Here is a 57671-nt window from a genome sequence, read left to right on the forward strand (position 1 = left end):
GCTGTTCCTCCGTTATACGCCTCAGGTTCCTGCCTCAAGGATTCCCTTCTGCGAAAAAAAAGAACCCCGTGCAGCAGAGGTTCAAGATAAACTTTCAAACAGGCGTGCTGATTTGCATGTAATTCGGGAAGTTTCAGGGAGAGGAAAGCGTTTTATACTCTTCGATCGGTTCCGCCTCCGGGTCGGGAATGGCTCCGACCACGCCCAAGTGCCGGGGATCGTCTTCATACAAAACTTTCTGCATAATATGGTGGTCGTTCCGCTCATCGAGCACTTCCAGTTTGCAAAAAGTGGCATTTTCCGAACAGCGGATCAAATCCTCCATTGTCCGGATGCGGCTGCCATTAAACCGCTGGATGATATCCCCTCTTTTCAATCCCATCTCAGCTGCCGGCGACCCGGGAACCACTGCCAGCACCTTCATCCCCTTCTGATCGGAAACGTATATCGGTTCCCTTCGCTTTTCAGCCATCCTCCCCCATTGATAAATCATTTCATGGGCCATGAGCGCAAAGGCAGCGGCAATCCAGACCGCTCCATCCCAAACGCGCATCAGGCCCAAAATGGCGCACAGTCCGAGGCCATAAAGAAGAGTCAAGGTGGAAACCAGCCGTTTTTGCTGTTTCAGCGGTTTGGAGAGAGTGACGCTGCTGAAAGACAGAAAAACTGGCAGGGCAAACGGATGGGCTTGATGAAAAAGAAGCAGGGGAACCGGCCATCCCTGTTGCAGCATCAGCCCGTTCACCTCTTGCCCGCCGGCTCGTTCGGCAATGATCGGATAAGCACCATAAGCCCCGTCCAGCCGGATCAGGAACCATTCCAACAGATGGAGAATCCCGACCAGCCAAAGCCAGTAGCCGATGGAAAAATGCTGCAAATGGCCGATCAGTTGATTCCACGGAGCCCCGACAGGCGGAAGAGGGAATATTCGCAAAAAAAGGCTGGCCAGGGAGAGCAGCCCGACGGAATAAGCCAGGCAAACGAAACGAAATCCGGCAATCGCCAGCAAAGCCATACACCCGAGAACGAAAAGCCATTCTTCCTCTCCAATTCCCCAGTCAGACACAAGCAGACAAAACGAAACGAACAGACCGGCACCGGCCCCCAGGAACAAAGTCCGGAAAAAAAGGGATGTTGGGGACTTCAGAGTACAACCAAACCACTTTTGTTCATAATGTTTCAGCCAGGCTGCATAAGCAAGCGAATAACAGACGGACGACAGATAGGCGGGATGCCAAAACACAGAAAACCACTCCCATAAGAACGGAAGTGGGGCCTTCCACAACAAACCCAACTTTCATTCCTCCAAATCAGGCATGTTTCTCAGCCACAAATACTGGACTTAAACAGAGGGATTACTGCTTTCCAACCATGCAATTCAATACGCCTGCCTTCAAATAAAAAATAACCCCAACGGAAATTATTGGGGTTATTTCTACATTCAGAGGGAAAATCCCTTTATTTCATTTTTTTCTTCATCCATTCAATCGCCACTTGCAACGGAACGTCATTTTTGGGGTCCTGCAGGAAGTCGATAAACGCTGAACGGAGCTGATCGGCGGTTTTCCGGTCAAACTGTCCGGTGACCGGAAGATTTTTCGTCTCCTGGAACTCCCTGACCGCCTGTTCGGTACGGCCGTCAAAATAGCCATCCTGCCGTCCCGGATTGTAACCCAGTGCATCGAGGATCATCTGCATGTTTTTCACATCACCGGAGTTGTCATCCCGTTTTAACGGCTTTGACGGCTGTGGCGGAATCGCCTGCGCATAATCCGGCAGCGAAACCGGCACGTCCGGCTGGATCCCCTTACTGCCGCCATGTTGATCGATCCAGTTCCCTTTTGGTGTCAACCATTTGGCAATCGTCATCTTAATGTTGCTGCCGTCCTTGAAATCCTGCGTCGTTTGCACGGTTCCTTTGCCATAGGACCGCTCGCCGATCAGGGTGGCACCGGCCGATTCTTTCAATCCGGCAGCCAGAATCTCCGAAGCGCTGGCGCTCCCTCCGTCGATGAGCACAGCGATCGGGTACGGTTTGGGCTGATCCAGCTTGGAAGTGAATTTCGTCTTGTTCCCGTTTCGGTCTTCGGTCATCAGCACCACCGAATGATGAGGAACCAGTTCATCCAGAATATCGAGCACGACCGGCAAAATTCCGCCAGGATTCCCGCGAACATCGATGATCAAACCTTTCATCCCCTGTTTTTCCAGGCCGGCCAGGGTTTTGTGAAACTCTTTTGCGGTGTCCTCGGAAAACTGGTTGATGGTAATGCGCCCGATCCGGTCTTGCAATATCTTGCCTTCTACGGTCTCCATGGCGATTTCATCGCGTACCACCGTGATGTGAATAAGATCATGCACACCGGGCCGCATGATGTCCAATACCGCTTTGGTTCCTTTGGGGCCGCGAATTTTGCCAACCGCCTCGTTGATGTCCATTCCTTCCAGGCTTTGCCCGTTCACCTTGATCACTTGATCTTCCGGGCGCAATCCCGCTTTTTCCGCAGGTGAGCCCTTAATCGGTGATACAATGGTCAGGCGCCCGTTTTTCATCGTGACTTCTGCACCGATCCCGGTAAATTTGGACTTCAGATCTTCCTGGAATTGAGAGGCCTGATCCGGGCTCATATAAGTGGAAAACGGATCTCCCAGCGAATTGACCATTCCGGAGATCGCGCCGTCGATTAGCTTCTGGTCGCTGACATTGTGAACATAGTTGGCCTTGATGAAGGCAAAGGCTTGTTTCAATTTGTCGGAATGGGCATCAAAAGCCGCTTCCTGCCGAGCCAGGTCGCTTGAGAACAAAGCCCCTGCTTTCCATTGATCGAGCAGCCCGCCGTCCCCTACCACGAGCACGGTTCCCAAACTGCTGAAAATCATGGCGACAACGACGATGATCGCAACCGTTCTACCTCTGAATATAGTAAACACCACCTTTTGGCCGCTCTTGAGACAGATAGTTTGCCCGGAGCCTTGTACATTTCCAACTTATGATTTGACATGTGAAAATAGTCATCAAAAATACTGCCCCTTGGCAGAATGGAGCAGTCCGACCGACCGCTCCATCCGTGTTACTTCATATAATCCATTGGATTATACGGTTGTGGTCTGTCCCCGTAACCGATCCGCACTTCAAAGTGCAAATGGGGTCCGGTGGAGTTCCCGTTGCTGCCCATGGAGGTGATCTGTTGTCCGGCTTTTACCTCTTCACCCACTTTCACTTTCACCTGATACGGGTAGCTGTGCGCGTAACGGGTAAAGAAGGGCTTGCCGTGATAATCCCCGTGATAAATCGTGATCAGCCATCCATACCCGTAAGAGGGGCGGCTTGATACAACCACGCCATCGGCCGCGGCATAGATCGGTGTCCCCAGGCTCCCGCCAAAATCCATTCCTTCATGAAGCTTTTTCGTATGGAAAATCGGGTGAACACGCCAGCCGAAAGTGGATGTGACCGGCCCGTTGACCGGTTTTCCCAGCGGACCTGTCCACGGGAAATGCAGTTTTCCTGCCTTCCAATCCGCCAAGTTGATTTTGATGATTTCATCTTCATAATCATCTTCCATCGCTTCAACCTTGGACAATTGTGAGTTCGTCTTGTTCAGTTGCGCTATCAACGATTGATAAGCTTTATTTGCCTGTTCAATGTATTTGTTTTGCTCCTTGATCTTTTCATCCAATTTGGCTTTCTCACGCAGCACATCGTTCAGCACTTTCTGCCGCTCCGCCACCAGTTCATAATCACGCTCGGCGATCAACCGGACTACCTCAAACCGTTTTAAGAATTGGTTAAACGAATTGGCCGAGAGAAGCTGGGCCAGGTAATTGGTCTCCCCTTGCATATACAAAACGCGGATACGAGCCTTAAATTTTTGGTCAACTTCCTCTTTTTCCTTTAATTTCTCCTGATATCTTTCCTCAATCGGGTCCGCTTCTTTTTGGATTTCCTCGATTTTCTTCTTTGCGTTTTCCATTATTTGTTGTTGCTTCGATATATTTTCATTAATTTGATTCTTCTCTTCCAAAACGGACTGCTTCTGTTTTCGGATTTCGTCAATTTTTTGTCTCGTTGCCGATGATACTTCCGCGTGTGTTTCAGAGACCGGAACGCCGGTGACCGCCAACGCTGCCGCCAGCGTAAATGCCAACCATCTCCTCTTCATCGTTTGAAGCGCCTCCCATATCGAGCTGTTCCTGCAAAGGGTTTCTGCGTTCCCCGTCGTCCCTTCCCAAAAGACCAAACGCGAAAAACCGCTGAAAAGCTACAAATCCCGCATCAGGGAGCAACGATTTCTTTCATCTCATCAACTAAACCAAAAAAATGAAGAGCCGACCCCACCGCGAAAAACTGCAACGGGATCGTCCCTCGCCCTTCCCCCATTGGAACCTATTTCAGATACGGCGCAGGGTTGACGGTTTTTCCATCCACATGAACCTCAAAGTGGAGATGTGGCGCGGTGGAATCGCCATTGGTTCCCACTTCGGCGATCACCTGGCCTCGTTTGACGACATCTCCCTTTTTAACCTTGACCGTTTGCTCGTACATGTGGGCATAAAGAGTGGCCAAACCGTCTCCGTGATAGATGACGATGATGTAACCATATCCGTTGGAAGGCCGGGCTTCAATCACTTCCCCTGCTTCCGCCGCACGAATCGGCACACCCAAATCGGCACCGATATCCATCCCTTCATGCATGCGGTATGTATGTTTTATCGGGTGATAGCGCATCCCGTACGGAGATGTGACCAAACCGCCAGCAACCGGCCACAACAGTTTTCCATCACCGGCGGAGAGATGGGCAGAACGCGCTCCCTGCTGCTCCTTGCGTGCCGCATCCTGCTCCGCCTTGGCCACGAGCCGGTTCAATTCTGCCTGCTCTTTTGCATTGACGTCCTCTAAATTCTCCACACTTTGGCTCAGCTTGGCAATCAACTCTTTATGCTCCCGGTAGTCAGCCTGCAATTTGGCATAAAGATTCTCTGCCCGCTCTTGTTTATCCTTCATTTGCGCAAGCATTGCCTTTTGCTTCTGTTCCGCCTTTTCCAGTTCGGCTTTTTTTCGCGTAAGCCCGGCAATCGCCTCCTGGTCAGCTCTGTTCATCATCGACAGCATATCATATCGCTCCAAAAACTGACCAAATGACGAAGAATTTAAAAGCAAGGAAAAATAGAACATGCGCCCTTGCAGGTAGTAATTGCGCACCCGTTCAACATATAGCCGCCGTCGCTTGTCCACTTGCTCCTTCAACCTGGCCACCTGCGCCTGACCCTCATTCACACTCTGTTCGAGCTGCGCGACCTCCAAATCGAGTTGGTTCAGTTGCTTTCTGGTTGTTTCAATTTGGTTTAAAATCGCTGCCTGATCCTGCTGCGCCAGTTTCTTCTTTTTTTCCAGCTGTAAAATCTGTTTATCTCGCTCTTTGATGACTTCCTTTTTCTGTTGGATCTCAGAGGAGTTTGCGCTCGCAAAGGTGTTCGGATGGGGGATTAAAGAAAAAACCAGCACAAAAGTAAACATCCCAGCCACAAGTTTTTGCTTCACCTTGCTCCTCCTCAAATCAATCATTTTTACACTTTCAGGAATCGTCGAACGGAAATGATACTTCCGATCGTTCCGATGGCAACCCCCAGTGCAAAAATACTGATCGTGACATAAATCCCCAGGGAGACGACCGGCATCAGTTTCAGAATCGCTGCTGCTTCACCGGCTCCGAGGACATTATAGAAAACCTGATAAATGGTAAGTACGATCACAACCGGGAAAATAGCCCCGACCAATCCGATGAAGGCCCCCTCAATGAAAAACGGCCATCGGATAAACCAGTTGCTCGCTCCCACCAGGCGCTGGATCTCGATTTCCCGCTGGCGGGCGATAATCGTCAGCTTAATCGTATTGGAAATGAGGAACGCCGCAAGCACGGCCAATCCCAATCCGAAAATAAGGACGATGTTGCGCAGCATACTGGAGAAATTGAGCAACTTGTCCGTCACGCCCTCACCGGCTTCCACGCGCTCAATTTTATCACTGCCGAAATTCTCAATCTGTTTCTTCAGGCTTTCGACATTCTTCGGATCTGTCGGTTCAACCGTAATGATATCCGGGAGCGGGTTTTGCCCTTCTCCGTCCAAATCCTTGAACAGCTGTTCTCCTCCCGGTCCCCATTCATCGCGCATCTGCCTCAGGCCGACGTTCTTGGGGATCAGCGTCGCATTCTTAACGCCCGGAAGCTGCTGAATCTGCTCTGTGAGCTGCCGCTCCTGGGCTCCGGTCATCGACGGGCTGAGTGCCGCGCGAATCGCAACCTGCTTCTCCAGTTCTCCTGCCATGTAGCGGACATTAAAGGCAGTGATCAAAAAGAGCCCGAAGATGAACAGCGTTACCGCCACTGCGCTGACTGCGGCAAAACTCATCCAGGAATTTCGCCGCACCCCGCGGTACGCTTCCCGAAAATGTCGCATCATGGTCTCAATCTTCATACCCATACTCACCTCCCAACTCGTCGCGCACGATCACGCCCTGCTCGATGGCAATGACCCGCTGGCGCATGGTGTTCACAATTTCCTTGTTGTGGGTGGCCATCACAATGGTCGTGCCAAACTTGTTGATCTCCTCGAGCAGATACATGATATCCCAGGAGTTTTCCGGGTCCAGGTTTCCTGTCGGCTCGTCGGCAATAATAAAGCTGGGATTATTGACAATCGCCCGCGCAATCGCAACCCGTTGCTGCTCACCGCCTGACAACTGAGAAGGCAACGCGTGCATCCGGTCGCTCAAACCGACCAGTTCCAGCACTTCCTGCACACGGGGCTTGATTTTACGCTTTGGCGTTTCCACCGCTTCCATGGCAAACGCGACATTCTCGTAAGCCGTCATATTGGGAAGCAACTTGAAGTCCTGAAAAACGACGCCGATCTTGCGGCGAACATGCGGGATTTTCCAGTCGCGGACGCGTTTGACATTCACGCCGTTGATCAGCACGATGCCATGCGTCGGTTTTTCTTCACGGTACATCAGTTTGATAAACGAACTTTTCCCGGCTCCGCTAGGGCCGACGATATAGACGAACTCCCCTTGGTCGATACGCACATCAACGCCACGGAGAGCTTCCACTCCATTCGGATAAACTTTCCAGACATCATGCATTTCAATCACGAAACTCACCCCAGGAAACATGATAAATGATCGTTCACTCTTAATCTATTTTTCTCCTACATTACTTAATAGTACCAAAAAAGGCCAGATCCTTCATCTGGACACCAAAAGTTAAAAAAACCTGAAAATCCCGCTTTTTTCGGCCTCTCCCGAAACTACTTCCCTATTATAACACCATTCTTTCATTTTCCCAGGTATACATTTTTCAAAATCAAATTTTATTCAAATATACAAAAAACCCCAACTGTCAGGAGTCAGGGTTTCATAAAGAAAGCGGTCACCCAATGGCAACTATTGGAAAACACTGGATAGCCAATCCATTATTTTCGCAATTTCGCTTCTCTTGCTGTTCAACGTGGCCATCACTTGTTCTTTTGCCGTCCCGCCTTCACTTTTCCGCGCTTCCACCACTTGTTCCAACGCGATTTTATCATAAATATCCTCATTGATCTGCCCGGCAAAGGAACGAAACTCCGACAATGAAAGATCGGTCAGATATTTGTCTTCCCGAATGCAGTAAAGAACCAGTTTTCCCACCACTTCATGGGCTTGACGAAACGGCATGCCTTTGTTCACCAAGTAATCGGCCAGATCGGTCGCGTTGGCAAAACCAAATTCGGCATTTTCCCGCATCTTTTTTTGGTTTACCTTCATCGACTGGATCATGGGCACCATCAGGCTGAGCGAGCCGGTCAGCGTCCGTACCGTATCAAACAGCCCCTCTTTGTCTTCCTGCAAATCCTTGTTGTAAGTGAGCGGTAGGGCCTTCAATGTCGTCAGCATCGCCATCAAGTGACCAAAGACACGTCCGGTTTTCCCCCGCACCAGTTCGGGAATATCCGGGTTTTTCTTTTGCGGCATCATGCTGCTGCCCGTACAAAAGGCATCGTCCAAGGCAATATAGTTAAACTCTTCGCTCGCCCACAAGATCAACTCTTCGGACAACCGGGACAGATGAACCATAATCAAGGAACAAATGGAATGAAACTCGACCAGGAAATCGCGATCGCTCACTGCATCCATACTGTTGTCATAAATGCCGTCAAATCCGAGCTGATTGGCCACCATCTTCCGGTCGATCGGAAAGGTGGTGCCGGCGATGGCCCCTGCGCCGAGCGGACAGAGATTCACCCGTTTGAAGCTGTCCTTCAGCCGGTCGATGTCACGCTCAAACATGCTGACATAGGCGAGCAAATGATGCGCCAGCCTGACAGGTTGAGCCCGCTGCAGGTGGGTGTACCCGGGGAGAATCGTATCGATGTGCTGTTCCGCCTTCTCCAGCAGCACCTGCTCCAGCTGCACCAGCAGGCGCACCAGTTCGATCGTCTGTTTGCGCACATACAGATGCAGATCGAGCGCCACCTGGTCATTGCGGCTCCGTCCGGTATGCAGCTTGCCCCCGACAGGACCGATCTCGTCTGTCAGGATTTTTTCGATATTCATATGGATATCTTCATGCTCGACGGAAAAAGCAACTTCTCCCGAACGCACTCTGGCCAAAATCGATTCCAGCCCTTTGATGATTTGCCCCGCCTCTTCCGGGGACAAAATCCCGCACGCGCCGAGCATGGTCACATGAGCGATGCTCCCCTGGATATCTTCCTCGGCCAGTTCCTGATCAAACGAGATCGAAGCATTAAACTCCTCCACCCACCGATGGGTTGGCTTGGTAAAGCGTCCGCCCCAGAGTTTCATTCTCCCCCTCCTCTTTATGCACGCTTGCATAAATATGCGTAGGCAGTCCCCACAATTTAATAAAACCAACGGCTGCTTTGTGATCAAACGAGTCCTCATCCGTATAAGTAGCCAGCTTTTCATTATAGAGGGAATACGGCGACGTTCTGCCCGTCACAGTCGCCTGCCCTTTAAACAGCACCACCCGGACAGTTCCTGTAACAGGCGCCTGCGTTTCCTTGATGAAGGCGTCCAGCGCTTTTTTCAGAGGGGAGAACCAGAGGCCGTCATAGACCAACTCCGCCCATTTTTGCTCAACGGCTGGCTTAAACCGCGCCACGTCCCGTGTTTGCGTCAGATGTTCCAATTCGCGGTGAGCATTGATCAAGACCGTCGCACCCGGCGTTTCGTAAACCTCCCGCGACTTGATTCCCACCAAACGGTTTTCCACATGGTCAATCCGCCCGATTCCATGTTTTCCGGCCAGCTTGTTCAACACGGCAAGCAGTTCGTGGAAAGGCATGCTCTTCCCATCCAGTTTCACCGGAACCCCTTGTTCAAACGAGAGCTCGATCACATCCGGCTCATCCGGCGTTTTGCCGAGCGGATGGGTCCACTCGTAAGCCGCTTCCGGAGGAGCAGTCCACGGGTTTTCCAATTCTCCGCACTCACAGCTTCTGCCCCACAGATTTTGGTCGATACTGAACGGGTTATCGAGATCGATCGGGATGGGAATCCCGTGTTTTTCCGCATAAGCGATTTCCTGTTCCCGCGACATCCCCCACTCGCGCACCGGAGCAATCACTTCCAGTTCGGGAGCGAGCGCGGAGACGGAGACGTCAAAACGCACCTGGTCATTTCCTTTCCCCGTGCAACCGTGCGCCACGGCAACCGCCCCTTCCTCCTTGGCCACCTGCACCAGCACCTGGGAGATCAAAGGACGGGACAATGCCGAAACCAAAGGATATTTTCCTTCATACATGGCATTGGCCTGCAGAGCCGGAATCAGAAAATTCCGGGCGAATAAATCCTTGGCGTCGACAACGATTGATTTGACCGCACCGACTTTCAGCGCTTTTTGTTTGACAAAATCAAGATCCTTCCCCTCTCCTACATCCAGCGCGACCGCAATTACATCAAATCCGTAATTTTCCGAGAGCCACTTTATCGCAACCGATGTATCTAAACCGCCCGAATAGGCCAATACGACTTTTTGTTTTCCCATTCGAATCCCCTCTTAATAAAAATTCATCTTCATGAATTATTATACATTCCTTGCGCAAAAAATCCACCCCCAATTGCAAAAGATAACATTCATGTTTTTGGCAGTGTAAAATCTTGAATATTTCCCATTCCTAAAAAAGCGCGGGGATTCCACTGACCGGCCATCGAATGCGGAGAGGAAGTTCCCGCAACAAAAAAAGACTCCTCTTTATACCAAAGGAGTCTTTCTTTTCCTTACATTGATTTCGCACTGTTCTTCACTTCGGCCGGTACGGTAATTTTCCCGTTAAATTCCCCTTTGAGGATCATTTCCAGGTGCTGGTCGACCGCCAGATCAGAAGCGGATATTTTTGTGTCCACCACTTGTTTCGTCTGCTTGAATGTTTTTGCATCAATCCAGATTTGTTGCTTGTAGTTTTCAATTTTAATCTGGTTCGGGTCGATCGTGATGAAGCCTCCTCCGCTTTGAATCCCCGCGGCAATCTGATCCTTCAACATCTTGTCAAAAGAGGGATCGCTTTTCAGAGCGGCATAATCAACCTCCATCAGATAGGAACCGCCCACTTTTTTCACGGATACGCCCTTGGGCAATACATTGCCTCCCAACTGTTCAATCCATTTATCCAGTTGCTTCAACCCCGAAGCCGGGTCATCGGAAGAATCGAGCGAAGAGGTGTCAACGGCAACCGTCGTCCACCCCTGGGGTGTATGGTTATACATCGCATTATCAGCGACATAGATTTCAACCGGAATCGGGCTTCCGTTCGCATTCACCGTTCCTTTGGTGTGCATGGCCACCGGGTGCGTGGTCACATCGACATTGGTATCCATATTCATATTGACCGTTTGTTGTTGCCCAAACACTTTGGTCTGCGTATTTTGTTTCAATTTCATTTCGTAAGTATAGCCTTTTTCACTCATGGCTTCCACTGATTTTTCGATGACTTCAGTCGGAGTCAGCTCTTTTGGTTTATCAGGGGAATCCGAAGCAGAACAACCACTAACCATGAGTGCACCGGCAACCAGGATACTAGAAACACGTAACCATAAATTGCTCATCATTTATCTCCTTTATTAATAAAAATATAATCTATGTACGATAATATCATAAATAGATGTTTCTGTATGTTTCAATTATGTCAAAAATAGATAATTTTAGATATCCCTTCATAATGTTGCAACAGGGGGTTTTCCCGGTGGTGGGTTATAATAAAAACGATCGGAATTTGTCGCCATCATCCGTGAGTGGAAGTTAGACACGCCGTAAAGGGATTGGTGCTCCTGCGCCCGACATTCAGCAAACTTCCACGGAAAACAGGTTCGATTACACGGATCCAGGGGGGATTCAAGTGATACGCACGCTCGTCTATACCACGGACGGGAAACTGCTGGAAAATATACCGCCGGAAGAAATCCAATCCCTTTCCTTTCAGTGGTATTGGGTCGATTTTAACACCCCGACGATGGAGGAAGCGCACCAACTGAGCCGATTCCCGTTCCATCCGCTGTCGGTGAAAGAGTGTTTGCACGGCCTCTCCCGGCCGAAGCTGGAATACTATGAAAACTACATGTTTTATACCATACACAAATTAAACCCCCATACATGGACAGCAGAAGAGATTGCTCTGTTTACCGGCGAAAACTTTCTTGTCTCATTTCACTATCAGGAGCACGAGGAATTGAACGAACTGTGGGAGCGCCTGCTCTCCGACGATGAAACGAGGAAAAAGGGAATCTCGTTCTTCTTATATAAGGTGATGGACAAGGTTGTCGACCAGTATTTCCCGGTTGCGCAAAAGTTGGAAGAGCGCATTGATGAATTGGAAGCAAAGACGAGACGGCATTCGGCCAAAATCCATTTCCTGATGAACGAAGTATTTACCATTCGCGGACAGTTGCTGTCCCTGCGCCATATAGTCTGGCCGATGCGCGACTTGCTCTACCGGATTCTCAATTCAGAACGGGTTTCGCTGACGGCAAAGGACAGGCCCTATTACCGAAACGTTTACGCCCATTTGGAAAAATTGGCCGCCATGATTGAATCGAGCCGGGAACTGACGGCGGACATCCGCGACAACTATCTCTCGCTCAATGCATACCGCACCAATTCGATCATGATGGTTTTGACCGTGATTACGGTCATCTTCATGCCGCTCACCTTTATCGCCGGCATCTACGGCATGAACTTTGACTATATGCCCGAATTGCACTGGCACTACGGCTATTTCGCCGTACTCGGATTGATGGCGCTGATCGCCTTGTTGATGTACATCTGGTTTAAGAAAAAAGGCTGGTTTAACGAAGACTAGAGAGAATCCAGAGGAGACGCAACTTATGTGGAGAAACATCATTTGTCTGGGAAGCGCACTTTGTCTCACCCTTCTGACCGCTTGCTCCGGTCCGGTGACCCACATCGAGGCCGCCAAGACGGACCCCACCCATTCCCATGAAACAAAGGCTTCCGCCACAAAACCCTCACCTGCCGCACAGATGAAACAATTGGAACAAACGCTCCTAGAGCGATACGGGAGTGAGTCGCCCCATCGGTGGGGAGAACACTTTCCCGGGATTATCGACCGTCTCCCGACAAAGGAGAAAGTCATCGCCCTCACCTTTGATGCATGCGGCGGCAAACACGGGAACGGATATGACCGGGAGCTGATCGATTATCTGAACAAGGAACGGATTCCGGCGACATTGTTCATCAACAGCCGCTGGATTGAGGCAAATCCCCAAACCTTTATGAAACTGGCGCATAACCCTCTCTTTGAAATTGAAAACCACGGGACGGAGCATCGCCCGTTATCCGTCACTGGCCGAAGCGCTTACGGAATCGGGGGAACCAAAAATGCCGCGGCGGTGATCAACGAAGTTTTGGGAAATGACCAGCTGATCACCAGACTTACCGGGCGCAAGCCGAAATTTTTCCGTACCGGAACCGCTTTTTATGACGATGTAGCCGTCAAACTGGTATACGGATTGGGTGAAAAGCCTGTTAACTACGATATTCTGGGTGACGCCGGAGCAACCTACAACACCCGTCAGGTCGAACAAGCCCTGCTCACCGCAAAACCCGGTTCGATCGTGATCATGCACATGAACCAACCAAGCCACGACACGGCAGAAGGCGTGATCAAAAGCATTCCGCTCCTCAAGAAAAAAGGCTTCCGCTTTGTGAAACTGGAAGACTATTTACATTAGCGAAATGCCAAAAACAAACGGCCATCCCAGACGTGGACGGCCGTGACAAATCCGAAAAGCGGTTCAAATTACGGGAACCGCTTTTTTATATGAAAGTGATGCAGTCCGGGGTGTAAAGACCTTCCCCTCCTGTTTTTCTTCTCTTTCATCCTGAGACTGTGCCGATAATCACTTTGCCGAATCATCCGGGATTGGAACAAGATCGAAGATGTCTCCATTTTTAAACGCCTGAACCAACGCACGGAGCCAGGCATAATACTGTTTGGATTTGGCCAATTTTTGCAAGTCCCTTTCCACCAGGGCTGCCTCATCCGGAGACAATTTCGGATCGGTCAACAGATCACGCAGCTTTTGCTCCGTTGAGTTCAGCGCTTTTTCATTGATTTCGATCTCCTTCTCCCATAAATAAACAAAAAATTCAATAAATGAGTGAAACTGGTCCTGTTCTGCCTGATACAAATCCTTGCGGACCCCTTTTTGCCATTTTTTCTGAACCAGTTTTAACCGGGATAATGCCCGGACACCCGTGCTCATGCTCGTCTTGCTCATCCCTGTCAGTTGACGCATCTCATCCAAAGTCATCGGTTCTTCGTGAAAAAACATGATGCCAAAAAGACGTCCCATCGAGGGGCTCAATCCATACATTTCCATCGTTTCCGCCAGCGATTCGATATAGTCGCGGCGGGCTTCTTCCAATTTTTCATAATGCGGCGCCACATATGTCACTCCTTCTCTATCAAATTTCTTGCGTTTTATTCAGAATCAGCCGCGTTTGCATTCACGATTTGGTTAATCAACACATCTGATGAACGACCTGGTTTTCCTTGCAAAGTACTTCACAAATCTTAACCACAAGAAAAATGTTTGTCAAATATGTGAAAGGGCATGGCCGGTCAGGGGCACCCGGCTTCCCTTTCGAGTTTTCATACTTTAATCCCAAAGTTTTGCCGATCAAAAGATGGATGTTTTCTCTACGGAGAGCGGGCTGGGTTGCAGCCGGTCACCAGTCATGATATCGTAAAAGTGTACAGTTTGTACAGAAAAAACTGTACGAACTGTATTAAGAGAGGAGGGAAATGCTTTGCAAACGAAACCGATGTGGATTAACGGCGAGTGGGTTTATGCAGAAGACGGCCAAACCCGGTCCATCATCAACCCCTGCAATCAGGAAGTGATTTCCGTCGTGGCGGAAGGAAACCGGACGGATGCGCAAAATGCAATCAAAGCTGCGCGCAAAGCGTTTGACGAAGGAGAATGGCCCCGGCTGCCCGCCCCGGAACGCGGTGAAAAACTGCGCCGGATTGCCAGTCTGATCAGAGAGGAGAAACATGAATTCGCCCGTCTGGAAACATTAAATACCGGCAAGACACTTGCGGAAAGCGAAGCGGATATGGATGATATCGCCTCCGTGTTCGACTACTATGCCGGTCTTGCCGACAAGGACGGCGGCGAAATGCTTCATTCCCCCCTGAAAAACAGCGAAAGCAAGGTTGTCCGGGAGCCAGTCGGGGTATGCGGGATGATTACCCCCTGGAATTATCCGCTCTTGCAGGCATCATGGAAACTGGCTCCGGCACTTGCGGCAGGCTGCACAATGGTGTTGAAGCCGAGCGAGATCACCCCTTTAACCACGCTGAAACTGGCCGGGTTGCTCGAAAAAGCCGGAATTCCCAAAGGGGTGGTCAATATTGTGACCGGTCCCGGTGAAACCGTGGGGGCTGAACTGTCCGAATCAGCAGATGTTGATCTGATTTCCTTTACCGGAGGAATCGAAACAGGCCGGAAAATCATGAAGGCTGCATCGCGGAACATGAAAAAAATCGCACTTGAACTGGGAGGAAAAAATCCCAATATCATCTTTGCCGACAGTGATTTTGAGACAGCGGTCGATTACGCGTTAAATGCCGTTTTTTTTCATGCAGGACAAGTTTGCTCTGCGGGCGCCAGGCTTTTGATTGAAGAAAAATGGCATGACCGGTTCGTTAAAGCAGTGGTGGAACGAGCCAAACGCATTCGGCTGGGAAGCGGGCTGAACCCGGATACGCAAATGGGTCCGCTCATCTCAGCTGAACATCGGGACAAAGTGGAAAAGTACATCGCCATCGGAATCCGGGAAGGCGCCAAGCTGCTTACAGGCGGGAAACGTCCCGACGGCCCCGAATTCGCCCGTGGATTTTTTATTGAACCGACGATTTTTGACCATTGTACAAGCGATATGCGGATCGTGAAAGAAGAAACGTTCGGGCCCATTTTGACGGTTGAAACCTTTCAAACCGAAGAAGAGGCGATTTCCCTGGCGAATGACACCATTTACGGTCTGGCGGGTGCCGTTTGGACACAAGACATGAACCGGGCTGAGCGCGTGAGCCGCGCCTTGAGAATGGGGACGGTCTGGATCAACGATTATCATCCCTATTTCCCTCAGGCTCCCTGGGGCGGCTACAAACAGTCCGGCATCGGGAGAGAACTTGGAAAAACCGGATTGGAAGAATATACAGAGCAAAAACACGTCTATAAGAACTTGCAACCTCAACCGCTGCGTTGGTTTGGTTAATCAAACATTCTTCAGGAGGGGATCTTTATGATGAGAATTGAACAAATGCTCGAACAAAAAGCGTTTGTGATGCCGACAAAAGTGATTTCTGGCATCGGTGTGTCAAAAAACATCGGGGAAGAAGTTAAACAGCTGAACATTAAAAAGGCCATGATTGTCACCGATCGCGCCCTCTATCAATCCGGGATCATCAAGCCGATTGAGACCCATTTAAAACAGAACGGAATCGATGTTTATGTCTTCCACGAAATCGCCGGGGAACCGGATACCGAGTTGGTCGCCATGGGGTCGAAAACATTTGCTGAGCAAAAATGTGACGGATTGATTGCCGTCGGCGGCGGGAGTTCGATGGATACCGCCAAAGCGATCGGAGTTGAAGCGGTTCACGGTGAACCGGTCATCCACTTTGAGGCATCGGAAAGAGGAAAATCGCTGACAAAGCGAATCCCTCCATTGGTAACAATCCCGACAACTGCGGGAACCGGCAGCGAAGTGACCCAATGGGCGGTAATCAAAGATCCCGTTCGTGAGATTAAATTCAATGTTGGCGGACCTTTGCTCCCTGCCCATCTCGCGGTGATCGATCCCGAACTTCATCTGTCCATGCCCAAACGAATTACCGCAGCCACCGGGATTGATGCGTTATCTCATGCCATTGAATGTTATACGATGAATCAGTCCCAACCATTGACGGATGCTGTCGCCTTGCTGGCGATCGAATATGTCGGCAAATACATTCGCCGCGCTTATGCAAACGGACAGGATCTTGAAGCGCGCTATCACATGGCTCAGGCAGCAATGCTGGCCGGTCTTTCCTATGGAAGCGATTCAGCCGGTGCTGCCCATGCGATGGCGCAAACGCTGGGCGGGATGATCCCGGTCATGCACGGAGAATGCGTTTCGGCGATCTTGCCCGCCGTGATGGAGTACAACTGGATGGGAGCACCGGAAAAATACGCCCGAATCGCCCGGGCACTCGGCGTTACTGTTGAAGGAATGAGTACGGAAGACGCAGCTAAAGCGGCCGTGATCGAAGTGGAAAAACTGGTAAGAGACCTGAATATCCCCACCCTTCGCCAACAAGGGGCAGATCCGGAACAAATCGATCGCTACGCAAAGGCTGCATTTGAAGATCCACAAACCTTCGGCAATCCACGCGACTTGGATTTGGATGCATACAAATGGATTTACCGCCGTTGCTTTGGGCTGGATGAAACCGCATGATCGGCTATGATGCATCAGCAGCCTTCTTGCGCTCCCCTTTCAGTATTTTTCCGACTATCAGGATCACGACGACAATCAACCCTTCCAGCAGAATTTTTACAAGAGGATTGTCTTCAAACAGGGGAGCGATAAACTTCTCATCAGTAATCATGCGGGCAGCCGTGTAAGCGAGAACGGCCGACCCCAGATAAATGATCCACGGGAAGCGCTCGATCACTTTTAAAAACAGAGTGCTTCCCCAGACAACAATCGGCACGCTGATCAGTAATCCCAAAATGACCAGCAGAAAACTGTCATGGGCCGCACCGGCCACGCCCAATACATTATCCAAGCCCATCACGGTATCAGCGACGACAATCGTCCCCACGGCCGCCCACATGTTCTTGGCTGCTTTGACTTCGCCATGATCTTTTTCCTCATACAGCAGTTTGAGGGAAATCCACAACAGGATCAAACCGCCCGCGAGCAGCAGCCCGGGAACCTTCAACAACCATACAACCGCCAATGTGAACAAAATGCGCACGACCACAGCTCCGGCCGTCCCGAGAAAAATCACGCGCTTTTGCTGTTCCCGCGGAAGATTGCGCGCCGCCAGGCCAATCACAATCGCGTTATCCCCCGCCAGAACGAGGTCAATCACCACAATCGACAACAACGCAGTAAAAAATTCCATTGATAACCATTCCACCGGAATCCTCCCCTTCGTTTTCAGTCCCAAAAAATAGAAAAGACCTTTACTTTTACCGAAAAAGTAAAGGTCTTGCCAACAACGTCGCGTTGCCAACAAAGCCGGGGCCTTCCGCCCGTAATGACGACTTTGCTGTAACAGCTACTCCCCTTTAGCTTGAGTGGGTACGATTTATCCGCTTGTCATGTTCTAACCTATCATACAAAAGGTCGTTTGCTTCCGTCAACCGGCTTGCACCCTGGTATGGCGCAGGTTCCGGCTTTTGTAACAAACTGGTCAACATGCCATCCACGGCAAACCCCAAGATCAGGTCCCATTGTTTCCGTACTCCTTTGCCAGACCCACTCACTTGCGTTGACGCCCCATACAACCGGCATCAAATCCATGCGCGATTCCCGCTCCCAGCCCCGGCAGAGGAAAAAGACCCCCGGTTCCGCTTTTCACTTCTTTTGGAAACTCAATTCTGCTTCAACATGGACTTGGCAGTCTCTTCGTATTCTTTCAGTGCAGCCATTGTTTACACGTTTCCGCAAGCTTCCGGAAATAAATTTGCTCTTTAAACAGAAACAACCATTTATAATCAGAATTACAGAACGTCGTGACCGTCCTTCCCTACCGGTGGTGAAATGAATGGAAGAACGAAAAAAAAGATTACTCTTATCTTTGCTCGCAACTGAAACATTTGCTACAACCGAACAATTTGCCGGTGAACTGGGCGTCTCGGAAAAAACAGTTCGCACTGATCTCAAATGGCTGGATGAATGGCTGCAATCCTTCTCTGATGTCCGCCTCATCCGGCAGCCCGGAATGGGGATTTTGCTGGAAGCCCCTTCACACCGGCGGCAGGCAATTTTGAAGGCGCTATCCGAGAATGCGGAAGGATCTTTCCCATCCTCTTCTTTCAACCCGCAAAATCGCAAAATCCTGATCCTTCAAACGTTGCTGGAGAGTGACGGCTATGTCACCGCCGCACAACTGGCCGACCTGTTTTATGTGAGCAAAGCGACGATCAGCCATGACCTTGCCGAGGTGGAAAAATACTTGTCATCTTTCCGGCTGCAATTGATCCGCAAACCCAACTGCGGGTTAAAAGTGGAAGGGGATGAGCGGAGTCGCCGTACAGCAATGGCCAAATTGGATGCGGAGGAACTGCGAGGATTTCCGCACGGGCAGGGCAGGGGCTACGATGAAGCCCTGATCACAGAGATGATCCGCACCCTGGAGCGTTCCGCAGATTTCTCCTTTACAGATGAAGCTGTCGCCCGTTTGGCCGCCCATCTGGCCATCGCCGTCAAACGGATCAAACTCGGCAAAATCGTCCAATTATCGGCGGAAGAATTGACCGATTTGAAACAGCGCAATGAATATCCGCTCGCGGTCCGGCTGGCGAAGGCCATTGAACAGAAGTTGGCCGTTCGCATCCCGGAAGCGGAGATCGGCTACATGGCGTTACATCTGCTCGGAGCCAAACTCCACTACACTTCATTGGAAAAAGGCGACTCTTTCGAAAACACCTTGGCCAAGCTGGGCCCGGAAACGATGGAAATGGCCGGGAAACTGATCCGCAAAGTAGAGGAGCTCGTCCAACTGCCCCTCTCAGCCGATCAGGATCTGTGGATTGGTTTGGCCATCCATATGCATGCCGCCCTTCACCGGATTCGGCATCGCCTGAGCCTGACCAATCCGATTCTGGATGAAATCAAACGCACGTACCGTTATATGTTTGAAACGCTTGTCTTTGCCGCCAACCCACTGGCCGCTGAATTCGGGAAATCCATCCCCGAAGATGAAATCGGATATCTCACTCTGCATTTTCAGGCAGCGCTCGAACGCTTTAAAGGGAAACAAAAGCGAACGAAAATAATGAAAGCGCTTCTTATCTGCACAACCGGCATCGGCACCTCCCAGCTTCTGGCGGCAAAAATCAGGCGCATCTTTCCGGATTTGCATCTTCTTGATACCGTTTCCATCAAGGGATTGCCAAAAGCGATCGCAGAACACGGCCCCGATCTGCTGATCAGCACCGTGCCGCTGACAAATGCGCTCCTGCCGACGGTTTGCGTGACACCCTTATTTACCGAATACGACCGCGCAATCCTGGAAACAGAGCTGAAAAAACTGTCCGATCAGGAAAACGATCAGCGCCGCTATCCGGTTTTGCGCAAGCTCCTCAAGCCTGAACTGATCCGGCTCGATCTGGAAGCAAACACGCCAAATCAGGTGATTGAACTGTTGGCCGACGAACTGCAAAAACAAGGGTATGTGCATCAGGGTTATGCAGAAAGCGCCCTGGCACGGGAACAACTCTCCAGCACCTGTATCGGCGGGGGTGTGTCGATCCCCCATGGTTTGTGCGACTATATCCAAAAACCGGCAGTGGCCGTCGCCCGGTTAAAGGAGCCCATCGATTGGAATGGCAATCATGTTTTTCTCATCTTTATGCCGGCATTGAAATGGGCGGAGAAAGAAAAGGCGGAGCGCATGTTTGCCGAGCTGGCCGAGCTGGTCGAAAACCCGCCTCTTTTAAACCGTTTGCGCAAGGCAGATTCAGTCGGGCAATTTTTAGAGCATCTGTAAACATCAGGAGGTTGAACGATGAAACTTTTAGCTGTCACCGCTTGTCCGACAGGGATCGCCCATACCTATATCGCTGCGGAGAAGCTGAAAAAAACCGCTGCGGATCTGGGCATAACGATCAAAGTGGAGACAAGGGGTTCAATCGGAGTGGAGAACGAAATTACCCCGGAAGAAATCATGGAAGCGGATGGGGTCATCATCGCCGCAGACAAAGACGTCGAAAAAGAGCGCTTCCGTGGCAAGCGGGTACTGGAGTGTTCCGTCGCCGATGCCATCCACAAGACGGAAAGTCTGATCAAACGTTTTCAAGATGGAGAAGTGCCCGTTTATAAAGACAAAACGGAAAAAGCTGATACGGCAATTCCGGCTGAAGGCAAAGAGCTGAAGCAGGAGTCAAAAGTAAAACGCTATCTCTACCGCGACCTGATGAACGGCGTTTCCTTCATGATCCCCTTTGTGGTGATCGGCGGCCTGCTGATCGCCATTTCCATCGGGCTGGGCGGGGTGCCGACTGACAAAGGCTTTGTGATTCCGGAGCACTCGCTCTGGAAAACCATCAATGATATCGGCACAGTCGGCTTCCAGTTCATGGTGCCGATTCTGGCCGGATTTATCGCCATGAGCATCGCGGACCGCCCCGGACTGGCCCCGGGGATGATCGGCGGCTACATCGCGGCAAACGGCAGTTTTTACGGCAGTGCGGCCGGAGCCGGGTTTATCGGCGGGATTGTGGCCGGATTTATCGCCGGTTATATCGCCAAAGGGCTCAAAGCGCTGAAAGTGCCAAAAATGATTCAGCCGATCATGCCCATCCTGGTGATCCCCCTGCTCACGTCTTTAGCGGTTTCGCTGATCTTCATTTATATTATCGGCGCCCCGATTTCTGCGCTGATGGAAGCACTGACACACTTCCTCAACACGATGCAGGGAGCTTCCAAAATCGTGTTGGCGTTAATCCTGGGAGCGATGATCACCTTTGACATGGGCGGACCGATCAACAAAGTGGCCTTCCTGTTTGGGGCGGCGATGATCGGGCAGGGCAACCCCTACATCATGGGCCCGATTGCCACCGCCATCTGTATTCCCCCATTGGGAATGGGACTGGCCACCTTGCTGAATAAACGAAAATACTACCCCGAAGAGCAGGAAGCGGGGAAGGCTGCCCTGGCCATGGGGCTGGTCGGAATTACCGAAGGGGCGATTCCGTTCGCTTCACGGGACCCGCTGCGCGTCATTCCGAGCATCATGGCAGGAGGAATGGTCGGCTCCGTCATCTCCATGCTCGGGCATGTGGGTGACAGTGTTCCGCACGGCGGGCCAATCGTGATGCTGTTCAGCGCCATTCACAACATCCCGATGTTTATCATCGGCATTATCGCAGGCGTTCTGGTCACCGCCTTTATGGTAAACGCCCTGAAAAAACCAGTCTCAGATCAACAATAGGAGTGAATTACAGTGAACTTGTCCCAACTGATCAACCATGATCTCATTTTGCTCGACGTAACCGCGGACACGAAAGACAGTGTGATCGAAACGCTGGCGGCACAATTGAAGCAAACCGGCGCCTTGCACGATATCGAGGCGTTTAAAGAAGCGATCTTCGCCAGGGAAAATCAAGGACATACCGGCATTGGCTTCGGTGTCGCCATCCCGCACGGAAAATCGGACGCAGTCAGCACTCCCAGAGTCGCCTTTGCCCGGACGGTTTCGGATGTGACCTGGGATGAACAGAGCGGCGAACGGGCACAGTTGATCTTCATGATCGCCGTGCCGGAATCGCAGGCGGGAAATGAGCATCTGAAAATCCTGCAAATGCTTGCGGTCAAATTGATCGATGACTCCTTCCGGGCGAAACTTCTCTCCGCAACCAGCAAAGAAGGCGTGTATGCCCTCTTGACTGAGGAATAGTGACACATCGTTCTGACCAAACCGGGAGCCCGTGATCCAACGCTCCCGGTCATCTCCGTTCTCATCCTCCAAGACCTCGGTATTTTCCAACGAAAGGAGCGAGTCCATTGCATCGCTATCCCATTTTTTTAAAGCCGGTATTTAAAGAGCGGATCTGGGGAGGAACAAGGCTGAAAGAGGAATTCGGCTATGATATTCCCTCCGGGCAAACCGGCGAATGCTGGGCGATCTCCGCTCATCCCCACGGCCAGAGCATCGTGAAAAACGGCCCTTATGCCGGAATGACGCTCGGCGAGCTCTGGTCAGAGAAACCCGAATTTTTCGGCATCAGCGACAAAGCGGACACCTTCCCGCTGCTGACCAAAATCCTTCACGCTTCCAGCGATCTGTCCGTTCAGGTTCATCCGGACGATGCCTATGCCAATCTCCATGAAAATGGCGAACGGGGCAAAACAGAATGCTGGTATGTGATCGATTGCGACGAGGGAGCGGAAATTATCTACGGACATACGGCTCATAGCAAAGAAGAACTGATCTCCCGCATCAAACAGGGCGACTGGAAAACACTCCTGAAACGGGTCAAGGTAAAACCGGGGGATTTTTTCTATGTTCCCAGCGGCACCGTGCATGCCCTGGGCGCCGGCACCCTGATCCTGGAAACGCAGCAAAACTCGGACACCACGTACCGCCTTTATGACTATGACCGGACCGATGCAAACGGAAACAAACGGGAATTGCACCTCAAACAGGCGATTGAGGTGATCAACGTCCCCCATGAAGAGGCGAAAGTGGAACCGCATGTAAACGTACAGAAAGGCGGAACCATCACCACCCTGGTTCAGTCCCCGTATTTCACCGTGCAAAAATGGGAGTTGGACGGGGTCTTTCCCCACCCTGTCACTTCAACTTTTCTTTTGACCAGTGTCATCAGCGGTTCAGGGGAATTGAGCCGGGAAAATGAAATCGTTCCGCTGACCAAAGGAGACCATTTCATCCTTCCGGCCGGATACGGTCCCTTTAACATCAGCGGGAAACTGACCTTGATCGTTTCCCGGGTTTGACGGTTTGATCAAAAAAAGCCGGCGGGATTACCCACCAGCCAATATGGTTCGGGGAGGAAAGAAGGCAAAAGAGAGATCGTTTAAATTTGTTACGTCGTTTCAGCCAAGTCTTACTCAACTTCCGTATGATACGGCAAAACATGATCTGCCACTTTGTCAACCACCGGGGATCCCGGTGCCTTTTTTACTGGCACAGACGTTTTCACTTTGCTATCATAAGGTTGCGAGGAAACTTTATCATTTATATCCTGTGACGTCTGTGAAATGAGGGACTGTGCATTGGTTTTCCCGTTAAGGGCACGATCATTCGCTTGTTTCACAACCGTTTGCGCTTGCGCTGTGATGGCGTTGGCGCTTTTTTTGTTTGCTTTTCAAGCTTCGTCTTGCTGCCTGTGCTGTCTTTTGCTTGATTTGCGAGCGTTTCGGCCCGATCATTGTTCGCGGAAACTTTTTGTTTGGCCAAGAAGGGAACAGCTTGTCCATTGGCAGTCATTTGTTCTGTTTGACCGGTAAAGTCAGACAACAGCTTATCCTTGATCACACCAAACCCGGAGGCAACTTCTTCATTGCTTCCTGAAACGGATGCCGGAGCTTCGGGAGATACCGGCTCCTTTGCTGTTTCAATCCGGTTCACTTTTTCAATCGCTGCCGGTTTGACCTGATTTACCGGAGGTTTTGCCGGAATGTGATTCGCATGCAAACTTTGCGCATGAACCGTTCCGGAAAATGCTCCCCCAGCAATAAACACCGTTGCAGCCAGTGAGCAAGCCATTCCCCTTTTGGGTTCCAAACAGATCAGCTCCTTTCTTTATGTAGTGCGTTAATACATTCACTAGTTTACAAGAAAAAGATAGAAATAAAAAGGTAATATTGCCAATGTTAAAAATATATTCAAACACCTCAAAATCGCTTTCATACTAAGGGACGAATCCCTTTTCCGGTTGGTTGCAGGAAAAGGGATTGTTCAATTTTTGTTCAATACGAATCCATTATTTTACTGACGCGCATGGTCCACACGGTTCAAATCATGCAGCCGGAATCGTTGCAACCGACCACGGGTCTGCGACTCGTCCATAAATGAAAAAAGACCCCAAAGGGTCTTGAGTTTTTTGGAAAATTTTTTACACATAGAGGTGGAAGTTTTTCTGCAGCGGCCTTTGTGACGTAGAAACCGGGAGCAAAGAAAAGCATCCATCCCCGTCGTCCACCGTGAAGTCTGAAGCACCGCAATCGGATCTTTTCTGATGCCGTCCAAGGCAATTTCTTTGCTCTTGATGCAGGCCGTTTTCTTCTTGTTTATTCCGGTTGATCCTGTGCCTGCACCTTGCCGGTATAGTAATAGACACCGGCATAAATCGTTCCCGTTTCCGGCTTGGTCTCATCTGTATAGCGATAATCCCAGCTGACGACAGTGACGAGGCGTTCATTGTTGTAAAGGTTCTGCAACAGATCGGTAAACTGGCTTCTCGTTGCCTTTACCTCCAGTTTCACCCAAATCGGCTTGAGATCGGGAGACTGAACCAGGTTCAGTTCCTTCGCCAGCTGCTCCGTACTGTACGAATCGTCTGTTATGGTGTCAGCCCCGCTCTTCTGTACCCGGAGCGCTTCACTTATGTCGCCGACCAGCTCCAGATGCAGGGGGACGGCCCCGGCCTTGGTGATGTCCTGCTCCAATTGCACCATGAATTCGGGGTGGTTCTCACCTGCCGGCACTTGTTTGCCCAGTTGCTCCCGTTCAAAATCGGAAAGTCCGAGCGGCAGAGACCAGGTGATGCTCATATATTTTTCATAGCGCTTCAGATTGGCATTCAGCGCCGTTTCTTCCTGCCGCAGCATCTCAAACTTCAGATAAACCGGCCTGATCTCAAAATAATAGAGGATAAGCCACAGAATAAGTCCGATCGCGACCGCACTCAAAAGAGTTGTCCCTGACTTCCATCTCCTTGGGGAAACAGGCTTTCGAATGGCAGTTCCCCCCTTTGTTTCGCATTTTGCTCGTCTTCGGCTTCATCGGGATCTGTCTCTTTCAGATCAAAATGAAAGCGGACGATCACCCCATTTTTATTGTCATTGGTCTTCACCGACAGATCCGTACAGGAATCGCCGATGCAATCAATCCATCCCTGTTGAACCTTGTCACGGTTCCCGTTTACCGTTTTATTGACAAAATCGGATGCAACGGCTGCATCGGAAAACAAGCCCCAGCCATACAGCCGGTTGCCCACGCCGCTCAGTTCAAACAGTTTCGTCTGTGGCGGCAACGAGCCCATCAGCGCCTCGACTCCCTGCTGCCACTCAATGCGCTGCTGATCCGCTTTCCTTACCGTATCCCGGTAGGCAAACTCAGCGCCGTGTTCCTTGAAAAACTTCTTTTCGGCCCGTTCCTTTTCCATCGCATCGTTTACCGTTTTCCGCTTGGACTCCACCCGCTGCTCCATTTGTTCCACTCTTTCCTTCAACTTGTCATTCACCAGTTCGATGCCCGCCACTCCTGACACGAAAATGACAAGAATCAAAGAGAGCCATAGATAAAACCAGCGTTTAACCAGCGGTTGCCTTGGCAGAAAATTCATGGTTGCAGCACCTCCCCCTCGCGCAAAACCAAGCCCAGCGGAACGGAAAGGGAGGTGCCGACCCAACGGGAGGCCTTTTCTCTCAAGCGTTCGGTCATGACCAATTCCGCGGGCGGGGCAACACTGACGGCTGCTTCAGTCTGTTGGTTCAGCCAATGTTCCAGCAGATACAGATCCAATCCTTCTCCTGTGAGAATCCACTGTGCTCCCGGCTTAAGAAAACGTCTTTTCCCTGTTTGATCCATCCACTCTGTCAACCGCGAAAAAAGCGCCCTCCCATAGCGCGCCACCTCCGATTCCTCCTGCAGAACCGGCTTTAACGGATCCGGATACGGACGGTCTGCCCCGTCGAGAAAGAAGGTAAGCGGCAAGTGAAACGGACGGATATCGGTGAATTTTCCATCGACAAAAAAACTGACTTCCACTTCCGTCTTGGAAATTTGCACAATCACCGTATGAGCCGAAGCGATCTCTCTGCTGGCATTGATCCAACGAAATAGCGAAAAAGGAGACAGATCGATATGAGTCGGATCCAGACCGCAATAGCGAAGCACCCTGGTCAAGGTGTCGATATACGACTTGGAAATCAGGGCCAGCAAGATTTTCTGCTCGTCCCCATCGGCCCAGACATGATCGACCAGCTGGTAGTCAAACGCCGGATCGGGAAAAGGCAAATCCAACACAGAAAGCAGGTGCTCCTCAATCCACCTGCGGTATTTCCGCTTGGGCATCTCCGGGACGGTCACGTGTTTGAACACCACTTCATGACAACTGATCCCGACATGAACCCGCTCCGTATGCAATTCACGCCCCAGCAGCGCCTCCTGAATCGTCTGAACCAGCTCTTCCCGCTCCAAAAATGCCGCATCCTTGGACCAGATCCCCGGAAAGGGATGGACGACATACTGCTGAAGCGTGATTCCCCGACGATTCCTTTTCACTTCCGCCAGCTTGAAATAAGAGGGCGATAACTCTATGCCAATATGATAGGCCATACAAAAATCTCCTTTATTCCCTTTCGATCTTTTCCCGGATCGGAGAAAGCAACGCAAATCCTCTCTATTTATTTCACAACTTTATTCGTTCATCCCTCTATTTTTATATCATTATCACAGAAGTTTCCCATTTGTCCATGAGTTCACTGCATTTGAATAGTTGCTTCCGAAACTAACCGAATTCATTCCCGTTTTCGCAAACAATGGAATACATCCATGTCTTTTTGGCGCAACTGACCGGCCAGGAACGGGAATCAAAGGGGGCGCCCCCACATTCTCCCCTTACGACACCTTCACAGAAAAAGACTCCCAAAATCATTCAATCGATCCAGCAAAAAGAATGAAGTATCTTGCATAAGAAATAAAATTATCCATTAATAAACAATTTTTATTTAAAATTTAAAATTTAAAATTTGTAATCTAAATGTAATTAAAACTATCTTGCAAAGCGAAAAGGACGGAGGTAAATTTATTTCGTAAATCTGAAAATGTTATTACAAAAAAAGACAATTCTATGAAAAGCGAGGGATGCGTTTGCAGTTCTTCTACTCCAGGCATTACTTGCCTTACCGCAGAATGATCTTTCTGGCCGTCATTCTCACCCTGATATTCACCTTGTGGCCAGACTGGGTTTATCAGGCCCTGGCTGCACCGGATCCCAAACCGGTGGAAATCGAAGCCTTGCGCACGGAAAACTCCAAAACGTTCCTCAATCCGGACCAAAAGACCTATGTATTGAAGGAATATTCGGAACCGATCCACTATAAGCAAAACGGCAAATGGGCAGATATCGACAACCATGTCGAATCGGCGGGAAAGAGCGCCCTGGACTCGGATCTCCCCTATATCAACCGCGGCAATAAATTCCGGGTCGGCTTTGCAAACCACAGCCGCGGAAAAAAAGTGGTGCGCTTCCGACTCGGACAAGCCGAAGCGGATTTCGGCCTGACCGGCGGAGCAAACACCACAGCACAGAAAAAAGAGAACATGGTTACCTATCCCGATGTGTACCCGGACACCGATCTCACCTACACTGTCACCAACACCGGTGTCAAAGAAGGATGGGTACTGCACAAATACACGGGACAATCTGTATATACCCTTTCCTTGAAGACAAAAAACGTGCAACCAAAAGAACAGGCTAACGGCTCGGTGGCATTTGTGGATGCCAAGGGAAAAACGCTGTTCACCATCCCGCGGTCGATGCGAAAAACGCCACCTCCGACAAGGTGCAGTTTTCCTTGCGAACCGAGGGAAAGAACACCTATATCGATCTGAAACCGGACGATGACTGGCTCAAAGACTCCAGCCGTGCTTACCCGGTTACCATCGACCCGTCCATTTCGGTACAGGGATCGGACAAGACCTTTGACGCCAGCATCAGCAGCGCAACCGCTGCGCAAAATGTCAATTTTGCCGGCGATCCGTATCTCATCACCGGAACCTACACCGATTCCATCTATGGCACAGGAGTATACCGCTCTTACATCAAATTTGGACTTGCTCCCTTATTGAGCTCGGCTAATATTACTTCCGCCAAGCTTACATTGTATCAATATTCAACAACCCAGCCGGAACAAGTTGACCTCTACTCTGTGGCAAGCGATTGGACATCGACCGGGATCAAATGGACCCAAGTGCCTGCAACAGGGACTCTGATCACCAGCACCAACGTTTCTGATGTGGGTTTCTATGATTTTGACATTACCTCTTTGGTCAAACAGTGGTATGGTGGGACCACTTCCAACTATGGGGTGATGTTGCGCCTGAATAAAGAAAGCGACAACCGCAAGTCATTCCGCTCCAGCGATTATGCGACCTATCCTTCGCAAAAGCCGATGCTGACCGTCACTTACACCATCGACCCGATCGGGGTGGAAAGCTTCTGGACTTCCGCCGTCACCAATGTCAACACCTATAACGGCAACTTTTACCTGGAAGATTCCGATGTCAGCATTGATGGGCGCGGCACCGGGCTCTCCATCGACCGTTCCTACAACAGTCGGTCCAAGTCCAGCGGGATTTTCGGGTACGGCTGGACGTCCAACCTGGAACAAAGCCTGAGGATGAGCTATAGCGGGCCGATCGTCTATACGGATGCGGATGGCACCACCCATACCTTTGCACCGGAGTACGGATCGGAGGGAACTCCCACAGGGACGTATAAGGCTTCCGGAGGAGTCAACCTCACTCTGGTGAAAAACGGGGACAACACCTTTACCATCATCACGCCGGATCAGACCAGGTACAACTTTAATTCATCGAAAAAACTGGCCTCGATCGTGGACTCGTCCCGCAAAATAGCTAAAAATAGTTCAGCCAAGTACAGCTTTGACGGTGACAACCGTCTCACCAAGAAGGTCACCCAGGGCGGAAACAGCACCACCACAACGTATACCTATGATGATGCCGCCCAACTCACTACCAAGGTCAGCCAGCCGAACGGCAACACGGTCGAATACGGCTATGACAGCGTGAACCGGCAAAATTCGGTTTCCTACAATGGAACGCAAGTCTACAGCTTCCAATATGACGCGAACAACAATCTCACCAAGGAAACGGACGAAACGACGGGCACATCGACCAACTACAGCTATGACGCCGACAATCGCCTGACTTCCGTTCAGGAGCCGAACAGCAACCAGACCGATTACACTTATGATGCGAACGGCAACGTCACCCAGCAAAAGCTGACCGCCGGCAGCACGGTGATCACGCAAGGATTTGCCTACAACAGTAATAACCAATTGACCAAAATCACGTCCAACGGGGCAAACCAGGCCTGGTTTAACTACAACGAGCAAGACCAGGTGGCCCGCCGCAAAACAGCCGACGGCAACATGACCTTTAACCGCTACAACGGCGCCGAGGACTTGGTGGAACGGGACATCTTCGACAAATACGGCAACCTGCTCTACAGCTTTGTCTACGCGTATGACAACAAGGGGCGGATCACCTCCGTGACCGAAACGGATGGCACCAACCCGCCAAAAACGACGTCTTACCAGTATGACGCACTGGACCAATTGACCAAAGAAACCCGGCCAGACGGAACGGTGATCGAATACACCTATGACGAAACGGGCAACCGTCTCACCAAGAAAGTCACCCAAGGCGGAAACAGCACCACCACAACGTACACATACGATGATGCTGACCAACTCACTTCGGTCAACGGCACGAACTATACCTACGACGCCAACGGCAACCTGACCAGCGATGGCAGCAAAACCTATGTCTACGACGCGGCCAACCACCTGATTCAGGTGAAAGACAGCAGCGGCAACACCATCGCCTCGTTCACCTACCGGGCTGATGGCATGCGCAAAACCATGACCACCGCTTCCGGCACGATCACGTTCCACTATGACCAAAGAAATAATGTGTCTTATGAAACCGATCAAAGTGGGGCGGTTGTCGCCAGCTACACCTACGATGATAACAATCTTCCCGTCAGCATGACCCGGGGCGGAAAAACATACTTCTACCAATTGAACGGTCATGGGGATGTAGTGGCACTCACAGATAGCACCGATGCCGTGGTAAATACGTATACCTACGATGCCTTCGGCAACCTCGTCGGCCGAACCGGAACGGTGGAAAACCCCTATACCTATGCAGGGTACCGCTATGACAAGGAAACCGGATTGTATTACTTGCAAAGCCGGTACTATAATCCAGAGACGGGGAGGTTTTTGACGAGGGATACGTTTGATGGATTTGTAAACGAGCCGTTGAGTTTGAATAAATATGTTTATGCGGAAAATAATCCTATTTCCAATGTAGACCCATCTGGTCAATGGTCTTGGGGATGGAAATCCTATTTAAAAAGATTGCTAAATTCGATTGTTAGTGCTATTTTTAGTGACCTTCGCGCAAATACTTTAACTGATTTGGCATTTTTCTTTACCGGTGGGTTTGGCTCAGCGATTAGATCTTTTATGGGAATTAGGGCTTTATCGAGAGAGCTTCATTTTTTCGATGTTCATTTTGGAAGGTTAGTATTTAGAAGGTCAATCTTCTCCTTCATACGTGGAGCGATAGGTGGATATGCATTAGGCAAGGTAGCAAATATTGTAAGTTATGTTTCTTCAGTTGGTAATAAGTTGTTTGCATATGAAACTTGGTTTGATCATACGAGAATTGGTAGATATATTGACAATAAATTAACAGTAATAGAAAGATATCTTCACCGATTGGTGAATAGATGGTGATATTTAGAAGGCTGTTGACCAATGTCATCAGCCTTTTTCTAAGAAATTGTTATTATTAAAAACCAAAATATTGGGGGATTTGTGATGGCAGTCTACCTTTATAAACGCACTTCAATTTTACTCATGATTATTTTAGATGTCATTACATATAATTTCTATTCTTGTTATTGGTATTTTTCTAGAAGGAAAATGCTTAAGTCCGATTTTTCCGAAAGGGAAATAACTTGGGAACCTTATTTTTTGTTGATCGTTAACACTTTAAATTTGTTATTAATTCTTATTGAGGTGTTTATGATAGATAAAAACCCTTTGATGTTGGTTGGGATTTGGATAAAACATAAAGATATATTTATGATAAATGGCTTACCCCCATTTACCATAATCGCTTCAATCATTGTTGCTTTTCGATACAGGGCCATCTTAAATCTACAGGTGATTTCAGGAAGAATAAGTGGGTTCTTTACTTTTCTTTTTCAAGAGTTTTATCTTCAATATTGGATCAACAGACAAAACGAAATATCTTGATTTTAATTTCACGGTTTAACCCCTCCTCGTATAGTTAATTTAAGCCCACCAAAATTGTTACAGCCGTCTTATAATTGACCTAGGATCGCCGAAAAAGAATTGACCCACTCCCGTCGAATAAATCCCCTTCGAAACGAAAACGCCAATTTTCTTCGGAGGGGGACTTATGTTAGGGAGTGGGACTGTGATTAAATTACACGAATTGAAGGCGACTGGCAAGAGTATTCGGGAGATTTCGAGAGAAGCGGGATATGCCCGAAATACCGTTCGGCGGTATCTCCGCACTCAGGGGCTTCCGGAGCGGAAGCCCCGGCCGATGATGACAACAATCTGCCTGTGAGCATGACCCGGGGCGGGAAAACGTATTTCTACCAATTAAATGGTCATGGCGATGTCGTCGCACTCACCGATAGCACCGGTGCCGTGGTAAATACGTATACCTACGATGCCTTCGGCAAACTCGTCAGCCAAACGGGTACCGTCGTCAACCCCTATACCTACGCAGGCTACCGCTACGATAAGGAAACCGGATTGTATTACTTGCAAAGCCGGTACTACATGGGACGGTCTTTAACCCGGTTCGGTTCCACTTCACCCGTCATTTTGTATGGAAGTTTGGTAGGCTTGTCTGGAAGCAAGATAGAAGCGATCGCCAAGACAGCGGTATTTTGCCGCTGTTTCTTGGAACCGTGAAAGCGGCTTGGGCGCTGCCACCCACCATGACCCGATTCTATTATAACAAAAGGGTTCTCATACTCCTAATCGCAAAAGGCGCCGTAATCCACCAATTTGGTGATGCGTACTGTGATTCACGATCCCCTACTACATGAAACCGCAGACTGAGTTCCAATTTGTGATGATCGGGATGAGATTGCCCAGTGGTGCAAACAGATTCTCTTGAATGATAATCATGTGGTCATAATTTTTGATTTTCATTTTCTCATCTCCTTGTTGTGGTTAATTTGATTATACTCTGATAATTAGTAAAAACCTACCCAATGGGTGCACTTTAGCAGAAAAAGGCTTCTAATCGCCTCTTGTGGTCTATCATAGTGCAGATGACTTTTTGATTTTCCGCCGTTTTTACATCTTCCTTTTTAAACGAAAACGCCAGTTCGTCCACATAGAGAGAAAGTCGAAAGATCAGAAAAAAGTGAATCTGAATTAAACAAGATTAACGATTTCATCATTTTTCCATGATATAATCACAGTAAGGAGGCATTCGGATGGATGACTTGATTAAGTTTTTGCAGGAGGAATTCGCGAAGATCCACGAGAAGATGGATCAGCGTTTTGAGAATATCGACCAGGAGTTGGCCGCGATCAAGATGCGACTTGGTGATGTGGAGCGGGTGGTCAGAGAATCTGCAGAGGATATTCTCGAAAATCAAGTGGAGGAAGTGGCTCGCCACAATCTTCATGAGGACAAAATTCAAGCATTGGAAGCTACCACGTTTCGGATTGACAAATCGGTACTGGCATTGAAGAAACGGGTAGAGAAACTGGAAAAAGGAAAGTAAATTGGTATTTCGGTATTGGATTGGCGAACACCGGAAGCTTCGAAAAGAACCCAAGGGTTGTTCGGAAACGCCAAAGCCCGCAAAAATAAAGGGGAATCAGGCTTTTGGGATGGAGGTGATCCAGTTAAAAAATCCCGAAACTTGGGCAAATCGAGGAGGTGTTCGGAAAATCACGGATAAACTCAATAACATTAAGGAGTACAGTGAACGCTGGATCAATAAATACACCTCAGGAGAGAGGATTGAAACGGCTCTTGAATCCATGATCGATGCTAGTGGGCGGGATCAATAAATACACCTCAGGAGAGAGGATTGAAACTGGATCAATACAGACGCAGATAAGCCTCATAAAAAGGATCAATAAATACACCTCGGGTAGGAGGATTGAAACAGGGTACGGTCTTCGTCTTCTAAGATAACAAATAAAAAAAGCGACTTCGCTATCGCTCTTCAATAAAAAACTTGACTATCGCTTCCTTTGATTTCTTAAAAAGCTTGCCCCTTTTTTGGGACAGGCTTTATTTTTTCTTTAGTAAGGAGTAGAAGGAACGATTCTGGGCCTAAAAGAGACGCTCGACACTCCTGATAAAATAAAATGACCGCTCCGCCATAAAAACGGAGCGGTGAGAACTGTATTTCAACGATGGATCGACATTCATTTTACCACAACGAGGGGTAATGAAAAAGAGATTTTGGCGAACAGATCTTTCAAAGAAACTGATTAGGATCCATTAAGGGACTGGGGTCTTCTACAGTGAGGGGGTTTTTTTGCTCATTATGTCCTTTTTCATTTATTCACTGTGCGTATTAATAGTGAGGGGGAATTTTTTTCATGATTTTTGCGCGAGCACCCCTGTTGGGCTCGTATATTAGAAATGAGGGGATAAAAATATCCCCGTTTATGTGACAGAAGCTGATTTGCCTCGTATATAAGGAATGAGGACGTCCAACTCTGGGCGTCCTTTTTTTGATCCAAAGGAGGGATTTGATGAGACAACCGGTGACTTGGGAGCAGTTAGGTATCATCTTGGCCATCATCTCTCTTGTTGTGGAGTTGATGAAATAAGCTGCCCGGAATACCTGGGCAGCTACTTTAAATCGATGTGAGCGAGAATCCATGGATGGGAGGAAAAAAATTCACTCCCGTGTGTGCAATTGGGTTTTCGCGTCGGTAATGTATATTGAACGACAAAACTAAGGGGGCCACACCATGGGAAACAAATATATCACCTGGGAGCAAGTGATGGTAATGATCGGACTAGCCCAGATTCTGATTGAACTGTTGAAGAGATAGAGGGAAGCCGCCGATTGTTCAGAGAACCCCCAAAAAAAAGAGGCTGCCCCATCGAGGGTAGCCTTAGGTTTCGGGGTGATTTGGATTCTGACGCTTCATTTCTTTTATTCGGGATTTTGATTCATTTTTTGACCATCCTATGATAAAATGTCAAGTAGATCGAAGCAAATTTCGCTTCTTTTTCTTAAAATCAAAAGTTGCGTAAAACATACCTTTTCCGCAACCTCTACATAAATCGCGAACGAAAAAATCGAGTCTCACGGAGGTGCTAAGCGTGAAAAAAAGTTGCGTAAAACTCATTGATGCGTTTTTAACCCATCTCGAAGAGGAAGGAATGAGTCCAAAAACGATTCGAACGTATCGAAACATCCTTTCGCAATTCGAAAAATTCGTCACGAAAAATGGTGGCGACTTGAATAACCTCACTCGGGTCGATATCCAAAGTTATATGAATGACATGGAACAGGAAGGCAAAAAGCCATCCACGATCAACAACCATTTTGCTTGTTTATCCTCTTTTGCTCGGTTCCAGAAAAAAACCTATATAATGGAAGGAATTCGTCGACCAGAAGTTCGCAGAACCCAGAATATCGCGCCCAAGTCGCTGGATCGCAATGAGCGAAACCGAATTCTGCGGGAAGTGGAGAGAGAGGGGAAGCGAAGAAATATCGCCATCGTTTACATGCTGCTCTATACCGGATTGAGGGTATCCGAATTGGTTGCCTTGAACCAAGAGGATGTCACCATGGGAGAGCGATCAGGGAGTGTGCTGGTGAGAGAAGGGAAAGGAAGTGTCTCCCGTCGGGTCCCGTTGCCGGTTGAGGCTCGTTTTCATCTTAGACGGTATCTGGAGGAACGAAGAGAGAAAGGGACACTCGATTTACCGCCCCTGTTTCTCTCCAATTATCAGAAACGGATCAGCGAGAGAAGTGTCCAGGACATGCTAGCCAAAAAGTTCAACATCCACCCCCACATGTTACGGCATACCTACGGCAGGGAGCTGGTGGCTAATGGAATCGATATTGCCACGGTTGCGGAACTGATGGGGCATTCGGATATTAATGTAACCCGACGATATGCAAAGCCAACGGAGAGGGAATTGGAAGAGGCGGTATCAAAAGTGTTTGGATGAAAGAAGCTGCCCTGGTATTTTGGGCAGCTCTATTGATAATAACAGGGTATTCAATGTCCGGTTATTCACTTGAAAAAGACTGCTTCAAAACCGATTGGAGCAATTGTTCTGCCGCTTTTTGACGTTGAATGATGGTTTCTTTCAGACGGTCACAAAAGGTCATGAGTTGATCAACTTTGGCGACGATCCGTTTTTGTTCGTTTAGGGGTGGTAACGGAAACGGGAAGTTCACGATCTTCTGCTTAGAGATATTTGGCTGAGCACCGCCCATACCTAGTCTAATTAGACTGGATCGAGATGCTTTTAAAAAGTAAAATAAGTACTTATTTGAAATCAAAAAAGGAGAGCATGCGCAACAAGCCTGATTGGTAGTAGCTTCAATCTCTAAAATACCTACCTTTCCAATCGTAGCACCATACATTGCTATAAGTACTGAACCTGGTTTATTGACCCGTAATGAACACTCTTTTAAAGCCAGCTCCGTAATTTTCTCTTGAGAATCCAATATGTAGCCATCATTAAGTTCTCCTGTTTTTAACCAATGAATTGTACCATTATAATATTGAGGGTTTGTCCGATTAGGTGTAGCCCCAGCTCCCCAATCTCCTATCTCACCTAATCTCACCCACTCCCATCCCTGCGGAATCTCATAAGGAATCTTTTCTTGCTCAATCGGTGGCAACGCCTTCTGCTTTCGAACCTTCCCCTCTTTTACCAACCTATTTTTCTCTTCATCAATCCTCTCCAACAACACGGAAGCCGGTTCATCATTCTGGTCCTGCGGCACCAACTTCCCCCGTATCGCCGCATCCAAAATTAGCTTCCTTAATTCCTCCACAGCTTCCGGTGTATCGAACAACGTCTCAAATTTCTCTATCAGCATCTTATTTCGACCCTTCCAATATCTTGGCCAGTTCCTCTTTCAACTGGTCTTTCACTTGTTGAACCTGAGCCACAGCTTCTTCATATTTCTTAAGTGCTTCTTCTGGGCTTAACAATTCTTCTTCCTCGGTGTGAGGATTCTTCTGATCCAAGTTGTATCCCTGTTTAATAATATCCTCCACCGTTACCTTCCAGGCATACTCATTCTCAACCCGATTGTTCCACCACGCTTTTTCCCTGTCAAATTCTTCAATTCGAATTGGTTTTGTCTTGGAATAAGACTTCATGCCTTCAGGATAAGGATGCTCAAAGTACCAAATTTCTTTGGTAGGCTTTCCTTTCTCAAAGAACAAGAGGTTGGTCTTAATCCCCGTATACGGAGCAAAGACCCCATTTGGAAGTCGGACAATAGTATGTAAGTTGAATTCCTGCAAGAGTTTCTCTTTGATTCGTGTCTTTACACCCTCTCCAAACAGGAATCCGTCAGGCAAAACAACCGCAGCACGGCCATTGTCTTTAAGAAAATGCATGATCAAGACCATGAACAAGTCGGCTGTTTCCTTTGTTCTAAATGAACTTGGGAAGTTGGCTTGAATGCCATCTTCTTCGACCCCGCCAAACGGAGGATTGGTGAGAACCACGTTCACCCGTTCGGCCTTGCTGTAATCCCGGAGTGGGCGAGCCAAAGAGTTTGAATGAACGATGCTAGGAATATCCACTCCATGAAGGATCATGTTGGTTGTAGCCAGAATATGCGGAAGCGGTTTTTTCTCGATCCCTCTGACTGTTTTCGCGATGAGTTCATGTTCTTCCACCGATTTCACTTGTTTTTTCAAGTGATCTACCGTGTTGGTCAAGAAGCCTCCAGTGCCACATGCCGGGTCCAACACTACTTCCCCGATTTGAGGATTGACCATGTCCACCATAAACTGCGTAACGGCACGAGGGGTATAGAACTCCCCTGCATTGCCGGCAGATTGCAGATCTTTCAGGAAGCTTTCGTAGATATCGTTAAAGAGGTGCCGATCTTCCGAACTGTTAAAGTCGACCTCGTTCAGTTTATTAATCACCTGACGCAACAACGTTCCAGACTTCATATAGTTAAAGGCATCTGCAAAGACTTCCTTTACCATGAAACCACGAGGGTTATCTTGCGGAGTGTACGGAAGATTCTTCAATGTAGGGAACAGCTTGTTGTTGACGAAATCCAAAAGTTCATCCCCCGTCATCCCTTCATCATCCGCTGCCCAATCACGCCACCGGAAATCTTCTGGGATGGGAGATTGATAGTTGTCCGACAGCAGCTCCATCTCTTGGTCTTTATCATCCAAGATTTTCAGGAACAGCATCCAGACTAGCTGGGCGATGCGCTGTGCATCGCCATCCACCCCAGAGTCTTGACGCATGATATCCTGAATCGACTTAATTACATTGGTGATTGTCATATCCTGTCTTCCCTTCCTCTATGCGCTGTACAATCGCTTCTTCAACTGCTGAATCGTTTCAAGGTATTTGTCTTTGCCTTTAAAGAGTTTAATAATTTCAACCGGAGACCCGATCTCGGTAAAAGGAGCAATCCGAAGGATCTCCATCGACTCAATATCTTCGATGCCACCTTCAGCATAACGGTCTAACAAGGCATCAATCACACGTCTGGCCTTCGCCTCATATTTATCAAAGTAGCTGTCCTGTCTGGCCTTCCTAGCCCGTTCACTTCGAGTCAAGGGTTTTTGATCAAAAGCCACATGGCAGATTAAGTCAAAAACATCATATTCTTTGCCCACTTCTTCTTGAAGCGCATCCAAATGTACTCCTTGTTCCAACAACTCCTTAATAATGATTTGTTTTTTCTCCGCTTCATTCCACTTTTGAATAAAATGATCTAAAGACCGATACTCTTTTTTAATGGTTTTCTTCGTATAATCCTTTAAAGACTCCGTAATCAGTTTACCATCAGGTCCGTAAAACTGCGTACGTTCAACAGACACCTTGACTTCTACATCATCAACATAGGGTTTATAGTTTGGCCCTCTTTCTCCAGGTTCCCTTTCGTCTGGTTCCGTTTCCACATCCTCTGGTGGAATGATAGGATCATGATTTCCAGGTTCATACACCTTGACAGGGTCCCCGTCAAACTCGGGATCGGCAAACAAATTGGTCACATTCCGGAAATCCATAATGGTGAAATAATATTTATCGTACTCTTCGTTCACTCGGGTTCCGCGGCCTATGATCTGTTTAAACTCTGTCATAGAATTGATATTCGCGTCAAGCACAATCAGCTTGCAAGTTTGGGCATCGACTCCTGTTGTCATCAATTTGGAAGTAGTAGCAATGACAGGGTAATCACTATCTGGATTGATAAAGTCATCTAGCGCAGCTTTCCCCTCATTGTTATCTCCAGTAATTCGCATGATGTACTTATGATTTTTGTTGAACAGGTCCCCATTTTCATTAATTAAAGCACTGCGCATCCGTTCTGCATGATCTACATCGACACAAAATACAATAGTCTTCTGGAAGCGATCTGTCTTTTTCAGGTATTCCGTCACTTTTTTGGCTACTAATTCGGTTCGCTTTTCCAGAACCAGTTTCTTATCAAAATCACGTTGGGTATAAACGCGATCTTCGATTTCCCTACCAAACTTATCCTTTTTCCCTTTTTCCGGTCGCCAGCCCTCCAAATCCCGATCCAAGCTAATACGAATCACGCGATAGGGGGCCAAGAACCCGTCATGAATCCCTTGTTTCAGGGAATATGTATAGATCGGTTCACCAAAATAATGGATATTGGACACATCTTTTGTTTCTTTTGGAGTTGCTGTTAAGCCGATCTGAGTGGCTGAAGAGAAATACTCCAGAATCTCCCGCCATGCCGAATCTGCTTTGGCGCTCCCGCGATGGCACTCATCCACAATGACCAAATCAAAGAAATCCGGAGAAAATTCCTTATAGATATTCTTCCAGTCCTCTTCTCCTGAAATGCCCTGGTACAATGATAAATAGATCTCATAAGATTTATCAACCCGGCGATTGCGAATCTTTGTCATCTTATCCCCAAACGGACTGAAATCATTGGTCATGGTTTGATCTACCAGAATATTTCTGTCCGCCAGGAACAAAATCCGTTTTTTGACTCCTGATTTCCAAAGCCGCCAAATAATCTGAAACGCTGTATAGGTTTTTCCGGTCCCCGTCGCCATTACGAGTAGAAGCCGCTTTTTTCCATTCGCTACAGCTTCTATGGTTCGATTAATGGCGATTCGTTGATAGTAACGTGGTTCCTTTCCCCTTGAATCAATAAAATACGGTTGAGCGATAATTTTTTCTTTTACAGAGTCGATCCCTTTCCACTTTTTAAAGCGTTCCCAAAGTTCTTCAGGAGAAGGGAACTCATCCAGGGTGAGAACCCTTTCTCTTTTCCCTTCTACAACTGTCCTGTCATGTTCAATAAAACCAGTGCCGTTGGAGGTATACGCAAAGGGAATATCCAACATCTCAGCATACTCCAACACTTGCTGCATCCCTCCACCCAAAGGCAGGGTGTCTTTTTTAGCTTCAATGATCGCAATGGGGAGATTGGGATGGCCTTTAGGATAAAGTAGATAATCGGCCCGTTTCTGTTTTTTTCGTCTCACCTTGTTTCCATGAACAACAATTTGTCCCTTGGTAAAAGTGACTTCTTCCCAAACCTGTGTCATGATGTCCCAACCTGCACGTTCAATAGCCGGAGTAATAAATTTCGTGCAGATATCTCGCTCACTGAAGCCGCTTTTCCCCATCTGTCCACTCTCCTCCTCATAGTCAATAAACGCCATGATCCCCATTTTTCCATACAAATCCTTAAGCTGATGCCGATAGTGGTTTTGTGCTGCCTGAATGGCACGATCTTGTTCCACCAACCACAGATCCCCAATAACCACCAAAAAATTGTATCCATGTAGGAATATCACCCTGTACAGAAAAAATTGTCTAAAAAGTTAAAACTAAAAGCATAAGTAGATTAGTTAATACAGGAAAGATAGTCTAATTCCTAGGAAAAACCAAAACCATCCCGATTTTAAAATTATCCACGTCTCAATAATATCACCACTTTGAATATAGTTTTTATTATATTATCTCAAAAGTGTATAGTATTGTAGGATTAGTCTGACCGCAAAGTCCATATGGGTTTTCAGGCTATATTCGTTACGCGGCTAAATTCATTGCTGATTTTTTGGATGCCAACAAAAAGGATTTGCATCCCACCGTCCAATTTTGATGTTGAACATACAAACTTCCTCTCCTTTTTCATCACTATCGATACATTCGGAGAGAAACAAATGTTTCTAACCCTATTCACGGTTTTGTCAGAAATGGCTGCAACACAGAGGAAGAGAGAGGGGAGAGGGTTAACATTATCAATCCGTGGTTTTTGGACAAAACGATAAAAAACAAACCGCCCAGATGTGAGGCGGTTTTTTATATCAAAAAAGCCTACCCATTGGGTAAGCTCTATTCCATATAGCGAATATACTCCTTCAAGATCTCGCCGCACTCAACCTTGATCCACAAACACTTTGCATAAAGATGAGGCTTGCGGTCTTTTTTTATTCAATTCCCAATAGAAAGAATAGCGTCTTTCATTTTGGGGGTTTGGGTTTTCTTAACTTGATGGAACAATCAACTACAACACTCATTTACTGCGTACCATTAAATTGATTGCTTCCTCTAGAAGTTTTTTGGTATTTGCATTTTCTCCTTTTTCCATCTCTTCTCTCAAACATTGCTCCAAATTATGAGTGAGAATATACGCGATCGACCGGTCCACAGCTGAACGAATCGCGGATAATTGCGACACGACCTCTTTACAGTCTTTCTCTTCCTCCATCATGCGCAAAACCCCGCGAACTTGTCCTTCTATACGGCGCAACCGTTTTTTCACACTGTCATCATACAGCATCGTCTTTCCCCCCCTTACTTACTTTTTTGATCGGCCCTTTCCAATTCATGAGTCCGCCTTTAAGGTGAATCACTTGCTGGAACCCGAGCTTACGCAATTGCCGGGCGGCGATCGCACTTCGAGAACTGCTTCTGCAGTACAGATAAATGTTTTCGCCTTTGTCCCAGGCAGCAACCCTTTTCTTTAGTGAATCGATTTGGCTTAGTGGGGTATTTATAGCCCCGGGTATATGACCGGATTGAAATTCATGTTTTTCCCGGACATCAAGCAAATGAATTTTTTTGTTTTCAATGAGCTTCAATAATTCACTCGGGCTGATTGTTTGTATGCCCCGATTCATAAGATAAAAATAAAGAATCCCACCTAATAATACGATAATACCAATAAAAATACTATTCATATATAGTTTCCTCCTGTCTTAGAGAAAAAATCCCCCCATGAATGGAGGAATTAAAGAAAATCGAACCAAATTTTCACCGATGTCGCAACGATGACGATTGACAAAATCACTTGCAACGTTTTGGGATTTACCTTTTTTCCGACCGTGGCTCCCAATGGTGAAGCAACGATACTGGCAATGACCAGAACGATGGCCGGGATCAGATCAATCTGCCCTGTGACAATTTTAGCCGAGGCGGATCCAACGGAAGAAATAAAGGTGATAGCCAGCGAAGTGGCAATCGTCATTCGAGTAGGGATTTTCAAAACGACCAACATAACAGGAACCAGGATAAAGGCCCCGGCTGCACCAATGATCCCAGATGCAATCCCGATGATAAATGCAGATATTATAGCTAAAGGAACATGAAATTTCACTTGATTCACCGGAATATCATCCAGTCCTTTTTTGGGAACAAACATCATCAATGCCGCAATCGTTGCCAAAATGGCATAAATCAAATTAATTTGTCCTTCACTAAGCAATTTGGACCCGTATCCACCGATAAAGCTCCCGATTAAAATGCTGATCCCCATGTAAAGAACGAGAGACTTATTCAGGTAGCCTTCTTTCCGGTAAGCAAGCACTGCTGTGAGGGTCGCAAAGAATACTTGAACCGCCCCAATTCCCGTTACTTCATGAGCAGTGAATGCAGTAAAGCCCAGTAAAGGAGGAACATAGAGCAGCATCGGATAGTTAATAATGGATCCTCCAATCCCCAGCATTCCGGAGGTAAAAGAACCAATAAATCCGATGAAAAAAATGAGTATCATTAATCCTATATCCATATCCGGACACTTCTTTCTTAGATAAACAAGTTAATTTTTGCCTCGTTTGCTTCTGCAAGATAAGATGCAACGCCAGCATACTCAAGTCCATCAATCAGTTCTTCTTTCTTAATTCCCAGCACGTCCATCGACATGGTACAGGCTACCATTTTAATATCCAGTTCTTTTGCCATTTCGATGAGCTCTTTTAAAGTCGTAATGTTTTTCTTTTTCATGGTGTATTTCATCAATTTGGCTCCCAAGCCACCGAAGTTCATCTTGGAAATCCCCAACTTTTCAGGCCCTCTTGGCAACATCTTGGCAAACAGCTTGTCCATAAAGGATTTTTGTACAGGTACATATTGCTCTTTACGAAGAATGTTCAATCCCCAAAAGGTAAAAAACATGGTCACTTGGTTTCCCATTGCAGCAGATCCCGTTGCAATAATAAAGCTGGCAATCGCTTTATCCAAATCACCGCTGAATACGATCAAGGTTGATTTATTATCTTCCATTACTATCTCCACTCCCATTTGATATTTTTAAATGAGATGATCTCCTTCATGGACAGGATGAAGGAGATCATCTTTGAATCCCTTAGCCCTTTTGAATCCAGAATTTATACACACCGTTATCTTCGCGTTGTTCGATCACTCGATGCCCGGCTGTTTTGGCCCAGGCAGGGATGTCACTTAAAGCGCCTGAATCCGTTGTATGAAGTTCTAAGATCTGGCCTGGTTTTAACTCATCGATCGCTTTTTTGGTGCGAACGACGGGCATAGGGCAAGAGAGTCCTTTTGCATCTAACACTTTATCTGGGTTCATCGATAAGCCCCCTTTAAGTTAACTGTGATGAATAGCACAACGGTTGGGCCCAATTTCCAATTCCGTTGCTTTATCTGGAGACACCTTGATAACTCCACGGTTAATATCTATAATCTCCTCATAATTCGGTGGTGTGGCACCTACAGTCCCGGCAACCATTTCAGTAAATTGTTCACGATCTTCCGTACGCATGATTTCGTTGCTTCTCCGAATATCCCCTAAAGTTGCCCCCACATAACCATTCTCATTGATCTCTTGAATATCGGCATAATGAGCAGGTAATACAATGATGTCGTCTGACAGGAGAGCAATTTTCTTAAATACAGTCTCGTACAGGGATTGTGCCCATTCTCTTGCCTTTCCTCCAAGGTCTGGCCTTCCCAAACCTCCTACGAAAATGGTATCCCCCGAAAGCAGATACTGATCGTTAACTAGAAAGGACACACTTCCGGGCGTATGACCTGGTGTCGGAATGGTCAAAATTTTGACACGCACAGCCCCGAAATGGATTTCATCGTGTTCTTCCAGTGGCTCAAACGATATATTCGTCCCTTGCATTTCACAGGAAGAAATATAGTAAGTAGCTCCAGTTTGGTCTGCTAATGCCCGACCGCCCGAAATATGGTCAGCATGTAAATGCGTATCCATGATATGCACGATTTTGGCGTTTTCCTTTTCCGCAAGATTTGTGTATTCTTCAATGTGTCGGTTCGGATCTACAACCATCGCCTGACCTTCGGAGACGACCATATAGGATAGGCAACCTTTTGCCAAACGATTGATTTGAAACAACTTTATATTTTCATCAACAACGACGGTAACTGGATGATAAAATTGGCTCCACTCCAACATCCCCTTTTCCAGATAACTCACTTTGTACCCTTTTTCATCCAGAAGCTCGGCAACCATCAAAGCAGAGCCGCCTTTAGCACAAATGACTATGATTTCTGTATCCTTCGGAAGATCTTTGTAGGTTGTCTCATTTTCGTCTAGAAAATCAAAGTAAGGGATATTGATGGATTGAATATTTTTTCCTTCAATTTTCCAGTCATTGTACTCATCTGGATTTCGGACATCGAGAATAAATACTGGTTTTCCACTGTCAATTTTTTCATGTAACTCTTTGGCGTTCATTTTGGTAACTGCCATGGTTCAAAAACACCCTTTCTTATTAGAATGTGAGCGTGACATCGGCGTCTTGGGCAAAATGCAGGAACGTAGCTGCTCCGCCAACATCGACTCCGTCGACAAAGTCTTCTTTTTTCAAACTCATGACATCCATGGTCATCTGGCAAGCAATCAGCTTCACATTCATTTCTTGCGCCATCTGCAACAATTCTGGAATGGAAGGAACATTGGCTTTTTTAAATCCTTCCATGTAATGCTCTCTGCCTGCGGGTACGGGCAATTGTTGATGAGCGTCCTTATGGATCAGATTTAACCCTTCAAAAGTGAAGAAAATGGCTACTTCTGCATCTGCAGCGGCTGCAGCCGTCGCAATATTGAACACTTTATAGGCATCGAACAAACCACCATTGCTCGCGATAATGGCAACTTTTTTACTCATCAATCATCTCTCCTTATTTTTCTTGATCGACTGGACCTGTCCACTTGGACATTCCCGGAACAACATTAATAACATTTTTAAATCCATGCTTGGTTAACTGTTGGGCAGCCATGTCGCTTCGAGTTCCGGTACGACAGATGACATAAATAGGTTGATACTTTGGAATTTCATTCATTCGTTCTTCCAATTGACCAAATGGAATCGAACAAGCTCCGGGAATATGTCCAAAGGCATATTCCGCTGGTTCACGAACATCAATAAGGATAAATCCTTCATCGTAAGCCAGCTTTTTTAATAGCTCCTCGTTTTGAATCACATGAGGATGCTTCCGCTCTTCCTTTAATTCGGATTGACTGGCTTTGCGCAAATAATGCTTCAGGACCTCTCCTTCCTGTTTCGTGCCCAGGTATTGATGCCCGGTACTTTTTGCCCATCCTTGAATATCCGCCAGGGATCCGGGGTCCGTTGCTTGTACCTCAATCACCTGACCGGGTTCCAGTTGATCCATCGCCTTTTTGGTGCGAACAATGGGCATGGGGCAGGAAAGTCCTTTACAATCTAGCTGAGCGTCGACTTTGATGGACATATTCTTTTCCTCCTTTTTTATTGCGTCTTACCTTTCCATGCGAGCATCCCACCAACCATGTTTTTCACTTTAAACCCATGCTCTTGCAAAAACTCACAGGCCCGCTCACTTCTGCCACCTGAACGACAAACCATGATGTATTCTTTACTCGGGTCCAATTCATGCAGCCGGTCAGGCAACGTCCCCAAAGCCATATGTTTCGCTTCCGGGATTTTTCCTTCCGCTACTTCCTTTTCTTCTCGAACATCAATAATGTTCAGTTTCTCTCCTTTTTGGAGCCGATGTTCCACTTCTTGCGGTGTAATGGTTGGAATGTTTTTTTTCATGAAAAACTCCCTCCTTTCTTGTCGATGGAATAGTTTCTTATACATATACCTGCATAGGTATATGTATACGGATAAAAAATACCAACTTTAATGTCGGTAGTTTAGTTTATATATACATATACGCCTATAGGTATAATATAAAAGGCAATGCCTTTTGTCAACATCCACTGGATCATTTATTTGAAACTGAAAATAGAAGGAATTAACAGGTCAGTAGTGGCTGCCCTTCTTAAATGCCTGGGTAAGATCGGTGTTAATAAAGAAATTTCAATTTATTGTCTTTAACAAATCTTAACATTCATTGTATAACATGTGATCGGGTGTTGCTCTACAAGGAATCTTCCTTTTCACACGAATCTTTGGAATTTGGAGGCCACCTGATATAATCAATGTTAATTCAGATATTCAAAGAGAGGCTAGCATGTCTGAACGTCGTTTTGATCCAGCCAAGATAGATAAATTGGACAATCCCGAACGCAGAAAGGCACTCCCCCTACAAGTACCTCTACAAATCCTGAGCTGCATAAATCATCCCTTTCAGCAATGGTTCCAAGCCATTTTGTAAAATGGGAAATAAGAAGGCGTAATCTTTTCGCGGCATATTCCCCAACATCACTAAATGACCCAAAAGAACCACCACCGGAAGTAAAATGCCGTTTGTAATGGCAATGGCTTCTATTCCGGCATAGGCTCCAAAAAAACAAAGAGCGATGATCGACAGTGCAATGACAAAATTGGGGGTGCTGATTAAATAGGATGCATTTGTCCAATTAGACGTATCCTTCAGCGTGACGAAAACGCCAATAAACAAATCCGCACAAATGAGTAGGATCACAACCACGGCAGGGAGTTTACCAACGTGTTTCGATATCCAAAATACAAGATTGGCCTGCTTGGTTCGTTTCATAATGACCAACCAAATGAGAACAACTGCACCTGCCAGTAGGACAGCAACCCAGGAATCACGCCCCGCGGATTCCAATAAAGCAGGGGTAATGATCACATGGGTCTGGATTCCCACGGCTGTTATGATTAACATGGTTAGTTGCAAAACATTGATCGAGGCAGATGTTGTTTTCATCATAAACCTCCTTTCTATTTAAGATGCTAAAAAGTATATTTGTATATGCATGTAGCGAAGCAGCGAAGGTGAAACAGATCCATGTAAAAAGCCATGAGTTACCATCCCACGGCCCCAAGGATTTTTCCTGCGGTTATGAAAAATGTTGGTTTACTTCGGATGGTTTTCAAAAAAGCCCCACATGATCGAACTGGCTTTAAAGTCCTTTGGGATCGGTGTAAGAACCTGCTGTGCTGCCAGCCGACCACACCTCATTCCGTCTACCATTACTGCCATGACAGCATTTCCACTTTAATCCTTAAAGGGGTCTCGACATTGGCGTTTTTTTGTATTGGAGCAGCATTTTCTCCTTATCGCTGTTTGACCACCATGCGAATGCCTTTTTTCGGACGGAGCGTGACCAGAGGCTCCGGCTCGACGGACGGATGGTTCGGAGCGAGCTCCAACTTGTAGCGCTGTCCGATCGTCGCCAAAAGTAGCACCGCTTCCATCAGCGCGAAGTTGTTGCCGATGCAGATACGGGGCCCGCCGCCGAAAGGAAAGTAGGCGAACTGCGGTATGCGTTTTAAGATGTCGCCTTCAAAACGCTCGGGGAAAAATCGGTCCGGATTCTCAAAGTACTCTTCCTTGCGGTGCATGACGTACTGGCTCATCATCAGCGTCTCACCTGGTTCGAAGCAGTATTCTCCAATCTGCACTGGCTCCACCGCCTCGCGGCTAATTGACCAGGCGGGCGGATAGAGACGCATCGCCTCCCAGAGAATGTTGTTTGTGTAGGTCAGACTCGGGATGTCATCAACGGTCGGAAGTCGACCCTCGAGCACGTTGTCCAGTTCGTCCCAAAAGCGCCGCTCCACTTCCGGATGCTGCGACAGCAGATACCAAGTCCACGACAGAGTGTTAGCCGTCGTCTCGTGTCCAGCGATAAAGATTGTCATCACCTGGTCCCGCACCTCCTGATCAGTCATGCCGGTTCCGTTCATCTCGTCGCGAGCGGCAAGGAGCATTGATAGCAGATCGCCCCGTTCCGGTTCGCTCTGACTGCGACGTTCTTCGATGATGTGGTAAATTGTCTTGTCAAGCACCTCGATCGCATGTTGAAATTCCCGGTTGCTCTTGGTCGGTACAGCCAGTGGAATGTCGATGAATGAACTGGCCCTGCGGCTGACGTAATGCATACCGACGTCGATAGCGTGACCGATGTCGTGAACGTCTTGTCGAACATCGATGCCAAACATTGTATCCGTGATGATCGCCAGCGTCAGTTCCATCATGTCCTGGGTGATCAGTCTCTCCTCGCGGTCCTGCCACCCATCGATCAGGTTTTTGGCGAACTCCACCATCCTGTCGCCGTAGGCGGCAATGCGCTGCTTGTGAAACACTGGCTGGATAAGCCGGCGTTGGCGCAAGTGCTTCTTACCTTCGCTGGTCAGCAGCCCTTCTCCAATCACGGCTTTGGCTGTTCTTAAGCCCTTTGCTTTGTGGAAGCTGGATTGTTTCGTCACCAGCACTTCCTTTATATATTCGGGATTGCTGATCAGATAGATGTGACGCTGCGGTCCGAAGCGGATGTGAACCACGTCTCCATGTTCTTTCGCCGCCTTTTGCAAAAATCCGAGCGGATCCTTACGGAAAGCGAATAGATTGCCTGAGATCGGCAACCCTCTCGGACCTGTAGTGATATTGTTTGTCATCGTTTCACCTCGTCGCGTAGTGTTTTGTTTGTAGTATTACTGTTTTTCGCAGTTTCATCCAATAAGAAAGGCTTCTTGAGGCCCGATCTTGCTGATAAACCTAGTGCTGAACATCGATTTAGCACTAGAAGTCGGGAATTCTTGAAAAAGTCGAATGCTGATGAACAGGATGAAAATCATGAATACACCCTGGGGGTAGAGATACAGAGCGGCGATTTTGGTTTGGCTGTAGTAGCATGTGGACTTGGATAAACGGTTAGCGATATAGGAGTAAGAGTTCTTTTAATTATAGGCTGGGAGTACTCAAAAAATTAAGTCAAGGATGGGAAATGTAATGAAAATTCGTCCTTTGCACAACTATGAAAATCCTCCTTTGGATTTGCTCTTACTTGCTGATCCTTCTTTAGAAGTTGTAAATAGCTATATTAGTCGAGGGCATTGTTTCGTCGCAGAAAGAGACAGACAAATCATCGGAGTATATGTGTTAATAGACACTCGACCTCAAACTGTGGAGCTTGTTAATATTGCTGTTTTAGCGCAGGAGCAAGGAAAGGGTATTGGAAAAAAGTTAGTTTTACATGCTATTGAAACAGCTCAATCAATGGGATATAAAACGATAGAAATCGGGACTGGTAATTCTAGTATTTCTCAATTAGCCCTATATCAGAAATGTGGCTTTCGTATTATTGGTATAGATAGAGACTTTTTCATCAATCATTACCAAGATGCGATTTATGAAAATGGAATTCAGTGTCGAGATATGATCCGTCTCTCAAAGAATCTGTCTGAAGAAGGATAAACATTAAAAGGGTGGGAGGGAATATGATAATACAACGGACACCACCTAAAAAGAAGGCCCGGGAGCTGGCTAAGTACCTTCGCGAAGAGCGGCCAGATTACAATTACCTAAAGAGTGTATTCCGTCACTTACGTGCCGAGTTGGAAGTTGAAATGCCAAAAACAAATAAGAAATTGCCATATGTGCCTACAGAGGATGAAATTAAGCGCTTTTATGAAGCCGTTTGGAAGGCAAAGAATTTCCAAGACATGATGATCATAAAGACTCTACTTTATACGGGTGTTCGCGTGAGCGAACTTACTAATATCAAGTTAAGCGATGTTGATTTCCACCGTTGCCAGATCCGAGTGAATCAGGGTAAAGGCAAGAAGGACCGAATTCCAGCGAAATCGATGCAGCCATGATCAATTCATTGGTGTCCATCTGCGTAACTGTGCCGATTACGCTGTTAACGGGAGCCGGCACGATCTTGGTTACGGTTTATTTCAATTTGCAGACGCAGAAGATTGCGGTGCAATCTCAGCGATCAGCGCTAAGGGATAAGATATTGGAGAAAAGGTTGGAATATATCCTGAAATTCAAAGAAAGTTATGGGAAATTATAGAATGCAGGAGGAATTACGGTTTAATATCTGATGAAGCTATCGCTCTTCGGGCTAAAGAATTAGTTATTAAAGTTGACGATTATAGAGAAAAACACGAGGTATTTCTTTCGTCAGAGCTAAATAAGCAAATATTCGGTCTTAATTTACATATTTCGTTTATTTCATTAGGAAACTATGAGATTATGGATCTATTTAATCATTGCCTCCGAATCATCAATTTAATCAAACAAGAGTTAAACTTAGAAGCAGTTGATGAGGAGGCCTTTGCGGTCTTTTTTTATTCAATTCCCAATTTGGTCAAATGGCTTAGTTCGAAATCAGTTGGACGGTCATACGATATCATCGTGCAACCGTACTTAAAAAAGGAGTGAATTGTATGGAACACGTAAGGCCTCCGATGTATCCGATGCCAATGTACCCAATGCCTCCCATGTATCCGATGCCTCACTATCCCAGACATCATCATCACCATCACTATCATAAATTGTACAAAGCGTACTGTCACAGCAAAAAAGCCACGAAGATACTAAAACATATTCTTTGTCATAGATGGCATCACTGGCATGATTCCTCCAGCAGTTCTCATTGGCACGATAGCAGTTCCTCCTCCAGTTCTCATTGGCGGGACAGTAGTTCCTCTAGTAGTTCCTGATCGAAAGCATCGAATGGAAAATGGCAAAAAGGAAGTGAGAAAAATGGATTTTGGTTATCCCTATGATTATCCGTACACGATTTCAGTTCGTCGGGAAGAACAAAGACATCCTGGAGCTATGCAGGAGATCATAACCAAACATATGAGCATAGCAGAAGACATCCAACGAAGGATATCCAGTATTGACGACAGGTTTGAACGAATCGAAAAAATGATCCAAGAAAGAATGAGACGAGGTTAGCTTTGATTCGTCAAGGTATCCGCGTCCGCCGGTGCTACGAGAATGGCGGATGCGGACTTTAACGGTGCTTACATGCATGTTAAAACAAGTTTGCCAATGAGGCTCCAGTAAAGTTGGTTGTTTCTAATTCTTCACGGTAAGGTGACTCATTCCTCCATTTCCATTTAGAACCCAAATCCTCCGCCGACAAAGACGAAGATGGTAGCAATCACAAGAAGGAAAATCAAAAGTCTTCTCCACCCGAAGCCAAAACCGAAACAGCTACCTCCGAAACCGCCGAAACCACCAAAACAACTAAATCCCATTTATCTGCCTCCCTGTTTCAAATTCGGTATATCGTATTCGCGGATGAAGAAAGGGAAAGTGCTTTTATCCTATATCCATTGATTTTTGGACCAATATCTTCTTAGACCGCCTTTCCATCCCACGAATAACGTCTGCTCTCCGGGTGATTCTTTTGTTTATTGACAACAAAAAAGCCATCCTTTTGGACGGCTGATGGGCTGGCTATCATGGGGTTCCATTAAAGATACGTCGTATCACCGTATACGGTCTCTTTCCCCTGTATACTGATAATCTAGTTCATCATATGATGATTTCCCTTTGGGTGTGACAGAATGCTGACACCCAGTACCAATCGTTAACCAAAAACATATAATATTAGAAAGAGTTTTACTTTCATCTACTTCCCCGCTTTTACTCCATCCTTTTTCATTTCTTCCCCTACCCTATGAGCTTCCTTTTGTTTTCCATTGAAAGGAGGCGATTGGTATGAGTTTTAGAAGAGATCACGATCATTGCCGCCATCACCGCCGTCGCCATCATCGCCGTCGTTGTCACCGTCGCCGTTGTCATCGCCGTCGTTGCCATTGCCGGAATTAATCACTAAGATAAAGAGTGTTACTAACCCTTTAAAGCAAACACTGTCTTTTCATTTTGTTTCGTTTTGTTCTTACCATATGGTTAGTAACCCTCTTTTACATAATAGATTTGGTTCTTGTTTCGGGGTAACCTAAGCAGTCAGATACTCCTTCAAGATTTCGCCGCATTCGACCTTGATCCACTCATTCAGGAACTTCATTTCCTGCCGGTATCCTTTGTACTTGTAGGCTACATGGCGATACTCCGGTTCCTGTTTGATCTCGATGATCTCTCCCGGTGATCTTCTGAAATATCCCCGCAGCTCCGTCATGTCCTTTAAGATGCGGTCCATCACTTGATCAATCATCCATCCGTAAACATCGGCCATTTTCAAATGGGAAAGTTGCTTTCGATCGCGAGACAAGGCTGATAGCAGTACTTCCAGATGAACATATCGCTTCAGTTTCAGCATGAATTCTTGATGGCCATCATCCAGCAGCATGATGATCACCTTCAAACAAGAACTCCTGAAACACCGGCAGCCGTATCATTCCCCGTTTCGTCCAGCCACGGGACTTCACTTTCATCCGGATCTGTGGGTCAAGGTAGATAAAATCTTTATCCTCGCGGATCTTCCCTTGCTCGGCAATGGACCACACTGCCTTCCGAACATCTGGCGGCGGTGGAAACTCGATCAACCCTGCCGATCGTATTCTCCCGCTTTCCTCGATGCCGATCAGCCAGCCGAATTCACCTTTCCTCAGCCCGGTCAACCGGACATCATGATAATGATAGTTGATGACTTTGAGCCAATCATGCGATCGCTTACCAATTTGATATATGGATTCTTTGCGCTTCATGACGATTCCCTCGAGGCCCTGCTCACTGATCAGGTTAAAGAAAATCCTTCCCTGTTCCCCAGGTATCCACCTCACCAGGGCAAGGTGGTCTTGATCTTGGATATGTTCCTCTAACAAGACTTTCCTTTCCATAAGTGGCAGCCGCGTCAAGTCCTCTCCCTTTAACCACAGAAGATCGAACACACAGTATTCCACCGGGTACGAATCGACCAACGATTCCATTTTTCGTGGGTTCGTCGTCTGAAACCGTTTCATAATTGCTTCAAAGTCCGGATGGCCTTTTTCATCGGTAACAATCAACTCACCGTCGAGTATGGTATCTGGCGGAAGATGAAGCCTGGACAATTCGGGAAATCGATCCAGACAAGGGGTTCCATGTCGGGTCCAGCACTGAAGCTTGCCATCGACGTTGGACAAAATCAAGCGAATCCCATCCAGCTTTAACTCACAAATATAGGAATCATCGCTCATGGCGTTGTCTGCTTTGTGCAAGAGCATGGGAGATAGAAACATGGGATATCACCAATTTCTATCATATCATTTCCACTTTTTCTGAATGGTTGGTAATGAATGGGGATCTATTCAAAGACCGCTTTCACTTTGTTTACCTGCCGTTTGATTTTGGTTGGCCATCCATACCAATCATGATGGAACGTCTGACTCATCTGATAAAAATACGGGTCACCCGTCATCTGGTACAAGGTCTCCAACTGTTCAATATGAACCATGTGGATTTGTCAGAAATGGGGGCAACACAGAAGAGACAAAGAAAATCAGAGATTTAACTTTCATCCTTAATATCATTGATCAGATCATATTTCATATGATTCATAATGTGATCGATCATATAAAAAAGAGCTACCTATCGCAGGTAGCTTGTTTGTTTCCGGGAAACAGATTTGGTTCTGGCGTCATCATTCATTTATTCGTAAGGAGTAGCGAATTTGTGTCCTTTTGAGTGTTATAGTAGATGGATAAAAAGGTGTCTCAAAATGGTGTCCAAATAAGCAGTTTTTCATCTTCGCATGAAGGCAGGAGCCTCTAATCGCTTGAAATCTTACGGACTCCGTAAGGGTTCCACCTTTGGTTTGGGTGTGCCTTGAAGATGCGAACGTCCCAGTAGCCACCAAACGCTTCTCCTCGCTTCTTGGATTCGGATGATAGCCTTGTCCATGACATAATCAAAAACGGGCATCTCTTCACGCAACGCGAGAAGTTCTCCAATCGCTTCTTAATACAGTTCGCAAATCCGATGGATTCTCTCTTGTTTGGTCATGGTGTCCTCCTTGTATCGCCCATTTCTTCATCATGATCTCCGTCAGGCATTCCTCGGCTTTCGGGATATTCAGGGCGGTGGCTACTTTCAAAATCGCCGGCGTTTTCAGACGAGTGATCGTTCTTCTGGAAATCCCCAACTCTTCGCATACTTCATAATCCGATGGATGCCGGGGATTAAAGTATTTTTCCTCGATATATTGTCGTTCCCATTCCGTTAAAATCTCCAGTGATTTTTCGATCTGTTGAATCTTGATTTCCTTGGTCACTTTCTCGATGGCCATCCGTTCGGTTGTGGATGGGTATCCGGTATAAGCGGGACTTGTTCTTTCCTTGTATAGGGGAATATTGGCTGCGATTTTCTGATTCTCAATGGAGATCTTCCATACCGGGTATTGATACAAGGTCAATTCCGTTTCTCTCATGACATCTTTGACGGTTTCCTTCCAAACCATGGATGCCCTCCTGATTCTGAAGAGATCCCTATTTATGATCAAGTTGATTATCATTATACCATATCTTTGTCATTCTGTTGAAATTAAGGTAACGATTTAAACGATTTGTTCATTGAAAAAGGAATTGTTTCACCTTTTGTTTTACATCGGATATTCCCGTGATATAATGGGGGAGGAGTAGAAGCGTTGGATAGGAGTGAAAGGGATGTTAAAGCCAAATCTGGAGTTGATTTTAAGTCAAAAGAAACAGGAAGGGTTGATGCTGGACCTGAACGACCGAAAAGTGAAGCTGACCAAAACCAATCTGGCCATTGCCTTAGGGGTTGTCAAACAACAAATCACCATGTGGTGTACCGGAGCCGCTTATCCCCGACCGGAAACGATGTTCAAACTGGCGAAGATTTTGGGTGTCAAAGTGGATGATCTCTATACCTTGGAAGAAACCGAGGAAGAATTGCAGCAAGAACGGGAAGAAATCGAGAAACGATTGAAAGAGAAAGAAGAGGAAGCCAAACGCCGGAAACAAGCCTATCGACTGGCGAAACAAATCCAAGAGAGAGAAGTAGATGAATGAAGCCCAAAGCCTACTTCTGCCAAGTTTGTGGAGAACGCTTTGATTACCCGGATATCGTTTGCGCCAAGCATCAACTGGAACGGGATCGGATTCAGAAAAAATGGAGAGAAGACCCGGGGTATCAAAAGATTCAGGAAGAGGCACGGAAACGAATCGAGAAGTACTTCCCAAAGAAATAAAAAATCTCCCGTTTCAGGGAGAGCATTTGATTCAAGGAGTTCAGGTTCATGATCAACTTCTTATAGTATAGCGTTTTTGGACGCAAGTTGTGAAGTTTTCTCACAGAAAAAAAATGGCGCAAAGTTGACGCAAAATCTGGCGCGCACCGGAATCCATCCTTTCTTATAATGAAGACAATGGCATAGGAACGCATTTCCGCTCTCCCCTTTCGCACCTTCGGGTGCGTTTTTTTCTTGGCCCAATTCGACGCAAAAGAGAAAGAGGAGAAACGCATGGACTCATTGATCGTACTGGCGGTTTACCTGGGATTCATTGCAGGCATTCCCTTCTTCCTGAGAAGAGAAAACACGAAAGAAGATTATCTGGCAGAGAATCGGAAGTTCGGCACATGGAGCATGGCGCTGTCCGTTGCTTCGACATGGATTTGGGCGCCGGCTCTTTTTGTTTCTGCCGAAAAGGCGTATTCCAACGGAATTCCGGGACTGTTCTGGTTCCTGGTGCCGAATGTCCTTTGCCTGCTGATCTTCATCCCGATTGCCAAGCGGATTCGGGAGCAAATGTCAAATGGCTTTACGCTGTCGGAATATATGGAGCATCGCTATTCCCCTCGCGTGAAAACGGTGTATCTGTTTCAGTTGTCGGCATTGTCCCTGTTCTCCACCGTGGTTCAACTGCTGGCAGGCGGGAAAATCCTGAGCTTGCTGACGGGGCTGCCGTTCTGGTTGATGACCATCCTGTTGGGGCTGTTCACCTACAGTTACTCCTTCACCCATGGTATTCGCGCTTCCGTCATCACCGACGCGGTTCAAATGGTGATGATGATCGGTGCTTGCTTCTTGTTGGCTCCGTGGGCCATTCATCTGAAGGGCTTCTCTTCACTGATCTCCGGTCTTAGCGGAGTGAGCCACCAATACGGGAGTCTCTTCGATGCCAAGGGGCTTGAGGTGCTGTTGTCGTTCGGTATTCCGGCTGCGATCGGTCTTCTTTCCGGTCCGTTCGGAGATCAAAGCTTCTGGCAACGGGCCTTCTCGGTGAAGAAGGAGAAAATCGGTGCTTCCTTTGCACTGGGCGCTGTCCTGTTCGCCATTGTACCGCTCATGATGGGCATTCTGGGCTTTGTGGCAGCGGGCATCGGCATGAAGGCACAAAACCCCCAAGTCGTCAATCTTGAACTGGTGTCCTCCCTTTTCCCGCGTTGGGCACTGTGGATTTTCCTGTTCATGCTGTTGTCCGGTCTCCTGTCTACGGTCAGTAGTAACCTCTGCTCCATCTCATCGCTGGTCGGCGACCTGAGGGAGAAAGCCGGGCTCAAAGATTACCGGCTGAGTATGCTCCTCCTGACACTGGTTTCCATTGGGCTGGCCAACCTTCCCGGTCTGACCATTGACCGTCTGTTTCTGTTCTATGGGACGCTTCGGGCTTCGACGTTTGCCACCACGGTACTGACCCTGCTCGGAGTCCGGTTGTCGGAGAAAGGAGTCTTTTTCGGCGTCTTGTCCTCGCTTCTGGTCGGCTGGCCGATCTTCGCCTATGGCAATCTGGTGGATAACAGTACGCTCAAGGTGATCGGAAGCCTGACCACGCTGCTCTTGTCCGGAATCGTGGCTTTCTTGCTATCCAACGTAGGGGGGAATCGCTTTGCTCGGAAAGAAACAAGCGATCTCCAATGATGACTGGCTCCGGGCCATGCAGCAGATCGAGGAGCGGGTCAGCAAGGCGGAGATCGATTCGTTGATCGACCGAACCGTGGAGGATGTTCACAAAAACACGAAGGGTCAGAATGTCGCGTTTGGTTGGAGCGGGGGGAAAGATTCCCTCGCTCTTCAGTTTGTCATGGAGCAAGCGGGCATCGAAGCATGTGTCTTTGCCATGTCCAATCTGGAGTATCCGGCGTTTATACAGTGGGTGAACGATCACAGGCCACCCCAACTGGAAATCATCAACACCGGACAAGACTTGAAATGGCTGGCGAAGAACCTTCACATGCTGTTTCCGCAGGATGCACAGACGGCAGCCAAGTGGTTCAAGATCATCCAGCATCGGGCGCAAGAACTCTATGTTCAGCGGCATCAACTGGACATGATCATTCTGGGTCGGAGGAAAGCGGATGGAAATTACACCGGAAAAGCCGGGGCCAACCTCTACACCAACAAAAAAGGCATCACTCGTTACAGTCCCCTTCGTGACTGGAAGCATGAGCATGTTCTGGGACTCATTCACTACTACCATATCCCGTTGCCTCCCATCTACCAATGGCCAAACGGGTTCAAAGTGGGAACAGGGTGTTGGCCGGCCCGACAATATACCGGTTCCATCCGGCAAGGATGGCGAGAGGTGTACTCCATTGACCCCTCCATCGTCCAAGAAGCTGCCACGCTCATCCCCTCTGCCCGGGAATTCCTGGAGGAGGAGACTTGATAGGTTTAGTCCAGAAGAGAGGAAAGAAGGAGCGAGTCGCATGAAAACAGAGAAGATCAAGTTGACGGAACTGAGGAACCCCGAGAAAAACGTACGCATTCACCCGAAAAAGCAGATTCAAGAGAT

53 protein-coding genes and 2 pseudogenes (1 of these 55 only partly in view) are annotated in these 57671 nt (G+C 47.6%); 22 read left to right on the plus strand and 33 right to left on the minus strand.

What is annotated here, in order from left to right:
- Window positions 1–133: 133 nt before the first annotated feature.
- From I8U18_RS18235 to I8U18_RS12720, 9 genes are all read right to left on the minus strand, one after another.
- On the minus strand, window positions 134–1243 hold the full coding sequence (locus I8U18_RS18235) for a PDZ domain-containing protein (RefSeq protein ID WP_198058939.1): 1110 nt from the start codon (window positions 1241–1243) through the stop codon (window positions 134–136).
- 215 nt (window positions 1244–1458) lie between these two features.
- Window positions 1459–2934, minus strand: coding sequence for a S41 family peptidase (locus I8U18_RS12685; protein WP_370589198.1), 1476 nt, complete (start codon window positions 2932–2934; stop codon window positions 1459–1461).
- Window positions 2935–3071: 137 nt separating this feature from the next.
- Entirely contained in the window at window positions 3072–4163 is a 1092-nt protein-coding gene (locus I8U18_RS12690; RefSeq protein WP_198064803.1) for a murein hydrolase activator EnvC family protein, read from the minus strand.
- A gap of 224 nt (window positions 4164–4387) precedes the next feature.
- Complete coding sequence (locus I8U18_RS18240; RefSeq protein WP_198058941.1) at window positions 4388–5542, minus strand: murein hydrolase activator EnvC family protein; 1155 nt, start codon at window positions 5540–5542, stop codon at window positions 4388–4390.
- A gap of 26 nt (window positions 5543–5568) precedes the next feature.
- Complete coding sequence (ftsX, locus tag I8U18_RS12700; protein ID WP_033099800.1) at window positions 5569–6477, minus strand: permease-like cell division protein FtsX; 909 nt, start codon at window positions 6475–6477, stop codon at window positions 5569–5571.
- Entirely contained in the window at window positions 6467–7153 is a 687-nt protein-coding gene (ftsE, locus tag I8U18_RS12705) for a cell division ATP-binding protein FtsE (protein WP_033099872.1), read from the minus strand. Before ftsE ends, ftsX begins: the two co-directional genes overlap by 11 nt.
- 291 nt (window positions 7154–7444) lie before the next feature.
- Window positions 7445–8848 carry an argininosuccinate lyase gene (gene argH, locus I8U18_RS12710; protein WP_033099799.1) on the minus strand — a complete coding sequence of 468 codons (1404 nt, stop codon included), beginning with the start codon at window positions 8846–8848 and terminating at the stop codon, window positions 7445–7447.
- On the minus strand, window positions 8790–10052 hold the full coding sequence (locus tag I8U18_RS12715) for an argininosuccinate synthase (protein ID WP_198055936.1): 1263 nt from the start codon (window positions 10050–10052) through the stop codon (window positions 8790–8792). The genes argH and I8U18_RS12715 overlap by 59 nt, the downstream gene beginning before the upstream one ends.
- A gap of 233 nt (window positions 10053–10285) precedes the next feature.
- Window positions 10286–11110 carry a DUF6612 family protein gene (locus I8U18_RS12720; RefSeq protein ID WP_033099797.1) on the minus strand — a complete coding sequence of 275 codons (825 nt, stop codon included), beginning with the start codon at window positions 11108–11110 and terminating at the stop codon, window positions 10286–10288.
- A 290-nt stretch (window positions 11111–11400) separates the two neighbouring features.
- Between I8U18_RS12720 and corA the strand changes: the two genes are divergently transcribed.
- Both corA and I8U18_RS12730 read left to right on the plus strand, forming a co-directional pair.
- Window positions 11401–12360, plus strand: a complete 960-nt coding sequence (gene corA / locus I8U18_RS12725) for a magnesium/cobalt transporter CorA (RefSeq protein WP_052153976.1) — start codon at window positions 11401–11403, stop codon at window positions 12358–12360.
- Window positions 12361–12385: 25 nt separating this feature from the next.
- Entirely contained in the window at window positions 12386–13252 is an 867-nt protein-coding gene (locus I8U18_RS12730) for a polysaccharide deacetylase family protein (protein ID WP_052153975.1), read from the plus strand.
- 168 nt (window positions 13253–13420) lie between these two features.
- Here the strand turns inward: I8U18_RS12730 and cudC are convergent, their stop codons facing one another.
- A complete protein-coding gene (gene cudC, locus I8U18_RS12735) occupies window positions 13421–13969 on the minus strand; it encodes a choline uptake/conversion transcriptional regulator CudC (RefSeq protein WP_052153974.1) in 549 nt (182 codons plus the stop codon).
- 379 nt (window positions 13970–14348) lie between these two features.
- Between cudC and betB the strand changes: the two genes are divergently transcribed.
- Together betB and I8U18_RS12745 are read left to right on the plus strand one after the other, a co-directional pair.
- Window positions 14349–15806 (plus strand): betaine-aldehyde dehydrogenase, encoded by a 1458-nt coding sequence (gene betB, locus I8U18_RS12740; protein ID WP_198058959.1) that lies wholly within the window; start codon window positions 14349–14351, stop codon window positions 15804–15806.
- Window positions 15807–15836: 30 nt separating this feature from the next.
- A complete protein-coding gene (locus I8U18_RS12745) occupies window positions 15837–17030 on the plus strand; it encodes a choline dehydrogenase (RefSeq protein ID WP_198064807.1) in 1194 nt (397 codons plus the stop codon).
- A 4-nt stretch (window positions 17031–17034) separates the two neighbouring features.
- Here I8U18_RS12745 and I8U18_RS12750 read toward each other — a convergent pair whose 3' ends face one another.
- Window positions 17035–17718, minus strand: a complete 684-nt coding sequence (locus tag I8U18_RS12750; RefSeq protein ID WP_198055934.1) for a TerC family protein — start codon at window positions 17716–17718, stop codon at window positions 17035–17037.
- Between the two features lie 630 nt (window positions 17719–18348).
- Here I8U18_RS12750 and I8U18_RS12755 point away from each other — a divergent pair.
- The 3 genes and pseudogenes from I8U18_RS12755 (at window position 18349) to manA (ending at window position 23264) form a co-directional block, all read left to right on the plus strand.
- Window positions 18349–20295, plus strand: coding sequence for a BglG family transcription antiterminator (locus I8U18_RS12755; protein WP_198055933.1), 1947 nt, complete (start codon window positions 18349–18351; stop codon window positions 20293–20295).
- A gap of 18 nt (window positions 20296–20313) precedes the next feature.
- Window positions 20314–22203 (plus strand): annotated as a pseudogene (locus I8U18_RS12760) (fructose-specific PTS transporter subunit EIIC).
- Between the two features lie 107 nt (window positions 22204–22310).
- Window positions 22311–23264, plus strand: a complete 954-nt coding sequence (gene manA, locus I8U18_RS12770; protein ID WP_033099791.1) for a mannose-6-phosphate isomerase, class I — start codon at window positions 22311–22313, stop codon at window positions 23262–23264.
- A gap of 316 nt (window positions 23265–23580) precedes the next feature.
- On the opposite strand, the gene I8U18_RS12775 is transcribed toward manA, so the two are convergent.
- The 4 genes from I8U18_RS12775 to pilM form a co-directional block, all read right to left on the minus strand.
- A complete protein-coding gene (locus I8U18_RS12775) occupies window positions 23581–24054 on the minus strand; it encodes a hypothetical protein (RefSeq protein ID WP_198058947.1) in 474 nt (157 codons plus the stop codon).
- Window positions 24055–24560: 506 nt separating this feature from the next.
- Window positions 24561–25181: a hypothetical protein gene (locus I8U18_RS12780; RefSeq protein ID WP_198055932.1), complete on the minus strand. Its 621-nt coding sequence runs from the start codon at window positions 25179–25181 to the stop codon at window positions 24561–24563.
- Complete coding sequence (locus I8U18_RS12785; RefSeq protein WP_033100326.1) at window positions 25178–25837, minus strand: hypothetical protein; 660 nt, start codon at window positions 25835–25837, stop codon at window positions 25178–25180. Before I8U18_RS12785 ends, I8U18_RS12780 begins: the two co-directional genes overlap by 4 nt.
- Window positions 25834–26832, minus strand: a complete 999-nt coding sequence (gene pilM, locus I8U18_RS12790; RefSeq protein WP_033100327.1) for a type IV pilus biogenesis protein PilM — start codon at window positions 26830–26832, stop codon at window positions 25834–25836. Before pilM ends, I8U18_RS12785 begins: the two co-directional genes overlap by 4 nt.
- A gap of 528 nt (window positions 26833–27360) precedes the next feature.
- On the opposite strand from pilM, the gene I8U18_RS12795 reads away from it, so the two are divergent.
- The 7 genes and pseudogenes from I8U18_RS12795 to I8U18_RS12825 all read left to right on the plus strand — a co-directional run bounded on the left by I8U18_RS12795 (window position 27361) and on the right by I8U18_RS12825 (window position 35517).
- Window positions 27361–28110, plus strand: a complete 750-nt coding sequence (locus I8U18_RS12795; RefSeq protein WP_198055931.1) for a hypothetical protein — start codon at window positions 27361–27363, stop codon at window positions 28108–28110.
- Complete coding sequence (locus tag I8U18_RS12800; protein ID WP_198055930.1) at window positions 28074–31046, plus strand: DNRLRE domain-containing protein; 2973 nt, start codon at window positions 28074–28076, stop codon at window positions 31044–31046. Before I8U18_RS12795 ends, I8U18_RS12800 begins: the two co-directional genes overlap by 37 nt.
- A gap of 691 nt (window positions 31047–31737) precedes the next feature.
- Window positions 31738–31887, plus strand: a pseudogene (locus tag I8U18_RS12805) (IS21 family transposase); the annotation flags it as partial.
- A 26-nt stretch (window positions 31888–31913) separates the two neighbouring features.
- Window positions 31914–32264, plus strand: a complete 351-nt coding sequence (locus I8U18_RS12810) for an RHS repeat-associated core domain-containing protein (protein ID WP_198055976.1) — start codon at window positions 31914–31916, stop codon at window positions 32262–32264.
- Window positions 32265–32797: 533 nt separating this feature from the next.
- Window positions 32798–33091, plus strand: coding sequence for a hypothetical protein (locus tag I8U18_RS12815; protein WP_198055929.1), 294 nt, complete (start codon window positions 32798–32800; stop codon window positions 33089–33091).
- Window positions 33092–33200: 109 nt separating this feature from the next.
- Window positions 33201–33383: a hypothetical protein gene (locus tag I8U18_RS12820; RefSeq protein WP_198064805.1), complete on the plus strand. Its 183-nt coding sequence runs from the start codon at window positions 33201–33203 to the stop codon at window positions 33381–33383.
- Window positions 33384–34659: 1276 nt separating this feature from the next.
- Window positions 34660–35517, plus strand: coding sequence for a tyrosine-type recombinase/integrase (locus I8U18_RS12825; protein ID WP_198055928.1), 858 nt, complete (start codon window positions 34660–34662; stop codon window positions 35515–35517).
- Between the two features lie 61 nt (window positions 35518–35578).
- Here the strand turns inward: I8U18_RS12825 and I8U18_RS12830 are convergent, their stop codons facing one another.
- The 14 genes from I8U18_RS12830 to I8U18_RS12895 form a co-directional block, all read right to left on the minus strand.
- Window positions 35579–36400, minus strand: coding sequence for a restriction endonuclease subunit S (locus I8U18_RS12830; RefSeq protein ID WP_198055927.1), 822 nt, complete (start codon window positions 36398–36400; stop codon window positions 35579–35581).
- 1 nt (window position 36401) lies between these two features.
- On the minus strand, window positions 36402–37844 hold the full coding sequence (locus I8U18_RS12835; protein ID WP_198055926.1) for a type I restriction-modification system subunit M: 1443 nt from the start codon (window positions 37842–37844) through the stop codon (window positions 36402–36404).
- 18 nt (window positions 37845–37862) lie between these two features.
- Window positions 37863–40181 carry an EcoAI/FtnUII family type I restriction enzme subunit R gene (gene hsdR, locus I8U18_RS12840; protein WP_198055975.1) on the minus strand — a complete coding sequence of 773 codons (2319 nt, stop codon included), beginning with the start codon at window positions 40179–40181 and terminating at the stop codon, window positions 37863–37865.
- An 893-nt stretch (window positions 40182–41074) separates the two neighbouring features.
- Window positions 41075–41341, minus strand: a complete 267-nt coding sequence (locus tag I8U18_RS12845; RefSeq protein WP_198055925.1) for a metal-sensitive transcriptional regulator — start codon at window positions 41339–41341, stop codon at window positions 41075–41077.
- Window positions 41331–41741 carry a rhodanese-like domain-containing protein gene (locus I8U18_RS12850; protein WP_198055924.1) on the minus strand — a complete coding sequence of 137 codons (411 nt, stop codon included), beginning with the start codon at window positions 41739–41741 and terminating at the stop codon, window positions 41331–41333. Before I8U18_RS12850 ends, I8U18_RS12845 begins: the two co-directional genes overlap by 11 nt.
- Before the next feature lie 50 nt (window positions 41742–41791).
- The gene (locus I8U18_RS12855) at window positions 41792–42568 is read right to left on the minus strand and encodes a sulfite exporter TauE/SafE family protein (protein ID WP_198055923.1); all 777 of its coding nucleotides are present in this window, start codon (window positions 42566–42568) and stop codon (window positions 41792–41794) included.
- A 17-nt stretch (window positions 42569–42585) separates the two neighbouring features.
- Window positions 42586–43062: a DsrE/DsrF/DrsH-like family protein gene (locus I8U18_RS12860; RefSeq protein WP_198055922.1), complete on the minus strand. Its 477-nt coding sequence runs from the start codon at window positions 43060–43062 to the stop codon at window positions 42586–42588.
- Between the two features lie 82 nt (window positions 43063–43144).
- Complete coding sequence (locus tag I8U18_RS12865) at window positions 43145–43372, minus strand: sulfurtransferase TusA family protein (protein WP_198055921.1); 228 nt, start codon at window positions 43370–43372, stop codon at window positions 43145–43147.
- Window positions 43373–43390: 18 nt separating this feature from the next.
- Window positions 43391–44521 (minus strand): MBL fold metallo-hydrolase, encoded by a 1131-nt coding sequence (locus tag I8U18_RS12870; protein ID WP_198055920.1) that lies wholly within the window; start codon window positions 44519–44521, stop codon window positions 43391–43393.
- 22 nt (window positions 44522–44543) lie between these two features.
- Window positions 44544–44939 (minus strand): DsrE/DsrF/DrsH-like family protein, encoded by a 396-nt coding sequence (locus tag I8U18_RS12875; RefSeq protein ID WP_198055919.1) that lies wholly within the window; start codon window positions 44937–44939, stop codon window positions 44544–44546.
- A gap of 13 nt (window positions 44940–44952) precedes the next feature.
- Window positions 44953–45525: a sulfurtransferase TusA family protein gene (locus I8U18_RS12880; RefSeq protein WP_198055918.1), complete on the minus strand. Its 573-nt coding sequence runs from the start codon at window positions 45523–45525 to the stop codon at window positions 44953–44955.
- Window positions 45526–45542: 17 nt separating this feature from the next.
- Entirely contained in the window at window positions 45543–45851 is a 309-nt protein-coding gene (locus I8U18_RS12885) for a rhodanese-like domain-containing protein (RefSeq protein WP_198055917.1), read from the minus strand.
- Between the two features lie 505 nt (window positions 45852–46356).
- The gene (locus tag I8U18_RS12890; RefSeq protein ID WP_052154076.1) at window positions 46357–46932 is read right to left on the minus strand and encodes a GerAB/ArcD/ProY family transporter; all 576 of its coding nucleotides are present in this window, start codon (window positions 46930–46932) and stop codon (window positions 46357–46359) included.
- A 350-nt stretch (window positions 46933–47282) separates the two neighbouring features.
- Window positions 47283–48626, minus strand: coding sequence for a cytochrome P450 (locus tag I8U18_RS12895; RefSeq protein WP_033100328.1), 1344 nt, complete (start codon window positions 48624–48626; stop codon window positions 47283–47285).
- 334 nt (window positions 48627–48960) lie between these two features.
- Between I8U18_RS12895 and I8U18_RS12900 the strand changes: the two genes are divergently transcribed.
- The 3 genes from I8U18_RS12900 (at window position 48961) to I8U18_RS12910 (ending at window position 50922) form a co-directional block, all read left to right on the plus strand.
- Entirely contained in the window at window positions 48961–49425 is a 465-nt protein-coding gene (locus I8U18_RS12900) for a GNAT family N-acetyltransferase (protein WP_033100329.1), read from the plus strand.
- Between the two features lie 23 nt (window positions 49426–49448).
- Entirely contained in the window at window positions 49449–49829 is a 381-nt protein-coding gene (locus I8U18_RS12905; RefSeq protein ID WP_232331149.1) for a tyrosine-type recombinase/integrase, read from the plus strand.
- A gap of 763 nt (window positions 49830–50592) precedes the next feature.
- The gene (locus I8U18_RS12910) at window positions 50593–50922 is read left to right on the plus strand and encodes a spectrin repeat-containing protein (protein ID WP_152568504.1); all 330 of its coding nucleotides are present in this window, start codon (window positions 50593–50595) and stop codon (window positions 50920–50922) included.
- A 1012-nt stretch (window positions 50923–51934) separates the two neighbouring features.
- Here I8U18_RS12910 and I8U18_RS12915 read toward each other — a convergent pair.
- The 4 genes from I8U18_RS12915 to I8U18_RS12930 form a co-directional block, all read right to left on the minus strand.
- Window positions 51935–52294: a YhjD family protein gene (locus I8U18_RS12915; protein WP_483316409.1), complete on the minus strand. Its 360-nt coding sequence runs from the start codon at window positions 52292–52294 to the stop codon at window positions 51935–51937.
- Window positions 52272–53156: an ATP-dependent DNA ligase gene (locus tag I8U18_RS12920; RefSeq protein WP_033100334.1), complete on the minus strand. Its 885-nt coding sequence runs from the start codon at window positions 53154–53156 to the stop codon at window positions 52272–52274. The genes I8U18_RS12915 and I8U18_RS12920 overlap by 23 nt, the downstream gene beginning before the upstream one ends.
- Before the next feature lie 65 nt (window positions 53157–53221).
- On the minus strand, window positions 53222–53371 hold the full coding sequence (locus tag I8U18_RS12925; RefSeq protein WP_160173822.1) for a hypothetical protein: 150 nt from the start codon (window positions 53369–53371) through the stop codon (window positions 53222–53224).
- 471 nt (window positions 53372–53842) lie between these two features.
- On the minus strand, window positions 53843–54373 hold the full coding sequence (locus tag I8U18_RS12930; RefSeq protein WP_198055916.1) for an ArpU family phage packaging/lysis transcriptional regulator: 531 nt from the start codon (window positions 54371–54373) through the stop codon (window positions 53843–53845).
- 205 nt (window positions 54374–54578) lie between these two features.
- On the opposite strand from I8U18_RS12930, the gene I8U18_RS12935 reads away from it, so the two are divergent.
- The 5 genes from I8U18_RS12935 to I8U18_RS12955 all read left to right on the plus strand — a co-directional run.
- Entirely contained in the window at window positions 54579–54947 is a 369-nt protein-coding gene (locus I8U18_RS12935; RefSeq protein WP_232336382.1) for a helix-turn-helix transcriptional regulator, read from the plus strand.
- Window positions 54944–55126 carry a hypothetical protein gene (locus I8U18_RS12940; protein WP_198055915.1) on the plus strand — a complete coding sequence of 61 codons (183 nt, stop codon included), beginning with the start codon at window positions 54944–54946 and terminating at the stop codon, window positions 55124–55126. The genes I8U18_RS12935 and I8U18_RS12940 overlap by 4 nt, the downstream gene beginning before the upstream one ends.
- Window positions 55127–55399: 273 nt before the next feature.
- Window positions 55400–56797, plus strand: a complete 1398-nt coding sequence (locus tag I8U18_RS12945) for a sodium:solute symporter family protein (protein ID WP_198055914.1) — start codon at window positions 55400–55402, stop codon at window positions 56795–56797.
- Window positions 56766–57545, plus strand: coding sequence for a phosphoadenosine phosphosulfate reductase domain-containing protein (locus tag I8U18_RS12950; RefSeq protein ID WP_198055913.1), 780 nt, complete (start codon window positions 56766–56768; stop codon window positions 57543–57545). The genes I8U18_RS12945 and I8U18_RS12950 overlap by 32 nt, the downstream gene beginning before the upstream one ends.
- A gap of 40 nt (window positions 57546–57585) precedes the next feature.
- On the plus strand, window positions 57586–57671 hold the start of the coding sequence (locus I8U18_RS12955) for a ParB/Srx family N-terminal domain-containing protein (protein WP_198055912.1). The gene runs 514 nt beyond the window's last position; the window shows 86 of its 600 coding nt (coding positions 1–86); its start codon is at window positions 57586–57588; its stop codon lies beyond the right edge, outside the window.

The organism is Thermoactinomyces sp. CICC 10522 (assembly GCF_016055075.1).
Lineage (GTDB): Bacteria > Bacillota > Bacilli > Thermoactinomycetales > Thermoactinomycetaceae > Thermoactinomyces_A > Thermoactinomyces_A daqus.

Bases quoted from the DNA above. Each gene is read 5' to 3' on its own strand.
- I8U18_RS12690 (WP_198064803.1), bottom strand. From the start codon at position 4,163: ATGAAGAGGAGATGGTTGGCATTTACGCTGGCGGCAGCGTTGGCGGTC.
- ftsX (WP_033099800.1), bottom strand. From the start codon at position 6,477: ATGAAGATTGAGACCATGATGCGACATTTTCGGGAAGCGTACCGCGGG.
- argH (WP_033099799.1), bottom strand. From the start codon at position 8,848: ATGAAACTCTGGGGCGGACGCTTTACCAAGCCAACCCATCGGTGGGTG.
- I8U18_RS12715 (WP_198055936.1), bottom strand. From the start codon at position 10,052: ATGGGAAAACAAAAAGTCGTATTGGCCTATTCGGGCGGTTTAGATACA.
- I8U18_RS12720 (WP_033099797.1), bottom strand. From the start codon at position 11,110: ATGAGCAATTTATGGTTACGTGTTTCTAGTATCCTGGTTGCCGGTGCA.
- I8U18_RS12730 (WP_052153975.1), top strand. From the start codon at position 12,386: ATGTGGAGAAACATCATTTGTCTGGGAAGCGCACTTTGTCTCACCCTT.
- betB (WP_198058959.1), top strand. From the start codon at position 14,349: ATGTGGATTAACGGCGAGTGGGTTTATGCAGAAGACGGCCAAACCCGG.
- I8U18_RS12745 (WP_198064807.1), top strand. From the start codon at position 15,837: ATGAGAATTGAACAAATGCTCGAACAAAAAGCGTTTGTGATGCCGACA.
- I8U18_RS12755 (WP_198055933.1), top strand. From the start codon at position 18,349: ATGGAAGAACGAAAAAAAAGATTACTCTTATCTTTGCTCGCAACTGAA.
- I8U18_RS12785 (WP_033100326.1), bottom strand. From the start codon at position 25,837: ATGAATTTTCTGCCAAGGCAACCGCTGGTTAAACGCTGGTTTTATCTA.
- pilM (WP_033100327.1), bottom strand. From the start codon at position 26,832: ATGGCCTATCATATTGGCATAGAGTTATCGCCCTCTTATTTCAAGCTG.
- I8U18_RS12795 (WP_198055931.1), top strand. From the start codon at position 27,361: ATGCGTTTGCAGTTCTTCTACTCCAGGCATTACTTGCCTTACCGCAGA.
- I8U18_RS12810 (WP_198055976.1), top strand. From the start codon at position 31,914: ATGACCCGGGGCGGGAAAACGTATTTCTACCAATTAAATGGTCATGGC.
- I8U18_RS12815 (WP_198055929.1), top strand. From the start codon at position 32,798: ATGGATGACTTGATTAAGTTTTTGCAGGAGGAATTCGCGAAGATCCAC.
- I8U18_RS12820 (WP_198064805.1), top strand. From the start codon at position 33,201: ATGGAGGTGATCCAGTTAAAAAATCCCGAAACTTGGGCAAATCGAGGA.
- I8U18_RS12830 (WP_198055927.1), bottom strand. From the start codon at position 36,400: ATGCTGATAGAGAAATTTGAGACGTTGTTCGATACACCGGAAGCTGTG.
- I8U18_RS12835 (WP_198055926.1), bottom strand. From the start codon at position 37,844: ATGACAATCACCAATGTAATTAAGTCGATTCAGGATATCATGCGTCAA.
- hsdR (WP_198055975.1), bottom strand. From the start codon at position 40,181: ATGGGGAAAAGCGGCTTCAGTGAGCGAGATATCTGCACGAAATTTATT.
- I8U18_RS12845 (WP_198055925.1), bottom strand. From the start codon at position 41,341: ATGCTGTATGATGACAGTGTGAAAAAACGGTTGCGCCGTATAGAAGGA.
- I8U18_RS12850 (WP_198055924.1), bottom strand. From the start codon at position 41,741: ATGAATAGTATTTTTATTGGTATTATCGTATTATTAGGTGGGATTCTT.
- I8U18_RS12855 (WP_198055923.1), bottom strand. From the start codon at position 42,568: ATGGATATAGGATTAATGATACTCATTTTTTTCATCGGATTTATTGGT.
- I8U18_RS12860 (WP_198055922.1), bottom strand. From the start codon at position 43,062: ATGGAAGATAATAAATCAACCTTGATCGTATTCAGCGGTGATTTGGAT.
- I8U18_RS12865 (WP_198055921.1), bottom strand. From the start codon at position 43,372: ATGAACCCAGATAAAGTGTTAGATGCAAAAGGACTCTCTTGCCCTATG.
- I8U18_RS12870 (WP_198055920.1), bottom strand. From the start codon at position 44,521: ATGGCAGTTACCAAAATGAACGCCAAAGAGTTACATGAAAAAATTGAC.
- I8U18_RS12875 (WP_198055919.1), bottom strand. From the start codon at position 44,939: ATGAGTAAAAAAGTTGCCATTATCGCGAGCAATGGTGGTTTGTTCGAT.
- I8U18_RS12880 (WP_198055918.1), bottom strand. From the start codon at position 45,525: ATGTCCATCAAAGTCGACGCTCAGCTAGATTGTAAAGGACTTTCCTGC.
- I8U18_RS12885 (WP_198055917.1), bottom strand. From the start codon at position 45,851: ATGAAAAAAAACATTCCAACCATTACACCGCAAGAAGTGGAACATCGG.
- I8U18_RS12890 (WP_052154076.1), bottom strand. From the start codon at position 46,932: ATGAAAACAACATCTGCCTCGATCAATGTTTTGCAACTAACCATGTTA.
- I8U18_RS12895 (WP_033100328.1), bottom strand. From the start codon at position 48,626: ATGACAAACAATATCACTACAGGTCCGAGAGGGTTGCCGATCTCAGGC.
- I8U18_RS12900 (WP_033100329.1), top strand. From the start codon at position 48,961: ATGAAAATTCGTCCTTTGCACAACTATGAAAATCCTCCTTTGGATTTG.
- I8U18_RS12905 (WP_232331149.1), top strand. From the start codon at position 49,449: ATGATAATACAACGGACACCACCTAAAAAGAAGGCCCGGGAGCTGGCT.
- I8U18_RS12910 (WP_152568504.1), top strand. From the start codon at position 50,593: ATGATTCCTCCAGCAGTTCTCATTGGCACGATAGCAGTTCCTCCTCCA.
- I8U18_RS12920 (WP_033100334.1), bottom strand. From the start codon at position 53,156: ATGTTTCTATCTCCCATGCTCTTGCACAAAGCAGACAACGCCATGAGC.
- I8U18_RS12925 (WP_160173822.1), bottom strand. From the start codon at position 53,371: ATGGTTCATATTGAACAGTTGGAGACCTTGTACCAGATGACGGGTGAC.
- I8U18_RS12930 (WP_198055916.1), bottom strand. From the start codon at position 54,373: ATGGTTTGGAAGGAAACCGTCAAAGATGTCATGAGAGAAACGGAATTG.
- I8U18_RS12935 (WP_232336382.1), top strand. From the start codon at position 54,579: ATGTTAAAGCCAAATCTGGAGTTGATTTTAAGTCAAAAGAAACAGGAA.
- I8U18_RS12940 (WP_198055915.1), top strand. From the start codon at position 54,944: ATGAAGCCCAAAGCCTACTTCTGCCAAGTTTGTGGAGAACGCTTTGAT.
- I8U18_RS12945 (WP_198055914.1), top strand. From the start codon at position 55,400: ATGGACTCATTGATCGTACTGGCGGTTTACCTGGGATTCATTGCAGGC.